The following is a 56,437-nucleotide window of genomic DNA, read 5'->3' on the forward strand; positions in this document are numbered from 1 at the left end:
AATTTTCACGCCATGGAACACCTCGAGGCGTTCTCGAAGTCCGCGCAGAATCGAGATCGCATCCTCGGCACTGGGCTCGTCGACGAGAACGGTCTGGAATCGACGCTCCAGTGCCGCATCGGATTCGATGTGCTTGCGATACTCGTCGAGAGTGGTGGCACCGATCATGTGCAGTTCGCCGCGTGCGAGCATCGGTTTGAGCATGTTGCCGGCATCGAGAGACCCCTCGCCGCCGACCGAGCCCGCTCCGACCACGGTATGCAACTCGTCGACGAACAACAGGATGCGCCCCTCGGCAGCCTTCACCTCGGACAGCACGGCCTGCAGTCGCTCCTCGAACTCGCCGCGGTACTTCGCACCGGCCACCAGAGAACCCATGTCGAGCGAGAAGATCGTCTTGTCGCGTAGGCCCTCGGGCACGTCGCCGCGGACGATCCGCTGGGCGAGACCCTCGACAATCGCAGTCTTACCTACACCGGGGTCGCCGATCAGCACCGGGTTGTTCTTCGTTTTCCGGCTCAAGATCTGAGTTACCCTGCGTATCTCGGCATCCCGGCCGATGACCGGATCGAGTTTGCCTGCCCGTCCCTCGGAGACGAGGTCGCGCCCGTACTTCTCCAATGCCTCGTACGCCCCCTCCGGGGTTGCCGACGTGACACGCTGATTGCCGCGCACCTTCGTCAGCGCTGTGAGGAAGGCGTCCCGTGTGACCCCGTGACTGGCGAGGACCCGCCCGGCCGCGCTGGCCGATCCTTCCTCGGAGAGGGCCATCACAAGATGCTCCACCGACACGTAGGAATCCTTGAGTCTCTTCGCCTCCCGCTCTGCGGCATCGAGCAGCTTGGCCAGACGCTGGGTGATCATCACCTGACCGGGGGTCGCGCCGGGGCCGCTGACCTTCGGCCTACGCGACAGTTCACGATCCAGATCGGATCGAAGTGCTTCGACATTCGCGCCGGCCTGTTCGAGCAGTCGGGGCACCAACCCATCCTGCTGATCGACCAATGCGAGCAGCAGGTGCTCTCCGTCGACTTCGGTGTGGCCCATTCTGGTCGCAACATTCTGGGCTTCCTGCAAGGCTTCTCGTGACTTTTCGGTCAAGCTGCCGGTGTCCATGAGGATGTCCTCCTTCTGCGGGCCGCTGTTTCGAGTCTTTCGATTCGATCCAGCAGATCGAGCACGAGCCCGATTGCCGAGTAGTTGAGACCCAGACCCGTCCGCAGTCGTTGGATGCGTGCGGCGTGGGTCACTTCGGATGGGTCGAACGACATCTCTCCGCCGGCGTAGCGGTGGGCGTCGAGCAGTCCGAGAGTCACGAGTTTTCGTGCCAGATCCGGGTGCAGGCCAGTACGTTCGGCGAAGGCGTCCGGCGACAATCCGGTACGGCGAACCAATACGTACTGAGTGATCGGCGTTGAGGTGCTCATGTCTCTTTCCTCGGATTGAAGTTCGATTCGGCGCCCAACTGCTCGAACAGTTCGCGTTCACGTGCTGTCGGTTTCGACGGAACCATCACCTTGATTTCGGCGTAGAGGTTGCCGTTGGCACCGCGCGGATTCGGCATTCCCTCTCCGCGCAGGCGCAGCTTCCTACCAGTCGAAGAGCCAGGCACCACTTTGACTTTCGCCTCTCCGCCCGGTGTGGGAACGACGACTGTCGACCCGAGAACCGCCTCCCATGGCGATACGGGCAGATCGACGTAGATGTCCCGACCCTGCACGCGGAACCGTGAATGCGGTTTGATCCGCACCACGAGGTACAGATCCCCAGGCGGCGCGTCACCGTTGCCTCGGCCTCCTTGCCCGGCCAACCGGATTCGCTGGCCGTCCAGGACGCCGGCTGGAATGTCGACGTCATACTGCCGTCCGTCCAGTCTGAGAGTGCGTTTTCCGCCCTGATAGGCCTCTTCCAGAGCCAGTTCCAGTTCGGCCTCCTGATCGGCGCCGGGAATCGGTCCGAACCCACCGCCTCCGCCGAACATCTGCCCGAAGAGGTCTTCGAAGTCGACGGCACCCTCACCACCGACACCGTGGCCGAAGTGCACCCGTCTCCCGCCACCGCCGTACCCGGCGGCGTTTGCCCGCACCCGTTCGTCGTAATCCTCGGGTACATGCCGGAAGTCGTCACCGAATCGGTCATAGCGTTTCCGGGTGTCCGGGTCGGACAACACCTGATAGGCCTCGTTGACCTCCTTGAACCTGTCCTCCGCAGTGGGATCCTTGTTCACATCGGGGTGGTACTTGCGGGCCAGCTTGCGGTACGCCTGCTGAATTTCGTCGGTGCCGGCGCCCTTCGGTACGCCGAGTACTTCGTAGTAGTCACGGGCCATCGGTGCTCACCCCTCTGGGCGGCTGACGACCACCGCGGCGGGCCGCAACTGTCGCCCGTCCTCTCCATAACCCGGGCGCAAGACCTCGACCACGGTCCCGGACGGAAGGTCGGGTCGGGTTACCACACTGACCACCTCGTGGAGTTCCGGGGAGAACGGCACACCGGCCTCGTCGTGGCGCTCGAAGCCGAGTCGTGAGAGCACCTGTACCGCCTGGTCCCGGATCGCCTTCACACCTTCGACGACGGCCTGCGGATCGCTGCCTGCGTGTGCAAGCGCAAGCTCCAAGTTGTCCAGTATCGGCAGCCACGCCGCCGAAACCTTCGCTACTTCCGCGGCGCGTTCACGGTCCAGATCTTTGGCGTATCGCTTGCGCAGGTTGTCCAGATCTGCGACGGCCCTGCGCCAACGGTCCTCGAGTTGAGACAGCTCGTCTGCCGTCTCGGCGCGATCGGACTCGGTCTTGCTTTGATCCGTGTCGGCGCTGTTGGTAGTCGGCTCAGTCGTCGAATGATCTGCAGACATTTCCATCGTGCGCCTCAGCTTCGATCGAATTCGGCGTCGATCACGTCGCCGTCATCCGACGACGCAGCATCAGCGCCGCCTGCTTGCCCGTCGTCCGACTGGTCCGGCACAAGTCCGTAGAGCAGCTGTTGCAGCTCCGAGGTGAGTGGCTGAACCTCCGCGGGTGAAGCGCCGTCCTGCACGGCCTTTCGGGCGTCGGCAACCAGCATCTCGGCCCGCGCCTTCTCATGCGGCGGGGCACTGTCACCGAGTTCGGCGAGTCGCCGCTCCACTTGATACGCAACCGAATCGAGCCCGTTGCGCGCGTCGACCGCCTTGCGTAGCGCCTCGTCCTCACCCCGGTTCCGTTCGGCCTCCGCCAACATGCGCTCGACCTCACCCTGATCCAGGTTGCCCTGTTCACTGATCGTGATGCTCTGTTCCTTGCCGGTATCCTTGTCGCGAGCGGTGACGTTCAGGATGCCGTTGGCGTCGATGTCGAAAATGACTTCCACCTGGGCCTCGCCACGTGGCGCGGGGCGGATGTCTTCCAGCCGGAACCGGCCCAGCACCCGGTTGTCGGCCGCACGTTCGCGTTCGCCCTGCAACACCACGACGTCCACGGCGGACTGATTGTCTTCCGCCGTGGAGAACACTTCGCTGCGCCGTGCCGGGATCGTCGTGTTCCGCTCGATGATCTTCGTCATCACCCCGCCCTGCGTCTCGACGCCGAGGGACAGTGGGGTGACATCGAGTAACAACACATCGGAAACCTCGCCTTTGAGCACGCCTGCCTGGACTGCGGCTCCGAGGGCAACGACCTCGTCCGGGTTGACGCCCATGTGGGGGTCCTTGCCGCCGGTCAGCCGGCGAACCAGCGCCTGTACAGCCGGGATACGTGTCGAACCGCCGACCAGTATCACTTCGTCGATGTCGTTGGCGGCGACCTTGGCGTCACTCATGGCCTGCTTCACCGGGCCGAGGCACCGTTCCACCAGATCGGCAGTCAAATCATCGAACTTCGATCGCATGATCGTAGTGGTGAGATGTTTGGGACCATTCGCGTCAGCGGTAACGAAAGGCAGGTTTACCTGGGCCTGGGTCACCGAGGACAGCTCAACCTTTGCCTTCTCCGCGGCTTCGAACAGTCGTTGCAACGCCTGCGCATCCTTACGCAGATCGATGTTCTCCGCGCGCTGGAATTCGTCGGCGAGGTAGTCCACCACGCGTCGATCGAAGTCGTCGCCGCCCAAGTGGGAGTCGCCGGCCGTGGAACGAACCTCGACTACCCCCTCTCCGACGTCCAGCAGGCTCACATCGAAGGTTCCGCCGCCGAGGTCGAAGACCAGTACGGTTTCGTGGGTCTGTTTGTCCATGCCGTACGCGAGTGCCGCAGCGGTCGGTTCGTTGATAATCCGCAAAACCTCGAGGCCTGCGATACGGCCCGCGTCCTTGGTGGCGTTTCGTTGCGCGTCGTTGAAGTAGGCAGGAACAGTGATGACCGCTTCCTTCACCTTCTCACCGAGGAACTTGCTCGCGTCGTCGACGAGCTTGCGCAGCACGAGAGCGCTGATCTCCTCTGGTGCGTATTTCTTGCCGCGCACGTCGAAGCGGGCCTCACCGTTGTCACCCGCTACGACGTCGAAGCTGACCGCTTTGGCTTCCTCGGAGATCTCGTCGTAGTGACGTCCGATGAAGCGTTTCGCCGAGTAGATCGTGCCCTTCGGATTCAAGATCGCCTGCCGTCGGGCAAGCTGGCCCACCAGACGCTCACCGTTCTCGGTGAACGCCACCACCGAAGGCGTCGTCCGTGCTCCCTCCACATTGGAGATGACCACCGGCTCGCCGCCTTGCCAGCTTGCGATGACCGAGTTGGTTGTGCCCAAGTCGATGCCTACAGCAGTTGTCATGACTCAATTCCTTTCGATCGGCCCGGCCGTTGAGCAAGTGCGATTCCGCCCGCAACTTCGCTCGATGTCGGCAAGGACTTCGTAGTTCCCTGGTTTTGGCGAGTGGATTGGGTGAAGTCACGGAGACCGAGCAGGGCGCCGATAACGGCGCCCGACACCAATCCGTGGATGGCGGGCGTGAGGCTCGAGAGCGGCCGAGGGTAAGGGTTTCCGCCACTGTGCTTTGACATCACGCCCCTCAGCGTTGATGTTGTGGGGTTCGCCGGGCCTGTGTGTACTGACAGGGCCCGACCGCCGGTCAACCGGTTGAGCTCACGAACCACCCAGCCATGATGAGTCTTTTCGTCCACCTAAAGGGCGTCAACAACATTCGCCTGATGGGCGGGGCGCAACGGGGCAGTGGCGACCACACCTGCCCTTGATCGAAGATGCCCGCCGGAACCCGATCGAAGCGGCCATCGCATGAAACTCCGAGTATCGGCTTCGACACGAAAACTCGAGTGTCGGCCGCTACTGCGGTACGTCCACACTACCGCGGCGCATGCAAAAGGAGAACTCCCTTTGCGAAAGATCGTCACAGTCAGTGAACAGCAGCTCCGTTGAACCCGGACGAGATTCATTGTAGTTCTATCGAATCGCCTTGTGACAGAAAGGTAATGAGCCACTACTGGCCGGTTCCAATTGGTTGCGAGTAGGTGGCGAACACCCGCGTGCTGCACGGTTCAACGTCCCGTTCTGTGGCTGGTCAACAGACCGCTCAGGCGGGAGCTATTGCAATTCAACATGTTTCGGCCACCGTCACTACGGGACTTACGTGGTTCTCGTCTATTCCTGTGCTACATCCTTTGGCAGGATTTCGATCGAGGGGTCGGTTTGCTCTCGCCCCCGTGGTGGCGCAGGTGTGCCAGGTCTGGCCGTGGTTGTGTTCGTCTCGGCTCGGAGCCGCCTCAGGGATGCAGTACGACTTTGGTCCAACCGTCGTCGTGAGCGTCGAAATGCTGGTAGCCGGATTCGGTTTCGCCGAGCGGGCTTGGCCGGCGTCAATTCACCTGACGCGCGGATGAAACAGAGCTCACAGCGCCGCCACGGCCGCCTCGGCGACGGTCTTGTCCTGCTCCCCGGTGCCGCCGCTGACGCCGACAGCGCCCACGACCTGGCCGTTGTGCCGCAGAGGCACACCGCCTGTGAAGATCATGATGTGTCCGCCGTTGGAGGCGTGTATCCCGTAGAACTGCTCGCCCGGGCCCGCGTTGGCCGCGAGGTCCTCGGTCGAGACGTCTAATGCCCGCGCGGTGAACGCCTTGTTGATCGAGATGTCGATGCTGGCGATCCAGGCACCGTCCATTCGCACGTGAGCCACGAGGTTGCCGCCGGCATCGACCACCGCAATGTTCGACGGCGACTCGATCTCGGTGGCTTTGGCCTGTCCTGCGGCGATGACCCGCTGCGCATCGTCGAGGGACACCGAGGTCTGGTTCACGGTCATGACGCACCTGCCCCGAACTTCGCGAACTGCTCGACGATGGCCTGACGGAACGCAGGAAGGTCGTCGGGCGAGCGGCTCGAGATCAGGTTCCCGTCGATCGCGACCTGTTCGTCTACGACTTCTACTCCTCCGGCCCCGTCGGCAGTCGATCTCGCTATCTGCTTTCCCTGCAGTGGCATTGGCATCGTTGTGCTCCTCTCGGTTCTGGCCGTGTCAGGGATGCAGGACGACCTTGGTCCAGCCGTCGTCGCGAGCGTCGAAGTGCTGGTAGCCGGATTCGGCTTCGGCGAGCGGGAGTTCGTGGGAGATGATCCAGGAGGGCTTTGCCCGGTCTTGGTGGATGAGGTCGCGCAGTTGCCGGTTGTAGTGTTTGACGTTCGCTTGTCCGGTGCCGATCTTCTGGCCCTTGAACCAGAATTTGCCCATGTCGAAGGCGATCTTGCCGTTGCGCTCGAGTTCGTCGGGGCCGTTCTGGTCCTGGGGAAGGAAGATGCCGACCACCCCGATGTGGCCGGTGAAGCGCACCGAATCCACGAGCCGGTTCATCGTCATGGCGGCGTCCTCGTGGCCTTGCGGGTCGTGTGCCTGATAGCCGACGCACTCGCACCCCTTGTCTGCGCCTTTCCCGTTGGTTTGCTCGAGGACCTGCTCGACGGGGTCGCCCTTCGAGTCGTCGATGGGGACGACGCCGATCTCTTCGGCCAGGCGTAGCCGGTCGGGGTGGCGGTCGACGATCATCACCTTGCTCGCTCCCTGGATCATCGCCGAATACGCGGCCATCAAACCGACTGGGCCAGCGCCGTAGACCACCATCGAATCGCCGGGTTGCATGTCGGCCAGGCGGGTGCAATGCCATCCGGTGGGAAAGATGTCCGACAGCATCACGTAGTCGGTTTCCTTGTCCTGGGCATCCTCGGGCAGTCGCAGACAGTTGAAGTCGCCGAACGGCACTCGCAGATATTCCGCCTGTCCGCCCCAGAACGGGCCCATCCCCGCGAAACCGAATGCAGCGCCGGCCATCTTCGGATCGGGGTGCACCGTCAGGCAGAATGCGGTCAACCCTTCCTCACAGTTTCGGCAGAAGCCGCAGCCGATGTTGAACGGCAAGCACACTCGATCCCCTGGCGATACTTTGACCACTGCATTGCCGACTTCGGCGACGATGCCCAAGTTTTCGTGACCGAGGACCATTCCGGGCTCCAGATCGGTGCGGCCTTCGTACATGTGTAGATCCGACCCGCAGATGTTGGTGCTCGTGATCTTCACCAGCACATCTGTCGGATTCTCGATCCGCGCATCGGGCACGTCCTTGACGTGGACCTCTCGAGGCCCGTCGTATACAAGCGCTTTCATCGCGGCACTCCCTTGTCTTGTAGCTGCGGCTTTCCGGTTTATCTCGTCGGCCGCAGGCGTCCACGCGTGAGCGACCGACCGAATGAATCGTGCTGTTCGGGGAAGGTCCACGGCGCGCAGAAGTGAAGACCGCACCAAAATGTCGGCGCACCAACATTTTTCCTGCCATCGACGCAACTGCGGCTGCATCCAGGCATCGCATTCCCTTACCATGGAGTCTCCTCCTTCGGCTCCACGATCGCTAGGGGGTTGGGATCGGTTTCCTCGAACGGTGGGTTTGGGTACCTTCCATTAACCGATGGATGGTGTGATGCTTGACAGTGTTCACCACCTCGAAGAGGAGATCCGATATGGCCACCAAGGCGCTGCTGGTCCGACTTGAAGCGAAGCCCGGCAAGGAAGAAGCGGTCGAGGAATTCCTCCGATCGGCACTGCCGCTCGTCGAGCAGGAGCCCGGCACGAAACCCTGGTTCGCGGTGCGGTTCGGGCCCTCGTCGTTCGGCATCATCGACGCATTCCCGGACCAAGCTGCCCGCGAGACACATCTCAATGGTCCGGTCGGCAAGGCCCTCGGCGAACGCGCCGACGAACTCTTCGCTGCGCCGCCCGAAATCAGCTACCTCGACGTTCTCGCTGAAAAAGTCTGAACAACCGACTGGAAAATGTCTTGTCGATGCCGGTCACATTCGGTTGTGAATACAGTTGTGCCACAGCCATACCCGAATCACGGTAGCTTTGCCGGCGTGCGCGGCTGTGGCGTACTGTCCGTCGCTCGCTTCCACCCAGGTATCGGTAGATCACGAGCAGGGACTCAGTCGAGCCAACTCGCTACCCGTGTAGGAAGAGCATTTCAAACTCGTTTCATTGCAAAGTGTCTCGAGTTTGAGGTGACCTTCCTGGAGTGAAGTAGGACTCCTTGTTCTTGGAGGAGGGCTTAGTGGAGCACCACGGATCATCGAGCAAGGACGATTGGTGCTAGTCCTGTTGGAAAAGATGGTCATAGACGATGGCAAAGGTGAGGTCGGATGGATTCACCATCACCGTGCGCCGGTCACCGACCTGGGGTGGCACGTTACCTTTGGGCGCCTCGCAGTCAGCGTCGAACGTGTCCAAACCCGGGCCGCTGATACGGACGGTCAGTTCGGCGGTGTCTTGGCCCTCGTTGAGGTCCCGGATGCGGTTGACGGCGAAAATTTCTGCAGTCGCTGCGATACCGACGGTCCGGAATCGCTTTCCTCCCAGCGCCATCCATAGGTACTGACTGCAAGCCCGATTCCGATCGGGAAGGTGAAGACTCCCCACTACACGGCCGGTCGATCGAGTACGTCAACATCCCGGCGGCGAACCGATGAGTTCGACCTGCCGCGGTTTGTCCGTGTTCTTGTTGGACAAACCGACACCCTAAGTGAGGGGGTGGTTTTCGGGTGGCTGTTTCAGGATTGAAAAGCGGTGATGCCGCGTCCCCGTGTGGTTGGCGTCGGAGCGGTGTGAGCCCGGATTGCCGTGGACTGAATATTGTTGCAGTCGTTAGCTGTTCGCCGTTTGATGCGATCTCGTTGTGTGCGGTTTTGTTGGTTGCCGACCATATCATGTTGCCGTTGTTGCAAAGCGCCAGTAGGTGTTTGTTGGCATCAACGATGGCTGATGTTGGAAACGACATGGACGATCTCCGCTGGCAAAGTATGTAAGGGGTGGTTGGTGCCCCTTGGAGCGCTCGGAATGCTCGTGGGAAGTCGCGGCCACACCTGTTGCCACAGAACCATGGCGATAGGTCACCTGTCGGGTCGGTGCCTGGTGCTGGAAAGGTTCGAACCTAGTCAACAGTTTCCGTCGGCAGTCACTCCCGGTCCTCGACACACTGGTGAATCCTGACACCCCGTGCCTCGTTCGTAGCTCCGTTGCTAACGGTTTCATCCCGTCGAGTCCAGGGAGAGGGGCAGTGTTGACCGACTGCTGGTGGATTGTTCTCAGCTGTCGAAAAGGCCATCTTTGCCCGGAATTTCAGCGCCAACTGTCGCGTAGTTTTTCGAAAGTCGCAGGTTGATCTGACAAATAGATCGGAATCTACAGCCGCCATCGCCTGAAGGTTGGACAAGAATCGGTCATGGTGGGATTCGGGGCGAGCACCAGCGATTATGTCGATGTTGGGCGGCTGCCGAGCGGTTACGGTGTTTGTCGAATCAGTCTCGGAGCCCGACGAACATCCGGCCACGACAAGTGCGACCGTAGCGAGAATCGCAACAGAAAGGATGGGTACGCGGCGACTGTCACGCTGGACTCCGTTTCCTCGGTTTCGCGAAACTTACCAGGACAACCGGCTCTCGGAATTCACTCTGAGCCACGAGATGCCTGTTTTCGATACCTTCCGCCAGAGAGTGAGCCCGGGAACGCGCGTTGGTGAGCAGCGCACTGCGGGGCGGCAAACTGAAGGGGCGGCAGCACCAGCTCACCCGAGAAGACATAGATCCCTTGCGATTTTAGAGACCGGCCAGCCATGAACCGAAGTTTCATCAGGTCGATCATCACGAGTAACACTCAGTGCCAGCATCTTTCGAACGCACCCAGCTCGACGATTCCGGTGTCACTGCAAAGCCGAGAGAACCGTGTCGACCCGCCCACGGAGTGGGCCGTCAAGCTCGACAACTACCAGGGAGTCACACACCTGCATCGGATCGGCGTACACCAAATCCAGCAACGCGTCGTTCACCGCGCGCTGCAGCTCCGGCATCCCCACCGCAGGCAACTTCTGCACTGTTTCGACGGTAATCGGCACCACAACCAGCACGTCGAGAGTACGTAGCGCGGACCTCACAATCGCCGCCTCGACTTCTGCCTCCGGATCGACACCACACGCCGACAAGTACGCCAGGAAGTCGAGCGGCGTGCGATCGAATACAACACCAGAAGAAGGTGTAGCCAGCAATCGCAGTGAACGACGAAGCTGCGCACGGTAGTCATCAGCCGAGGGTGGAAACTCGAACTCGCGCCCCTCCTCTTCGAGCACGAAATACGGTTCATCGACCCGAATGTGTCCCGCGAGGCGGCCACACAACTCGTCGACCAGCGTGCTCTTGCCGGTCCCGTGCGGGCCGGATACTCCAATACGCATTAGTGGGGCCCTCTCGAAGAAAGTTACGGAACTACCCGTCAGTTGAGCACCCGTCGACCGCCGGCTCGATACCGACCCCTGGATGCCCCGACCCGCCACCAATTCTCGTTGCACCTGGAGCGTCGACAGTCATAAGTGGGGCCGCCGAGGTTGCGCACGATACCCGACAGTTCACCACGTGCGGGAAGATCAGTGGCGCTCGTAGATGGCGAACCCGGCGTCGTGATCGCCCCGTTCGGGCGTGCATTTGCTCTGATGGACATCTCATTCGACCGCGACGGGCAGACCCTTGGCGTCGGTCCCGGCGCCGTAGTGCCCGTACAGATGGACGCCGCGTTACTCGCGGCGTTGAACGCGCGCGCAGAACAAGAACGTCTCCCGGTCCGAAGCGATCCGAGAAGCAGTGCGTGCCTGGACCCAGGCCGCTTGTAAGCACATAAGTCCACACTCAAACACGGAATCAGCGGAGACGCCGGCATCTACGCTGCAGAGCACCACGTCTATGTCGCCGACCTGGACCACGACAATCCTGCCCGCCAGTTCCGGCTGGGCGTCGACCCGAACGAGCGTCTCTTAGAGCTGGTTGTGCTGCGCTACGACAGCGGAAACGAGCTACTCATACACGCCATGAAGGCCCGATCTCAAGACGTTGATCTCCTGTAATCGACCTCGTTCGCCGCGCGCGATGCAGGGAAAGTCGATCTGCTCGCCGGTACGGCGAGGGGCACCGCCCCCGTCGCTCGGTGATTGCGGCCTGCATCGATCAGCTCTGTCACTCCTCGAATCGACGCAGAATTTCCCCGAAGTGAGCCATGTCGGATTCATGTGCCGCCGTCACCAACTTCGTCACGAAATCACATCCTTCGATATGGATTCCATCGTCAGCAAAATCGGGCTCACCTGCTATCGAAACCGTATGGAAGAACTCCTCAGTCGTTCGCAGGTTTGGTGTGGTGCTGGGTTCGGACAAGCCACGCGGCCAGTCGCGGCCTGAGATACTCGGTCTCTTCCTCGACATCCACCATGAGCTGTCCGAGTATCGCTGCCGAGTACAGTGTCAGGATTCCTCCGGGCACACGCGTCGCGATATCGGATTTGCCGAATGCGAAAAGCATGGTCTGCTCGACTTCTTCTTCGGTTATCTTGATAAACGAAACAACCTTTGGGTAGAGATCCTTGGACAGCTCTGATATTCGCTCGAAATCAATACCATGTGGAGATATCCGTTCGATCTCCAGAGATAACAGATACGAGACGTACACTCCCACGGTGTTCTCCCGGGGGCTGCGCTCGACGAGGTTGTCCATCTCGTCGAGTATGTTCTTGTACTCCGGCCGAACATTTCGGTCGTGGGTTTCGTGGAGCAGTCGCTTCGTCAAATCCCAAGCGTCTTCGTACACGCCGTCCCCTGACAGACCAATTTCCCCGACACGCGCGTAACCCATGGTCATTGTCCCTTCGGCTTGAGGAATCTGAATATTATCCGGGCGACGCGCTGTCCGACGTCTACCGCGAAGATCGTGGCCGGGATCAGCGGAGCCAAACCGGGACTTGACGGCGGAATGGGCTGAATTGCAGTGAAGGGTCCAGGTGCAGTGCCCATCGTCGTTTGTGTCTGGGACGGATTGACATATCCGGGCATCGATTGCTCGATGCGGTCGCCGAAGTTTCTGAAGGCGGTGCCACCTCTGGCAAGTGCCTCTGTCGGGGCGCCTTGCTGCTCGTACGGTGCGAACTGCGTCTTCGGATCGATGACCTCGGCGATGCCGTGAGCTTGCGAGGTAGGCACTCCTTGCGATCTCTCCGCAGCCTGCGCGACTTGCGTGTCGATCCGAGTGGCGCCGGCAGCAGCACGGGACGTGGCGCCGACTTCACCGGCCACACCAGTGACCACACCGAGAGCTGCATCTAATTGGAGCTGCCGCATCCAGTACCGGGGCCCATTCTGTTCCAGGGCCTCAATTCGTAAGAGCGATCTTCCTGCATCGGTCAGAGCACCGGAGGGATCACGGTTGTAACTGACCATCCCCTGACCGACGGACATCCCGAGACCGAGAAGATCCGAACCGGCCTCGGCCAGTCCGCTAATCCCGTTGCCACCAGTCGCGTTTTGACTGAAACGGAGTAAGGATCCGAGATCGGAACCCATCTCGCTCAGCCAATCTCTGGTCGCGCGTTCTTCATCGGTCTGACGTTGCAACTCCTCGCGGTCGTTTACGGCCTGCACGGCCGCAGCTGCGGATTCGCGGTTGGCGTCCTCCTGCGCGGCCGCCATCGTGTCGCGGGCCTCGCCGGTGGGCACGATAGTGACCTCCAACTCGGCATCACCCGAATCGACAGGGTTGGTGTAGCTGGCGGTGGTGCCGTCACCCTGATCGACTGTCACTTCGGAGCCAGGTTTCATCGTGTCCTGGTTTGGTACGTACGCCGTATAGCCAGGATCCGGCGTGCCCACCACCGCGACGCCGTCCGGCTGCCCCGAGATCGCTTCCTGCCCGTTCGGCAGCGGGGTCGCCGTCAACGGCCGCCCGGTGGCGATGTTTTCTCCGCCGTAGGGGCCGTCCGCGAGGACCGGGTAGATCACGCCCGGGGTGGGGACCACGATTTGGTAGAGCTTGCCGTCACGGATCTCGTAGTAGGTGGGAACCGGATCGCCGTTGACGTCGTACGCCCACGCAGCGGCAACGGTGCCCTGCAAGTCTCCGTTCGCGTCGTAGACACCGACGGACCCGTCGTCGTTGATGCTCATGTGTCCGCCGGGTGGTACGTCGACCACCATTTGAGCTTCATGCGAGGAGGTTTCGTCGTGAATGAGGAAGATGGTGCGTTGTCCGCCACCTGGGTCGGGGATGACCACGACGTCCTGACCGCCGACGAAATACGGCATGAACGGTTTCGCGACCGTACCGACTACCTGGGAGAGAACCGACTCCCACGGGCGTGCGCTCACACGCGCACTGAACGGTCCCGGCCGCCCCCTCACTCCCATACCCGCAGCGGTGAACGCCGCGGCGCCGACCAACACGAGTTCGAGGTAGCGGTCGCGTCCGTCGTCTTCGTCGAGCACGGAGGGCGTCACAGACTGGGTCGATTCCTGCTGTCCGGGAGCAGTATTCGGCGTCAAGGCAGGAACGGGTCCGGGACCACGATCAGTGGTCGATGCCGGTGCGGTCGATCCAGCGGGTTGCGGCGTGGTCGGTGCAGGTTCGCTGGTGGTCGTCGGAACCGGGACTCCTGCAGGGTTCTCGATACCTGGTGGTGTCGGCGTATTCGGCTGTCCAGGCAGCGCGGCGCTGGGGACGGGGACGATGGGGGTTCCGTTGTAGGTGGGGAAGTTCGTCGGAGCGTTGGCTCCGACGTTGGGGCCGCCGCCCGGTGCTTGCGCACCGGGAAGTCCGACCGTTGTTGTCGGGGCGGCCGTCGGGGTCGTGGTGGGAGCGGTCAAGCACGGGTTGATGTACTCCGGCGGGATGGGTGCACCAGGTGGCAGCGACGCAATGAGATTCAGGTAGATCTGATGATCACGTGCCCGCACCGCTGCGCAGTCTTCTGCCGGTCCTGCGGAGGAGGTCGGGGCGAAGATCAGCAGCGCCAGCAGTGCGATCACCATTGCCGCGAGCACCACCACGGTGGAGATCACCGTGGTCGGTGAGGTGCGGTCGAACCGGCGCGCAGCCTTCACCGGCGATCACCCGTGTTCGACTTCTTCCGGAATTCGGCGATGAGTGTGTCTGCGCCCCAACAGAACACCCGTCCTGCGATCGACATCCACAGAAAGAATGCCAGATACACCAGAATCGTCCCGTAATCGGTGGCCCATCCTCCGAGGCGTCCGATCACCGCAAACGCCGAGATCAACAACGCGAGCCCGAATACGGTCGCGATCACAGCTTTCGACATCTGACTCAGTTCACTGTCGCGATCCCATCCCTGATCACCTGCACCGACTGCATCGCGGGGTAGGTCGGAATACGCCGATGCCGGAGCTGCAATGGTTCCTGGCGGCACGTACGGCAACGCACGCTCAGCTGTGACGTCGCGGCGGGTGGGTGAAGTCATCGGGGCGTTCGGTGAGGTGGTCATCGGAGGTGAATGCCTTTCCCCGCCAACTAAAAACGCGGGACTTGAGATACCCGACACCGACCAAAAGAACGGGCGGTCACCGGGAGGAGATGCAGCAGTGGACAGGAAGAGGGTGCGCTCTACCAGGGGCAGTTGACGTACGAGGTAGCTCCGGCGAGCCACCCTCCTGCCGGCGGGAGATAGAACTGGTACGAGGCGCACCCGTTCGGATACTGGGCAGCAATTGCCGTCCGGCGCGCCAGGACATCAGCCGACACGTCGATCACGGTCTCCCACCCGGGAACGGGGATCATGACGTTCGCGTTCGAGAGTGCCGTCACGATTCCACTGTCGCGGGCCGCGACGGTCAAGGCGTGGCCCAGGGGAACCTGCACCACCGGTGCACCGTACTGCGCCGGAACCGGCCCCTCGAACATCACGGGAGCAGCCATTGCGGCTGGGGCGGTAGCGAGCAGAATCCCGCCGACAGCGAGTGATGCAGCCGCGGTCGTGGCTGCGATTTTCTTCGTGCGAGTCAAAGACATGATGCTCCTTTGATGGATGGAAAAGTGGAAAGTGTTGGGTAACAGCGCCAACGGCGGACCAGCACGGCAACCGAGATAGGCGATTGCGGGCGCGGAATGCCGTTGACGACAGTCCCTGCGTCAGAGCCAGGTGGGATCGGAGTACACGAACACACTGTTATCGGCCGTCGCCGTCGACACCGCGAACTGCGCGTACGAACGGATCGTGACCGGACCCATGCACGCATCGACCTTGACGTGCACGTTCTCCGCCGTGATCGAGGCTTTCGCGGCTTCGAGGTCCTTCTTGCCGAGCGGGATCGTGGTGATCGTGCCGGGGGCGATGGTGGTCTGGATGCTCGGGTTCACCGAGGCGTTCACGCCGATGTTCGCCGACGGAACCCCCGAAATGCTGACCCCGACGGACGGGCCGAGGGAAAAACCAAGTCCCACGCCGAGGCCGGAGGACACATCGATTCGGCAACCGATCTGCAACCCCTGCTCGACATAGCCCGTCTTCACCGCAGAATTGCCGGCTCCAGAGATGGTGCCGGTGACCTTCGCCGACACGAACCCCTCGCGAGTGAACGCTGTTGTCGCCAGGTTCGGGACCGGGTTCGCCGAAAGTTTGGTAGCCGCCAGATCCAACGTCCAACCGTCGTCGGTGACCGTGCTAGCAAACTTGTCCGGCAGCGCCGTCGGGGTCGCCGACGCACTGCCGGCGAACGCGAGAGAGCCAGCCATCAAAACTGACGACACTGCAGCACCCACACTCGCCGCCTTCCCGATGCGCCGCTTTCCTGACAACATGCGGGTCTCGGGGGTGCTGGTGGCCATGGTCGGTCTCCCGGGGGATGAGTAGATAATTCAGCAACCTGAGCGATTGCCAAAACTTAACTGTTACGTCTGACCGGGACGCTACAACACCGTCCCTGTGTCCGACTAGCCTCCAATGCCCGAATCCATCCGCCGAAAGTCGTACTCGAAGTTACGGAAACATTTCCCGAACACTCGGACCAGGCGGTTTGTTCACGCGAAGGGTGTGACGAGCCTCATGATCACGAAATGGTGACCGCTGTTCAGGCTCAGTGATTGTTCGGCAACCCGGCCCTGGAAGACTGGTGACGCTCGATGCGAGGCTTATCTCGTCGGGTGGAGCGGCGTGGTCCGACTGCTGCTTCGGCAAATCGGCTGTAGCCCGGTGAGTCCGCGGGAACCTTCCGGCGTTGATCGGAGATACGTAGTCTCGCAGCGAGTTTCAGCAACAGTTCCAGCGAGGTCGCCGGTCCAGGGGATGGTGAAGAAGTGGCCGGGAGAGACGCCGAAGTAGTCGGCGGGCGCACCCACGACCTCATCGGACGGGCTCGTACGAACGCCGTTGCGCAACTGCGAGATACGGTGTCGAGACTCGGCAGCCACGCGCCCAGAAGATCCTGGCCGGCCACCACACACTGACTTCCTTCCGTCTGCTCCCGTCGTCGAGGTCAGGTTGCCGGCGAGGCAGGCAGATCCTGGGCAGGCGACGCACGAAGGGCGGCGACGCTCGCACAAGGGATGCTCGTGGTAGTCAACGAGCAGGGGTGAGTAGCAGTGTCATGGTGCGGAATTGTTGTTCGGCACTGGCTGCGAGAAATGCACACCGATCCGCGCTCATGCCCGAATCCGCAGCGTGCGTGTCTTTGTCGGCTGGGACGGCGCAGTCGAGGGAGATGAACCGGTCGACGCTGCGGTTGAATATCTCGATCGGTGAGGAACTCTGACCTGTCCACGCCCGCGCCAGACGAGACACCGACGATTCGTCGATACTTCGCACCAACGCGGACTTGCGACTCAGGGAGTCCGCGCACAACGATGCCTGGAAACGGCACGAGAATTCGACTTCGGTACCGAAGTCGGCGCACCCGGATGCGCACCGCTCACCCGCGCCGGCACTCAGGCTGTCGACGGAGCCGGCTCCTGGCGAGCAACCCGCTGACATGATCGCCGCGACAGCGAGAACGCCGATCGCACATCGGCGAACAACGGTGATACCGACACGGTGATGCACGGTTTCCTGCATACCGGGTTCAGCTGTTCTCTACCAGGCGCTTTCGGCGTTGAAGATGTTCCCCTGATTGATTGCGGGGTCGACGAGATACAACCCGACACGACCGCCGGGGTGTGAGGCCGCCTCGTCGACGAACTGATCGCCGGTGACCGGGGTCCATGCTCCGGTGTACCAGACGGAGTCGTGCGGCAACCCGACAGTCCAGGCGTCGCCGAATGCGGCGTTGATCAGATTGCCCGCGTTGATCTGGCTCGCGACGACCGTCTCGTGGTGATCGAGAATGACTCCGACGTAGCCGTTTCCCGATACCGGAGTCGCCGCCGAGGCAGAGCCTGCGCCGGCAATCGCCACAGCTCCAGCAGCCGCTGGGATGGCCAGAGCGGCAACGATCTTGAGTGCACGTGTCATCGAAAGGGCCTTTCTTCGTTCGGATCTAGTCAGGGGTCGAATCCGGGGTCTCGAAACCAAAATAGGTGGAGGGGCCCGTGCCTCCAGTGAACGCCATATGGCAAATAATCGGCAACCCTAAGGGCGCACTTGGGAGTCAGATCACATCGGTGGGATTGTTTCGCCGCGGTCGTGGTGCCGGTTTCGGTCGACCAGGTGTAGGACGTTGAGTCCGTGTGGGCGTCTTCCGGTGGTTTTCGGAGATGCATAGTGCGGCAGCCAGATTCGACAACAGTTCCAGTGAGGTCGCCGGGAGTCCGTTCGCGGCCCGGAGCAACTGTCTCAGTTCCTGGTCGGCGAGATGATCGACTATCTCCGCGTCCTCGTCGTGAACGCGCGCGCGATCGCCGGACCAGGGGATGGTGAAGAAATAGCCGAGAGGGACATCGAAGTAGTCGGCCAACGCCGACACCACCTCATCCGATGGGTTCGACCGAGCGCCGTGTCGAAGCTGGGAGAGATACGCTGTCGAGATTCGGCAGCCGCGTGCGAGAAGGCCTTGAGCCACAGCGACGTTCGTCAGGCGCCGATCGGAGCCGGAGAAGAGCTCGTTCAAGCGGAGTTGAAAGACGTTCTCGTCCGTCACACGGCCTACCATCGCGCCGCCACCTCAATTCTCTCGTTCCTATCCTGTGCTTGCCGAAGCGGTGCAGGCTTAGCAGATGAGCCAGTGGCCACTGGTCGAGGTCAACGACACGACCTTGCCGATCGAGGTCTCCGGAGCGTCATCCAGATGTCCGCGTACGGTCGCTGTGGCTGCAGATCCTTGGAGGGTGAGATACTCGACTGCATCGAGCGTGATTGCCGGCAGCACCTTTCCAGTGGTCGTGGTTGATACCTGCTTCTCGGCGCAGACGGTGGCAGCAACACCCTCGGACGAACCGGTACGGAGGGCATCGAGGTGAGATCGGATCACCGTGGTGATCTGCTCGGAGTCGGTGGGCATCTTCGACGACTGCCTGCCCTCGGTAGTGGGATCTGCTGAACCGATCGTGCATCCCGAGAGCAGCAGTGCTGCAAGGGCTCCGCCGAGGAGGATCGATTCCACCGATCGCCGGCGGTAGTGGTTTATGGGTGGATTCACCGAAACTCCTTTATTCGTGAACATGTTGCGCCCGGAAAGTCATCCAGCCGGCGGCCAGAAGACAAACGCGGCGGACAGCAGAGCAAGGGTGAGGACCGCGGTGGCATTGGCGGCGCGAACAAAGACGTACTGCTCCGCATCCTCGGTGCCGAGACACAGCGGGGTCAGCTGCAAGGCCAGCGACAACATCCCGGTACCGAGCGCGCCGAGGGCGAACAATTGTCGAGAATCCATCAGCGGTATCCAATCCCGTTGCAGTCCAAAGGAACAACGAGCCGGTCACATGCGCGAACGTAGACTCGGCGAGAGTTCTCCGCACCAGCGGCCGAACTCCTGAACCGAGGATGCAGTCGAGAAGCTGCAGGGGGAGATTTCAGCATCTGGTGAGGACTCCCCGGCAAAATGCGACACAAAACGTCGCTACTTCAGGTGGTTGGGCCGAATCGCAATCCGCGGAGCAGTCGGTGGTAGGAGAAGCGGTCGTCCCAAATGCGAAGCAGGCCGTTTGCGAATGTGTAGTGGCCGTCTACGTCGAGGTGCATGGCAAACCATCCGATGCGGATGATCTCTCGTCGCCGGGAGGACACGGTGTTGTGGTCGGTGGTCATCGTGAGCACTTCCACGACCTCGTACCTGGTGATCAGGCGAGAGACGATCGTGAGCGCCAGTTCGACGCGTTTGCTTCCACGCACGCTGGGCAGGCCGGTATTGCGCCATTCGATGTCGGGATCGACGAGTGCGCGCACGGCATCGGCGTCCATTTCTTCCAGTGCGATCAGCAGGTCCACCACCCGCGATGTCAGTTGATCGTCGTTCAACAGGTACTCCGGTTGTCGGGAATTGTGTTTTCTCATCGGTGGATTCATGTGGTGACCGTCAGGCAGGGACTGTTGCTCCGCGAAACGCACAGGAGCATCTTGCCGGCGGCGCGCTCGGCTGGGCTCAACGAATTGTCACGATGATCGACGTCGCCGTCGCTGACGTGGACCATGCAGGTGCCGCAGAAGCCCTGACGACATGAATAGGGGGCTTTCGGGTTCACACGCAGCACCGCGTCCAGTGCGGTCTGGTCGGCGGCGACATCGATGACCTGACCGGTGCGAGCCAGTTGGATGCGGAAGGGTCGTCCATCGACGACCGGTGCGGCGGAGAAGCGTTCGGCGTGCACTTCCACACCGGGCTCGTTGCGCACACTAGCTGTGATCAGGTCCAGCATCGGGACCGGACCGCAACAGTAGATCGCGTCGCCGCTGCGGACATTCGGCGGGAGAAGATCATTCGCTGCGGGTAGGCCGTATTCGTCGTCGGTGCGGATGGTGACCCGATCACCAAACGGCGACAATTCCTCGAGGAACGGTAGTGTGCGGCGCTCGCGACCGACGTACATCAGCGACCAATCCAGGCCCATGCGCTCCGCCTCGCGGACCATCGGCAGTATCGGTGTGATGCCGATGCCACCCGCCACGAAGTGAACGCGCTTCGCGCGCTCGATTCGCCCGGGTTCGACGAACCCGAATGCGTTGCGTGGACCGCGAACGCCGACGACGGTACCGACTGGCAACTCGTCGTGGACCTCGTTCGATCCGCCGCCACCATCAGGAATCCGGCGTACCGCGATCCGGTAGCAGCGTCGATCGGCGGGATCGCCGCACAGCGAGTACTGACGTACCCGTCCCGAGGGCAGGTACAGGTCGAGGTGTGCCCCGGGATACCACCGTTCGAGGTCGCTGCCGTCAGGTGCTCGCAGTTCGAGACTGACCACGTCGTTGTCGGTGGCCACCGTCGTGCGCTCCGACACCGTGAGCGTTGTCTTGTACTCGTCGATCCGGTTTTCCGGTGGCTCGTCGCGATGAATCAAGACCGCCAACTTGACCTGCGTGGAGACCAGGACATCCAGAATGCGCAGAATCGAGTCGCGGCGCTTGCCGCGACGTAGGTCGACCGGGATCTCGCGGGGGGCCGGCCACCGCTGTGTGAGCTCGGGCGCGTTGGGTGTCATGTGTTGACCCGCTTGGCCGCTGGCGATTGTGCGACGTAGGCGAGGGCCTGGGCGGTGGACCCCACACTGTCGGGGTGAAATCCCGGCACGAACGTCGACACACCGCTCCAGAACCATTTCGATACACCAGGCACCAGTCCGCGGCGTCCGGCGCGGACGAATTCCAGTAGCAATCGTGGATAACCGATGTTCGGCGTGTTGGGGTCGTTGCGACTCAGATACATCGCAGCACGGAGCAACCACCCCAAAAAGATTGGCCACGTGATGATCATGGAGATACAGCGGCGAAAGTAGCCGACTCCGAAGTACGTGGCGACCTCGTGTGCCACGGCACGATGCTCGACCTCTTCGGCCCCATGCCACCGATAGAGGTCAAGCATCTGCGGATCCGCGCCGAATTTCTCCAAGTCCGCGTTCAACGCCCAGTCGCCCACGAACGCGAACATATGCTCCGAAGACGCGCAAATCCCGAGACGCTCGATCAGACGCTGCCGGATGGCCCGCGGATCGGAGTCGTCACCGACGCCCAAAGTGCTACGGAAGAAATACTGCATCTGGCGGTTGAACGGGGCCGGGTCGATCCCGTGCCGTGTGAACACCTGATTCATGACCTCGTCATGCGCCTCTGCGTGCAGCAGTTCTTGACCCATGAAACCGAGCATGTCCTCGCGAAGCTTCTCGTCGTGCACGTCCGGGAGGGCCTGCTCGAAGGCCTGGATCATCATCCGTTCGCCCTCCGGGATGACGAGGTTCATCGAGCTGAGGAGGTATGAGGCGATCGGCTCGTTCGGCAACCACACCAAAGGCGCTTTCTCCCAGTCGAAATCGACTCGCCGCGGACGGATCGCTACCCGGCCGGGCGGTGCGATCGGACTCTGTGTCAGTCCACTCGTAATTCGCATGACCACTCCTCGTTCATAAGTACGCAACAGTACTTATGAATGAGCATGGCGATCTACCCTTGGCTTGTCAACACCGGACTACGAAGGGTTGGACGAGAGATCCAGTACCCGTTCAAGGAAGGACATGATCGGCGCATGAAGATTCATGTACGAATTCGACCCGTCAACCACCTGGCGGTAGAACAACTCGTTGCAACCGCCGATCGCCGCGAGAAACACTTCACGCTCCGGGGCTTCTGAAGACTTGGACGAGTAGCCGACGAGCAATGCATCGGCGAGCAGTTCCACGTACTCGTTGCGCTTCGCCACCCCGGCCGGGCCGGCCACAGGTAGGTCCACCACCCAGGCTCGCACGAACTCCGGTTCGGACGAACACGTCTCGAGATACTTCTCGATGACAGCCGAAAGCTGTTCGCGTAGAGATAAATTGGCGGTCGAGCTTTGTGTCGAGGTGATGTTGGCGACGATCACCTCGATGCCGGCGTCGATCGCCGCGATCAAGCACGCTTCTTTGCTCTCGAACTGCTTGTAGAAAGCTTGGCGAGACACCCTGGCACGCCCGACGACATCGGCGATCGTGGTCGAGGCGATCCCCTTCTCCGCCGTCGACGAGATCACCGCACGCAGAATGCGATCGCGTTGCGCGTCTTGGACCTCGTCCACAGCCAGTCGGCCGCGGCCACGCGGCAACCCGGGGAGGTCACGATCGAACGATCCAGCCAGCCTGCGCATACCGAAATCGTAGCCCGCCTGGCGCCATCGGTTCTCTCGCTCACCACGTCTGTGGACCAACAGCCATGCGAGTGGACCGATGTCGAGTGGAATTGCCCCCGTGGTGCTCTGAGGCAATCTCCCATCGCGACACGGTTGCGTCCAGTTCGTCGTTTCTCCGTGGTGGGGCTGCTCCCTGTGACGAGTCCAGCCGTGGTGCGGCGGAGGGCATCGAAAAGCCTCCTGCATCGACGAAGGCCGTCCGCTGTATTGCATGGTCGTGGAGTGTTGCCTCGTGGAGTGTGAGCACGGGTGTGACACAAGCGTTCAGGCCGTCGAAGACCTCGACCCAGGCGTCGCGATCGTGTGTGGCGAAGGTTCTGCCGAAGCGTTCGGACAAGTCGTCCCAGTTCGATTGGTCCCAGCGATTCGGCAACGAGGCGGGATCCAATCCGAGTCCGAACACGAAGCGGTCGTAGTACACGTCTTCGAGGGCCCCTACCGCCATGTACCTGTGGTCTGCGCACTCGTACGCGCGGTAGAACGGGGCAGATCCGTCGAGGAGGTTGGTTCCACGACGGGCTGACCAGCGGCCGGCATGCTGCCACGATCGGACGAGCGCAGTCAACGAACTGGCGCCGTCGACCATCGCTGTATCCACCACCTGGCCTCGGCCAGTGCGTTCTCTTTCGTGCAGCGCGGCAAGTACTCCTACGAGCAGGAACATCGATCCGCCGCCGAAGTTCCCGACGTAGTTCAGCGGCGGTGACGGCGGCCCGGAAGCCGGTCCGAGCTGTTCGAGCGCGCCCGAAAGCGCAAGGTAGTTCAGGTCGTGCCCGGCTTCTCGGGCCATCGGTCCCTTCTGGCCCCAGCCACTCATTCGGCCGTAGATCAGCCTCGGATTGTCCTGCAGGCAGATCTCGGAGCCCAGGCCGAGCTTCTCCATCGTGCCGGGCCGAGAGCCCTCCATCAGGACGTCCGCTCGGCCGATCAGCCTGCGCACCTTGGCGAGATCTTCGGTCTTGGTCAGATCTGCAGTGAGTTCGGTCCGCCCTCGGAGCATCCCCGCATTCGCATCGTCGATTCCGTCATCTGCTCCCATCGAGATGGGGCGCACGATGCGCACGACATCGGCGCCAAGATCTGCCAACATCAGACCGGCGTGCAGTAGCGGCCCTATGGCCTCCATTTCAATGACCCGGATACCCGACAGCGGCCCGCCGTGCACTCCGCCGGTGGCTTCGTCCTGCATGATCACCCTCGCGCGGTCGGAGTCGGGACCGACTCGGAGCGTGCCGGCTCGGTACGAAAATCTGCCGGGTCGACTCGGTAGGTCATGGCCCAGTAGTCGTTGATCCGCCATGGAAGGACCGACACGACGCGACCGTCCGGGTTTCGGTACCAGTTCTCCATTGCCGGATGGGTCCAGACCATCTGTGCGTGCTGTCGGTCGACGGCCTCGTTGTATCGATCGTTGACCTCGGCCCGGCACTCCATCGCGCCGAGGTTTTCCGATTGCATCAACTTCAAGGCATCCATGATGTAGCGGACCTGACATTCCAGGATCGTGATGAAGCTCCCCCCATGTCCCAGGCCGGTGTTCGGTCCGGTCATGACGAAGAAATTGGGGAAGTCAGGAACTGTGATTCCCAGGTAGGCGCGCGCGTCGTGCTCGCCCCAGATTTCTCCGGTGGACCGGCCGGATCGACCGACGATGTCCATCGGGTAAAGAACGCGCACACTGTGGAAACCCGTCGCCATGACAATGACGTCCAGCTGGTGCTCGACGCCGTTCGTGTCGACGAGTCCAGAAGGTGTCAGGGCGTCGACTCCGTGGGGCACCAGTGTGACGTCGGGCTTACGAAGCATCGTGAACCAGCCATTGTCCAGCAGCATTCGCTTACCAAAGGGCGGATAGTCCGGAAGAGATGCCTCGATCAGATCTGTTCGATCACCCAGCTGATCGCGGAGATAGCGTTCGTAGAACTTGCGATGACCATGGTTGGTTGCATTGATCGAGGCGCTCGGCTCTGGCCAGTTGGGGTCGACCTGGAGGGACGAGTACACCTTGTCGTTGAAGATCCACGACAGACGCGCCCGGTACCACTCGCGATAGCCGGGGATGTTGTCCATCAGCCAATGGACGCCGTCGTCGATGGTCGTGAAGTAGTCGTCGTTCGGTGCGATCCACTGTGGTGAGCGCTGGAAGATCGTCAGCGACCCGACACGATCCGCGATGGCCGGACCGATCTGCATAGCACTGGCTCCGGTACCGACGATGCCCACTCGCTTTCCGCGGAGCGACTCGGGATCGTCGAGCTCGTTCGGCCACTCGGCGGAGTGGAAGAGGCGACCACGGAAGGTCTCGATTCCCGGTAGATGCGGGATCTTCGGACGATTGAGCAGACCGACCGCGCTGATCAGGATGGGAGCCTCGAGGGTCTCCGGCGACTCGCCCGGTCGCTGGACGGACACACGCCAACTCTGTTTCGACTCCTCGAACTCGGCGCGCGTCACCTCATGACGGAAGCGGACATTGCGCCGGATGTCGTTGGCCTCCGCAAAGTCCTCGAGATATCCCTGAACCTCGTCGCGCTTGCCGAAGTGGGTCGACCAGTTACGAGGGAACGACGAGATCGAGTAAAGGTGGCTCGGTGTATCAACTCCTGCGCCCGGATAGCGGTTCTCCCACCATGATCCGCCGACGTCGTCGTTCTTCTCCAGGATCACGTGAGGGATCCCAGCGCGGCTGAGCTCGACGGAGGCCAGCATCCCCGCGATGCCGGCGCCGATCACGATGGCGTGGAGTCGCTCGTCGCACTCGGCGGTGGCAGGCTTGATCTGCGGACCATTGACTATCTCCGCCATCATCGGCGCGAAGTCCGGCGGTACGGTCTCGCTGCAGGTGAAGTTGAGGATTCGCTCTACTTCCGAGCTGTCCAGCGTCCGCCGGGACGGCTCGTCCAGCGTCCACCAGCGTTCCACTGCGTCGATCAACGCGCTCCGGATTTCGGACTGAACCTCCTCCGGAAGTCCTCCCGTGGAATTGTCATCCATGCCCCGACTGCGCGTGGGTTGATAGCGGGGTGCCACCCACCGCTCATCGGCGGTCAGCTCCAGCAACACGGCGAGCATGGTCGGAACATTGCCCCGTAACACCGCCGAACGCAGGTGGTCACGGTCCAGGTCAGTGACGATAGTCATGTCATGCAGGCTAACAGCCGTTAGCGACACAACCAAGTGTGATTTCGATATCCCCATTGTTGCTTGGAAACTCTGCTTGACCCGCGTGGATGCCGATGACAGTATGAGCCACATCATACTAACCGCGGTAAGCATTCAGGAAGTTGAGGAACCATGGATCTGTCGACAAGTGTCGAATCGGATGCCACTGATGTGCGACGGAGTTCAGGTCCGCTTGTCCGATCCCTCACAGCGACCCAGTCGTCACCGATAGGGCGAGCGACGTTGGGCGACCAGCTACGCCGCCACTCGCAGAGTCGATACTCGAAGCCGGCGATCGTGTCGTATGCCCCAGGTGGTCGACGCACCGTGACCACCTACGGTGCGCTCAATCAGGATGCCAACCGGGCATCCCACATGTTCCTCGGACTCGGTGTTTCCCGCGGTGACCGGGTCGCCGTGATGGCCCGCAATCGCGTGGAGTCGATAGTCGCCTACTACGGTGCTCTCAAAATAGGGGCGGTGTACTCCGGCATCAATGTCCTTTTCGGGCCGAACGAAGTGGCTCAACAGATCGGGCACCTCGAGCCCGCGGTTGTGGTCGTGGCCGCGGAATTCCTGCCGGTACTGGAAGTAGCGCTGGCGGGACTCGGTACCCGCCCCGAAATCGTTGTTCTCGACAGCACGGACGAGTTCGGCGGCCACTGCTTCGATCAACTCCTCGAGTCCTCGTCGCCGACAGAGCCGGATTGCGATGTCGACGAGCACGATCTCGCAATGATCGTGTACACCAGTGGAACCGAGGCGGCTCCGAAGGGCGTCATGCTGCCGCATCGCAACTACCTGGTCTCCACTGCACCTGCGTACACATGGGGACTGCGATGCCTGGACGATGACGTCTGGCTCTACGTCATGCCATTCCACACTATTGCCGGAATCGGCTCCCTGACCTCGCTCCTGCTATTGGGAGCGACGCTCGTGCTCCCGGCCAGCCTCGCGCCTGCCGACGCTTTGCACATGATCAAAGCGGAGCAGATCACCGTCCTGGCTCAAACCCCGACGTTCTTCATCTCGCTCGCAGATCATCCTGACTTCGGTCCTGAGACTGTCGGGACCATCCAGCGCTGCCTGACCTATGGAGGTCAGGTCTCGCCGCGAACGGTGGACGCATGGCACCACGCGGCGCCCGCATCGGTGTGGGGCACCTACTGGGGTCAGTCCGAGTTGACGCAGTTGGGCTCCGTCGGCTGGTTCAAGCGACTCGAGGACATTCCCGATCAGGATCCGACCTGGATCGGCAAGCCTGTAGGCCATCTCGAGGTCAAGGTGGTCGATGCCGACGGAAATGAAGCAGAGCGAGGTGAACTCCTCTGTCGCACGCCGTCGGTGATGCTGGGTTACTACAAGGATCCCGAGAAGACCGCCGCTGTCCTCGACGGTGGTTGGGTCCACACCGGCGACATCGTACGTCGCGATTCGGAGGGCAACATGTTCTTCCTCGATCGCAGCAAGGACATGATCAAGACGGGCGGCTACAACGTGTCCTCGCAGGAGGTCGAGCGCGTACTACAAGCCCACCCCGAGGTGTCGCGCGCCGCCGTCGTGGGACTTCCGGACGAATACTGGTCCGAGGCGGTCACAGGCTTCGTCATCGTCATAGACGGCAGCGACCTCACCGGCCAGGAGTTGCGAGACCACTGCAAGACCGTGCTCGCAGGCTATAAGGTTCCAAAGGCGATCAAGATTGTGGATGAGCTGCCCACGGACCCTCAGGGGAAGCTGCTCAAGAGAGAACTACGCCGCCTGTATGCAAAGGACTGAAACGCTGAACATCGATCCTGCCAGCAGCGCGACACCCGGATCCGGTCGACCACGGCTTGAAGGGCTTCCAAGCAGACGTGACGACATACTGGCCGCGGCGGCCGAATACTTCGCTGATCAGGGCTACCACTCGGCAGGCATGCGTGGCATCGCAGATTCGGTGGGAATCAAGGGCGCGAGCCTCTACAACCACTTCACCTCGAAAGAGGAGATCCTCTACGCGATCGCGCTCAAGATGACCCGGGACCCGGTCGAGGAGCATCTACTTGTCCTCGACGAGACTGGAACTCCGGTCGAGCGACTCACCTCGCTGATCGATGTTCATCTGCGGTATTTGGCGATGAACAGGGTCGAGCATCTGGTAAGCCTACGAGAGATCTCGGCGCTTACCGACGAACACCGTATGAGGGTGCTCGAGTACCGCAAGTACTACCAGAGGCGTGTGCGCGATGTGATTGCTGCCGGGGTCCGCGCCGGAGAGTTCGAGATCGCCGACCCACAGCGTGCGGCTGTTGCGGTGCTCGACCTCATGAATGGCGTGAGCTGGTGGCTTCGAGACGACCACGATATCGAGGCGCTGGTGGCAACCTACGTGGATTACATCGTCGTCGGAATTCTCCGTCACCGTCCCGGAACGCAGAGTGGTAACGGCGGTACGCCCAGCTGACGGTTACGCCCGTTCAGCCCGAAAACAAGTGATCCCCCTCCACCCGACGTGGAGGGGGATCACTTGTTTTCGAGCTCGATCAGAGTGCCCGCCGCAACAAAGGAACCAAAGCATCCGGATTCGCGATGGGGTTCGGGTTGGTCCCGCACCAGATGTCCTTGAACGTGTACGTAGCCAGACTGGGGAGGTCGTTTTCGGTCAGCCCGACTTCTCCCAGCGATCTCGGCATGCCGAGCCGCCGAATGAGCGAGTCCGCCAACTCGTGTGCGGGCGTTTGCGGCGCACCCAAGGACGCACTGATCAGCGCCTGGCGATGCTCGTTGACTTCGCGGTTGTACTCGAGCGCGAAGGGCGCCATGACGCAGGAGGTGTACCCGTGTGGGACGTTGAACGAGCCGCCGAGTGCATGCCCGACGGCATGGCTGACGCCCATGTCGAGGCCTGCGACGATCGCGACCATTGACGACCACGCACCAACCTGACACATCAGCCGCGCATCCACGTCGTCGGTGTTCTCCTTCACTCGGACGAGTCCTTCGGAGAGCAGTCGTATGGCGTTCATCGCCATCCCGTCGTAGTACCCGTTCGATTCGAGCGAGCCCAGGGTCTCGAAGGCGTGGTCCAGTGCGCGAACCCCGGTCGACAGCCACAGCCACTCCGGAGTGTGCAGCGTGAGTGCAGGATCGAGGATGACAGCCTTCGGGGTCATCGCCGGGTGCAAGTAACCCTCTTTGACGTTGCTCGTCTCATCCGTCGACCCGGCCAACGCGTTGAACTCACCTCCCGCCAGGGTCGTGGGCGCCACCACTACCGGGATCTTCGGGGCGGAGAAGGTGGGGGCGGTCACCGATGTGTCGGGATTGACCTGCAGGTGGTAGGCGTCCATTTGTGATGCTTCGCGAACTCCGTGCTCCAGAGTGATTGCAAGGATCTTCGCCAGGTCCGTCGCCGATCCGCCGCCCACGCACAACAGCATGTCCGGATCGGCGTCGGCAGCAACTCGGGTGGCAGCAATGACGTCTTCGCGCGGTACATGAGGTCGAACCGCATCGAACAGTCCCACGAATCGATCACCCAATGCCTCGATCACCCGAGCGATCTCGTCGGTCTGCGAGTTGAGCGTCCCGCTACATACGACGAAGACTCGGTTCGCCCCGAGCAACTCTGCTTCCTGGGCCGCGGCCTCCGCGACCGGAGCGCCAATGCGGACTCTCTCCATGGACGGCAGAGAGACAAGTGATGACTGCACGGCAATACCATCTTTCTTTCTTGATCCTCAATCCACCACGACGTCGTCAAGAGCGCTCAGCTCTCGCTCGGTCTGTTCAGGAGTGGGATAGAGCGTGGATCCGGCGCTGGGAAATGTCTCGCACCCCGTCGCAGGCTAACGACGGTTACCCTATAGGAAATTTGTGGCGCACGCCACAATCGATTGTGTGCTTGGCTGGCGAAACCACGGGGCGAGGTGAGTTCATGGACGACATTGCAGGCTTGATCTGCATCTATCTATAAATCACCGCGGCTTAGATGAAGAGCGCCGTTGCATCTCCAGCGCCAGACAAGGGTCGGTTACGGTGGATTCGATCCGCAAATTATCGAACTACCTAACCGTTGGTTGTCTGTTTCTGGAACCAATTGCGTGATGGCGCGAGGGTTGAGTACTGGGATGATGTAGCCATCACTGACACTCTGGTGACGGACGCCGAATCCAGTGCGGCACCCTTCCCGACACTCAGGTGCATGGTGTCGACGGCGCGGCATGCATCGACTTCGCCGTGGAGAAACGCCTCGAACTCGCCTTGGTCGGAACAGCGGCACTGAGGTGAACAATTATCGCGAGGCGTGCCGCGGGCCGATCCCGCTGCAAAGAGACTTTGCATATCGGGGACGAAGGTTCTTCTTCCGAGATTCACTCCGCCGAAGCTGACCATTGCAGTCGGTCCGGCAAAGTTAGTCGAGACCCTCTGCTTCTGCTGGGGCTTCGAGACTGGGCATACCCACGGTAAATCCGCTGCTGTCGTACGACGCGAACTGTTTTTTCGACTGGATGGACCGTCAGCTCGAGGACATGATTTCGGGGTTCGATTACCTGCGTATCGAAAGGAGGTGCTGCGTTATCTGCGTGAGCAAGGGGCCCCGAAGAGCAGATCACGATGATGTTGCGTCACTTCGGTTCTAAGAGCGCGGTGTCACATCGGCAACCGCCTTTTCTGCTTGCCGTGCCACCCTCGCCGGAGGCCCTGGTCGTGTCACTCGCCCTCGATCAATGGATCTTCCAGTTCGAGAAGCGCGACCTCGTCCGGATGCAAGTTTTCGTTCGGATCCACGGATCGGGTCAACCGATCGTTCGGACCCAATTCGTCTGGCGCCTGGATGATTTGAAGACCTCGTGCCAAGATCTCGACTCGTCCACGGTTCTCGTTGCTCGTGAGATCTGCTGCGAAAGCAGCAGCTACGGCGTCGCGTGCCAGAGCCTCCGCCAGGTCCCAATCATGGATGTAATCCTCGACCGAAAGGTTCGCTTCTCGCCGGCTCAGCGCGGCCGAAGTGCATCCTTGAAAGTAGAGAGCGACCAACTCCTGAGCACCGTCCCATTCCGCCTCCAGGCCGAGGGCTACCGTGTTCTCCCGCAACGCGGATCGAAGGTCGAGCGCGTCAGCTGCTCTCATCGGGGGTGACGCGCGCACCTTGCTCACGTACTCCTCGAACCCGATCGCGGCGACAGTCCCGACGACATCGATTACTGCGGGCCAATTCGGCCCCAGATGGCTGCCGAGGTCGACGTCCGTGATGGTTGTCGACTCGATGTGTCGGACAAGCGAATCGAGCGAACGATCTGCGTCGTCGTAGAGTCCATCTCGTTGCGCCTGACGAAGCCACTCCGCTTCTGCGACTATCGCATCTCCGGGAATCGAACCGGCGTTCTCGAAAGCTTCATCAATGGATAGCTCAGTACCGACAGCGACTTGGGGCCCCCAAGCCGCTCCGTTGACTCGCAAGAGCTGCGCAGCAGTCTGTACCACGTTCGTCAAACGAACCGACGCGTCAGAAGAGCGACGCAACGTAGCTGCATCGGGCCTCGACGGGATGGGTTCACACGCTGGATTGTGCCGTCCACGTTCCGCTTTCGTGATGGTCTCTTCGATATTCGCAGAGGATGGGCGTGCAGCGAAGACCTTCGATACACCGATAGCACCAGCAGTAGCCACAGCGATGATCAATCCCGCTGCAACGAATTTCGCCCTCCGGGTCGGTACCGCATGCATGCTCTTGATTCCCCTTCGGTGTGCCCCGGACGATGCGAGCGAAATATCGGATTCTATCGCGAACGCTATCGGGCTCGTGGGACTTCAGTATTCGGTCAAGCGCAAGATTGTTGCGGGGATCGTAGCGCCATAGGGACTAGGTGCCTTGAAAGGGTTGTGAGACGACTTCGACGATCGCACAGTCGGGACGGGCGCGCCGGGCTCTCGTCCTTGCTGTATGCAGTCGAAGCCAAGAAATGTCGGGGGACGTAATGGGGGGAGCTGCTGTGGGCCGACGGTGATGTTTTGGTAGCCCCATGGCCACAACGTCGAGTAGATCGTGTTCGGTGCCGATCGAAACCTTGCGGTTGTTACTCTGATGACCGCAAGCAATTCGGAGTACACCTCCTTTCCTCGTCCTGACGTCAATGATCGTCCGGATGCACCCGAAACGATCGAACGGCGATGACAAGCCGCGAGGCGATCGCGAAGAGCTCACCGTCACCGCACGACGCATCGAGGACGAGGTATCGGCGGCATGCGGGTCGACGAGCGCAACGGCAGGGGTCATGCGCGAAGGACTGGCCGACTGTAGCGCTCAGCGGGTTCGGACGTAGTCAGGCGCTGACCGGGTCCAGGAGGCCGGTAAGCCGTCCGGCAATCAGTGCTTCGGCCTCTGTGACAATTCGTTCCACCAATTCACCCACTGTGGGGATGTCGTGAATCAATCCTTGCACAGTCCCAGCCGTCCAGATGCCAGCCTCCTGGTCGCCGCTGTCGAACACCGCTCTGCCCCGCGCACCGGCCACAAGATGTCGAACGTCTTCGAATTTGCCACCACTGGAGAGGATTTCGACAACTTCTTGGCTGATGCTGTTGCGTGCTACCCGTGCGGTATTGCGTAGTGACCTGAAAATCAGTTCCGTGTCGACCTCCGAGGCAGCGACTATCGCCTGCTTGATGTTGTGGTGAATCGGGGACTCCTCGGTACACATGAACCGAGTGCCCATGTTGATGCCGTCGGCGCCAAGCGCCAGGGCGGCCACCAATCCTCGCGCGTCGGCAAATCCACCGGACGCGATCATGGGAATGCTGATCCGCTCTGCTGCTGCAGCGATGAGGACGAGACCCGGTACGTCGTCTTCCCCTGGATGCCCGGCACATTCGAACCCGTCGATGCTGATGCCGTCGACACCGAGGGCCTGGGCTTTGACCGCGTGGCGGACGCTGGTGCACTTGTGGAGAACCTTGATGCCTGCGCCGTGAAAGTGCGGCAGATGGGGCGCGGGAGACGATCCAGCTGTCTCGACGACTTTCACTCCGCAGTCGATGATCACGTTGCGATACTCATCGTAGGGCGGAGGTGTGATCGTCGGGAGGATTGTGAGGTTGACCCCGAAAGATTGATCGGTGAGCTCGCGCGTTCGGGATATTTCTCGGGCAAGATCGTCAGGTGTCGGCTGTGTCAGGGCAGTGAGCATGCCGAGCGCGCCGGCGTTTGCAACTGCCGCTACGAGTTCTGCTCTCCCCACCCATTGCATGCCGCCCTGCACGATTGGGTGACGAACTCCGAACGTCTCGGTAAATGCGGTGGTCAGCACTGGACATCTCCTCGATGGTGCATGGCTATCTGTTTGTCAGTTACGTTGGTGCAAAGTCAATTTCGACCCGAACGGCGCATTCAGCGCGTCGATGTTGTCCACTCGTTCAAGGCCGGAACCTGTGAAAGTTCAGTTCGTGCCATCGGAGGTTCGGCGCGATAGGGCATGGCAGGCGTCAAATACTGTTCGCCATGTTCGTTGGTGCCGGGGATGAAGGTACGGTTCGCAATCACATCGTCGGCGCAAATTACCTGGTCGTAGTCACGCACAACTGCGGCAACCACTCCGGCCGCAGTGAGATGCTCTACCGCTTCCGCGGCGCTACGGTGGCACAGCTGCTTCTCGATCGTGGCGACGAGGTCAACACGGTTTTCCACGCGCAGCGCGTTGGTGGTGAACCGCGGGTCGTCGGCCAACTCGGGTAGGTCGATTGCCTTGCACAGTTCGATCCAGGCTTGCGGTTGGTATCCGCTGATCACCAGCTCGCCGTCGGCGGCGCGAAAGACGTCTGCTGCCGGTGCGACGCTTGGTTGTCCGTTCCCTTTGCGACTCATGGGCTTTCCGGATACCTGCCACTCGATCCAGTTGGCGGTTTGCAAGTGGATTGCGACGTCCAGCAGGGAAACTCGGACGGAGGAGCCCCTGCCGGTGCGTTCGCGCCGCAGTAGCGCTGCCAGTACCGCTTGAGCGACAACGTAGCTCGTTGCATGATCTATGACCGGTGCGCCCACACGTTGTGGTGGGCTATCCGCCTCACCCGTCACCGACATCAGTCCGCTCTCTGCTTGCGCAGCGATGTCGAGCCCCGCGCGGGTGGCGGACGGGCCTTCCGCCCCGTACCCGCTCACCGAGACGGCGATGATTTCCGGTCGCAGGCGTTGGAGTTCGGTAGAGGAGAATCCCAATCGATCGAGGGTTCCCGGGCGAAGATTGTGCAGCAAGATGTCGCTCGATGCGATCAGATCCCGAGCTCGCTGCAGATCGGCGGAGTCTTTGAGGTCGAGGCAGATTGAACGTTTTCCACGGTTGTACCCGTAGAAGATGCCGCGCGCGTAGTCGGCGTCGATTTGTCGGGCCGGTTCACCGCCGGGGGGCTCGAGCTTGATGACCTCGGCACCGAGGTCGGACAACTGCTGCCCGGCGCTGGGTATTGCGATCAGTTGACCGATCTCCACTACTCGGACACCTGCCAACGGCAGGTCTATTTCGTCGGTCATCGAATGATCTCCACATGAGGCGAAGTGACATCCTCAGCGGGCTCCAGGCAGCGCGCCAACAGAATTCCTTCGGTGTGGTTGCAGGGGTTCAGTCGGTTTCTGTCACCTTCTGCTCCCCCGATTCGGATTGTCACGGTTCCATCGTCATTGCGTTCGAAGTGTGCGTCGTTGAGGTTGACGGTGTGGTCGCGGTACTCGAAGGACTCGAACCAGTGGTTGTACAGCATCACTCCGAAGTAGGTGCAGTCCGGGAGAGTGAATGTAATATCCACGGCAGTAGCGTCTTTCAGTGACCACCAGCCGGCAACGTATTGGTTGGAGCTGGTGCCGTAGAAGTCTCCCCATCCTCGCTGCTCCGAGGTCACGCGAATCTCGTTGGGAGACTGACTGAGTGTTTCGATGAGCTGAAGACTGCGTCGAAGGCTCACGTCCATGCCACGAGCAAGTTTCGTGAGGCGCTGGGTCAGCCACGCCGTGTCGAGATCGGGGCGTGCACCAGGCGGCGGACCGAGGCGCTCGATGTGGAGAACAGGATCGATCTCCGTGTTACGCGTCTTGTGATACACACGCACTACTACGTCGAAGCAGCGCTCATCCAGCCGAATGCCGCTGCGCCCCTCAAGTTCTTGTGCGACGAAGATCTCGAAGTTGCCGTCCGCGTCACACACCTTGTCGTCGATGACGATGTTGTCGGCGACCCGGTCGGTCCCAGACGCGCCGACGCGATTGGCGAGGACGGCGACGTACGGCACCGTGCCACGGTTACCGTGAATACGGTATGTCTCGTTGGGGTCGATCATCGCAGTCCAGTAGTCGACGTCGATGCCGTCTCCCCAGAACTTTCGCATCGGTGACATCAGGGTGAAGAGTTCAGGCCGGAGTACGTCTTGGCGCTCGATGTTCATCTCGGCGAGGTATCCGAACAGACGAAGTGCGTGCCGTACACCTTCGGCGCTGTCCAGCGGCGATCCGGTAGCGGCAGCGGTCGAACCGAATGTCGCAAGGCTGTCGGTGACTGCAGACCAAGCCTCGGTGAGCTGCCGGCGATCGTGCTGGGACTCGGATTGTGTTGACTGGTCAGCGAGTTGTGTCATCTTTTCTTCTCTCTCGTGGTAGACGAACTGGATTGTGTATGGGAGGCGTTGGTCAGCAGAGGGGGTCGAAGGGGACATCTGCGTCGGACTTGCCCGAGGTCTGGTTGTTCACCCATGCGACGTTCTGGGTCCATCGGTCGGCTGAAATCTCGACCGGCCAGAGGGTCTTCTGCGAAGCCCACACCTGGTTGGCTTTGTCAGCAGGAACATTCATTCGCTCGGTGAGAAGTTGAGCTCCTGCTTGCTCGTTCGCGGGATCGGCTATCCACCCTGCTGCGGCCTCGAGCGCAGCACACACGGGGGCAGCAGCATCGGATTCAGCGAATGTGGCTGTCGTGACGAGCACCGTGCCCAGGCCGTATGAACTCACGCCGTCAGAGCCCACCGGGTCTACTTCTGTAATCGCCGTCATCGGAATTCCTTGAGCATCGAATACGGCCTGGCTGGCAGCGGTGAGAACGGCGGCATCTATGTCGCCCTTTCGTGCGAGTGGTATCTGACTCGCGGTAGGTGCCGCTGCGATGAATTGCACCGTGGAGGCGTCGATGTTTCTCTCTGCGAGAAGCTGATTGACGAATTGCTCGGCCGCGCCGCCACGTGACGGTATGGCGATCCGCTTGCCGGGCAAATCCTCGATGGTGGTGATGCCGCTGTCTTTCGTCACGGCGATCGCAAGATCGATCGACCCGTAGGGGGACAGTGGCCGCAGACTCTGCCCTTGCTCTATGGCCGGCACGACGGTTCCGGGTGCACCGACCGCGAGATCGGTTGTGCCGCCGATGAGACCGCTGATGAGTTCGGGCCCGTTCTTTCCGTCGATGAGCTCGACGTGGAGGCCTTCCTTGTCGAACATTCCTTGTTGGACAGCGACGTAGACAGGCAGGGACAAAGCACTCGCAGGGTAGACCCCGATGGCGACGCTACCGTCGTTCGGACGCCCTCCCCCTCCACACGCGGAAAGCAGTAGGGCCGCTGCAATGACTGTGCCGACAAAAGGTCGAAGTTTCATGGGATTCCTGTTCCTTGATGGCTGGGCGCATCAGAAATCAAGCTGAGTTGGCTGGGCACATCAGTAATCAAGCTGAGTTGGCTGGGCACATCAGTGGTCGAGCTGACCACGCAGCCGGTTGAAGATTTCGATGTATCGAGGTTCGGCGGTGAGGGTTTCGAGTTCGCGGGGGCGTTCGATGTCAATGCTGACGTCGTCGATCACCCGGCCGGCCCCGAGCAGCAGAACGCGGTCGGAGAGACAGATGGCTTCGCCGAGGTCGTGGGTTACGAAGATGACCGTCCGGCCTACCTGGGATTGCCAAAGCTCGAGGAATTCTCGCTGTACTTCGACTCGGGTTTGCGCATCGAGGGCGGCAAAGGGTTCGTCCATCAACAAGATGTCCGGATCCAGTGCCCACGTTCGGGCCAACGCGACACGCTGGCGCATCCCTTGGGAGAGTTGCCAAGTCCACAGCCGTGACGCCTCGGACATTTGAACGGCCGCAAGCCAGCGCTCTGATTGAGTTCGTCTCTCCGCCTTGGGTACTCCCCTCAATTCGAGACCGTACTCCACGTTCTTCTGCGCTGTTCGCCACGGGAACAGCGCATCTCGGGCCATCATGAAGCCCATCCGAGAACGAGCGTCGAATGGTGTTGTGCCGAGGACCTCAGTCTTCCCTTCTGTTGCGTCCACCAATCCAGCGAGCGCGTTGAGCAGAGTGGTCTTTCCGCAACCGCTCCTGCCGACCAAGCTCACGAACTGTCCGCGAGGGATGGTGAGGTCGAGATTGTCGACCACAGTTTTCGTCGACCCGTCGGGTGAGGGGAAGGATATCGTCAGTCCGTCGAGTTGTACGGCGGGTGTAATCACGTTGGTATCCATGATGATTCCTGTCATCGTCGAGCCGGCGGCTGCCACCGAAGGAGGTAGCGCTCGGCGAAGTTCATGACCTGGTTGAGGACGACTGCGACGATTGCGAGAAGTATGAGGATCGCGTAGACCGCTTCCATCCGGAACTGGGCCGAGTAGATCGACACAAGCTGGCCCAGCCCGTCCCGTGACGAGATCAGTTCCGAACCGACAACGCCAAGTAGCGAATAGATCAGCCCCAACCGAAGACCGGCAAAAATGCCAGGTGTTGCGACGGGGAGGAGGATGTGCCAGAACACCTGTGTCTTACTGGCATTCAGGACAGTGGATAGTCGGAGCCATTCGTCGTCCACCGACTTCACACCGGCTCGTGCACTCGAGCAGACGATGAAGAAGACGAGTGTGAACGCGAGAGCGACCTTCGCCGTCATCGTGATCCCGAAGATGACGATAAGCAGAGGCGCCAGCGCAAGACGTGGCATGGCATTCGCCGCATCCAGGAACGGACTCATGATGCGTTCGAGGGTCGGAAGCAGTCCGAGAGAGAGTCCGACCGCCACCCCGACTGCGCTGGCGAGGATCCACGCGATCACGACGGCAGTCATCGTGGCACGCAAGTTCGACGAAATCTCGCCCGACTGCACCGCTGCGGTGAAGTAGGCCCAGGCCTCGCCTGGCGTTTTGGCCAGAACTGGCTCGATCCAACCTTGCGATGCGACGAGCTGCCACGCTCCGAGTAGGACCAGAAGCAGCGCGACCTGGGCCAGTCGTACCCCGATGGTGAGTCGCGTACCGGATCGACGCTGTCGAGCGGGCTTCGGCTCAGAGCGTGCCCGCCTCGCAGAACGGGGTGACGTAGCACCGGATGGCGAACTTGCGGTGATGGTTTCGGTCATTTCGGCGCCTCCTCCGTGGTGCTCGCAGGCGGCGATAGGTGCTCGACAAAAGCAGACGGGTGCCTCTGGTCGAAGCTCCCCGGGTTGTTGCTCACTGCGTTCATATGTGAAGCAGATCACGGGATTCTTCTTCCCGTCTACGCCACATTCGAGAGGTATGCCATAGGGTTTCCCTATGCCTGACGGGCGCAAAATCGGGCGCGCGCGAGGACTGCCACGAGAAGGGAACCCCGAATGGACCGGCGTCATCTGGAATACTTTCTCGCCCTTGCTGATCGGGGCAGCATTTCCGCTGCGGCTCGCGGACTGGGGGTCAGCCAGCCGACAATCTCGGAGGCTCTCGCCAGAATGGAGAAAGAGTGCGGCCTGACGCTCGTCCGCCGTGGCTCGCGGGGAGTCACCCTGACCGACGCTGGACGCGATCTCACAGGTCCGGCGGCCCAAGTACTTCGGGCATACCGGGATTTGGATCACGCTTTGCATCCATTGAACGTCGTGCAGCGGGGTCGGCTGACGGTCGTGTGTCCGCGAACACTGGCGCGTGATCCAGCGGCCACGGCCCTGGGTGCGTTCAAAAGCAAATTTCCGAACGTTGCGGTGACGATGCTCAGCAATGACACCGACGGAATCGGAACGGTGGTCGCCTCGGGTCAGGCTGATATCGGCCTCGGGGTGGACGAGGTGTTCGACGAGGGCGTTGAACGTATCCTTCTCGGCCGGCAACAAATCGTTGCGCTGGTGCCGGCCGCACGAAGTGAAGGCGAGGGGGCAGCGGCGTTGACGGATCTGTTGCGAATCGGATTGATCACCAGCCCGCGTGACGATGTCACTCGGCGACTGTTGGCGGAACGCCTGGGCGAAGGCACTGTGGACGAGGCGGTGGTTGCGGAGACTATCTCTGTGGCTTCGATGATCCCACTTGTACGCGCGGGAGTCGGCGTCGCTTTCCTTCCCGAATCTGTCGCCGATACAGTCGGAGAAGGTGTGGTGCTGTGTCGTACTCGGCCCCCTCTCACTCGTGATATCTGGATGTTCCACGGTTCGACGCCATCGCCTGCGGCACAAGCGTTTATCGAGACGACCAGCCGATTACGTGACGAAGGTGGAATGGGGAACGCCGGATGAGCAAGTTCGGAGAGTCCGCCACCCCGCGAATCGATCCGCGGCAGCTACAAGACTTCCTTGCCGTCGTCGAACACGGCAGTATCACGGCGGCAGCGGCAAATCAGTTCACGGGAACATCGAGCGTCTCTCAATCAATTGCGCGGCTCGAAAGACGCGTCGGAGGACGGCTTTTCAATCGAAGCCGGACCGGCGCGACGCTGACTGCGCGCGGACGGAATCTCATCGATCCAGCACGCGAAGCGCTGGCCGCGCTCGACCGATTAGTGGTCGAGCGCGAGTTCTTACTGTCAACAGTCCCCCACCTCAGTGTTGCCACGACAGCGAGCCTTGCGGACGATCCCGCAGCGGTACTGCTCGGAGCGCTGCGCACGGAGGTGCCGAACCTGAGGATCACCATCTCGGATCCGCCTGGGTCGTCCGTGGCCGATGCGATTCATCCGGTCATGGCAGGCACCGCTGACGTGGCAATAATGGAGTCGCCGCCCACCGGTGTTCCCGGGACGCGCACGGTGCGCCTTCCGGACCACAAGTTGCGGCTCGTCTGCCCGCCCGGTACCTCGCCACCGGTGGACGGGGTATTCATCGGCGAAGACCTCATGCGCATCGGCTTGGTTGTCGCACCGCGGTTCGAAACTTCCGATGTATATCGCCATCTGCGGTCGATCGAACCGCGAATCGACCACGCATTCGTGATGAGGTCACAGCACCGCGATGCCTTCGCGGATTTCGCGTACGAAGGGATCGGTGCTGTCATCCTCGAACTCTCCAGTGCCGAGCGAGCATCCGAACGCGGGTGCACTGTGGGCGAGATATTCGAACTGCCCCCACGGAAGATCGCAGCCGTGGCAAGGGACGGCCAGAACACGCAGATCGTCGAACATTTCCTACGGCTGTGTGCCGAGCAATCCGCGCGGAAGCCGTAGGCCGAGGCGATCTCGACCTTGTGCTCTGGGTATTAGCGTCGCCCGGGCATCCATCGAGAACGATGATTTTGTCCACAGACACAACACTTCTGGGATAGTCCGTTTCCTGAAACAAAGCCGACGGGTTGCCTTCCCGTGAATATGTAATACACGTCACTCCGGATCAACTTCGAAAGGTTGACTTTCATGCGAAAGTCTCTGAAACATTTCGTGAATGCTGCAGCGGCGGTTGCGTTGTGCGCGACGCTAGGACTCACGGGCGCAAGCGGAACAGCGGCTGCCGATGCGCCCGGCATCCCGAGCGTCGGGCACGATTGGGCGAGTGCAGGGCCGTACACGCCGAACGTCTCGATCGGGCTGGTGCACACTCTGTACTACCCGCGCCAGCTCGGCGCGCGCGGCGAGAAGCACCCTGTTGTGATCTGGGGGAACGGGACCGGTGTGCTCCCCGGTGCGTACACCTCTTTGCTGCGCCACTACGCCAGCCACGGATTCATCGTGGTCGCCGCCAATACCCCGGCAAGCAACTTCGCCATCACCATGCGGTCGGGAATCGACCTCATCGCGGACAAGGCGGCCAGCCCGTCGAGCGTCTTCTTCGGCAAAGTCGACCTGGAACACATTGGTGCGGTGGGGCACTCGCAGGGCGGGTCTGCGGCGATCAACGCGGCGATCGACGACCGCGTCGACACCGCCGTCGCGATCCAACCAGGCCCGCTCAATGATGTCGATCTCATCGACGAGCCCGTTCTCTATCTGGCCGGCCAGGCCGACGCAATCGTTTGGCCGGCGATCGTGCGGGCGATGTACGAGGACGCCGACCACGTGCCTGCCGAGTATCTGGAACTGCGCGGCGCCACGCACTTCGGTACGGCGATCAACGGCGGCGATATGCGCGGGCCGAGCACGGCGTGGCTGCGGTACTGGCTACTCGACGATCCGAACGCCCGCACCGAGTTCTTCGGAGCGAGCTGTGGATACTGCACTGACACCCAGCAGTTCTCCGACTTCGACCGCAATGATCTGGCCCGGCAGATCCCGGGCTGACGGTAAGTCGGGAGTCGAAGACGAACGACCTGTCTGTTCAGATCGGCGGAGTTGCGAAGCTCAAATGACGACGTAGCCGTACATTCGTTCGCCCTGAGCCACAGCTCTGGTCGCTAGTTCGACGAAGGCGGTCAGGAACGGCACTGTGTCCTCCGACGGTTCACTGGTCTCGTCGATCGCCCAGGCGGCCGCAGCGGCCGCGACGCCTTCTGCGTTCAATTCCGCTAGTGCATCACGCAATTCGTCGGTAACCGTGAGCACGAGGGTGTCGCCGTCGTCGCTCATTGCGACGAGTTTCCCGCAGCGTGGACCTTTTGCAACTTCGTCGTAGGGGCGAGCGGTGAGGGCTGCTTCCAGTCGGCCGAGCGCGACAACTGGATCGACGCCTTTCGCCTGCAGAACTGGAGTCCCACTCGCAGCCAACTGGACCCGCGGACGAGAAGCTGCGTTCGCCTCCATCACCTCTGGTTCCAAGTCGACGAGTCCCGCGAGGGCAGAGGTGGCATGCTCATCCGTGCGCGCGGTGAAGTAGTCGGTGATCGCAGACATGGCGCGATCATCTCACACACGATGCATCTCAATGCCCCGGACTCCTTCCGCGACTTACTGATCGACGTCAGGAGGGGCATGTGTGTGCTTCCTCGATCGCTTTCGCGAAAGCGCGAAGTCGTGGGCTTTCGAGATCGGTACGCCACACGAGACCCAAAGCAGATTCGGGTAATCCGTTGATCGATACGAATGTGATGTCCGAGCGCTGGCTGTATGCAGCGGTTGCAGCGCAGAGGATGAGGCCGACCTGACTGAATGCGACCTGCGACAGGCCTTCCTGAACGGTGCTCGCCCCACCCTGCGTGGGAATCGTGGCTCCGCCCGGCGTCGTGCTCGGGGAATTCACACGCTGCCAATAGTCGGGGGCGGGGCCGGTGATGGGTACGAGACAGATCTGCGCCAACTGCTCGGCGTCGATCACGCCCAGTTCGCTGAACGGGTGATGGACTGAGACAGCCAGGGTCTGGGGCTGTCGAGAAAAGACGAGCCCGGTTGTCAGCTCGGGCTCATCTACGGGGAGAAGTGCCACTGCCGCATCGATTCGCCCGGCGAGTACATCACTGAACGGATCACCCAGGGGTAATTCTTTGATGGTCACGCATGTTTGCGGATGTTGTATCTCGAAACGAGAGACAGCAGCCGCGATCGAATCGTAAATTGCTCCTTGGAAACCCACCCGAAACGGCGTCGGCGTGTTGCGTGCTCTCGATTGAGCGTCCTCGATTACTCCGACGAGCGCCCGATGGGCGGGAGCCAACGACGCAAGAAATTCGGCGCCGAATTCAGTCAGGTGAACGCGGCGACTGGTCCGCGCTACCAGGCGTGTGCCGATACGACGCTCCAATGCGCTGATCAGCTGACTCACTCGGCTCTGGGAGATGAACAGCCGCTCGCCGGTGCGACCGAAGTGCAGTTCTTCAGCGAGAACGAGGAAGCACTCGATCTCACGCATCGGAGGCTCCGACATTTTCACTCCGACCTTCGACTCATTCGACCACTCCATCATGGCTCATCGATGAATTGAGCTAATGGTTGGATGAGCGATTCGCCGTTGATCCATCGGCGTGCAGGAGCTTCTCTGGTTACATGCCCCACTCCGCATCTGCACAGAACAGCCCTGCGTCCACGTCCTCAACCCACGCACACACCATTGAGAACCACTGGGCTGCGGTCGCGCTGATCGCAGCGTCCACCTTCGTCGTTGTCGCGGCAGAGATGATGCCGGTCGGGCTACTCACCCCGATCGGTGCTGCTCTGGTGGAAAGTGAAGGGACCATCGGGCTCTCACTGGCCATTACCGGATTGGTGGCAGCGGCCACTGCCCCGTTTGTGCCCATCGTGACCCGGCGCTTCGATCGTCGGTCGACGCTTATCGTTCTGATGCTTGTAGTCGCCGCGGCGAACGCCCTCACGGCCCTTGCTCCGAGCTTCGTTTTCCTCGCTGTGGCTCGCGTCCTTCTAGGCGTGAGCATGGGTGGAGTCTGGGCACTCGCAGCTAGTCTGGCACCCAAATTGGTGGGTTCCAGATCCGTCGGGTTGGCGACCACGATCATCTTCAGCGGAATCGCTGTTGCCTCAGTTCTTGGTGTCCCTGCTGGGACGTATATCGGGGCAGTCGCCGGATGGAGCGTGGCGTTCTGGACTCTCAGCTGCGCGGCGACGCTGATCGCGATCGCCATGATCGCTGTCCTACCCACGATGCCAGCTGATCGGGCCTTGTCGCTCGGGAGTCTCGTGGCGGCCTTTCGGAACCCAGGAGTCCGGGTCGGATTTGCGATTACCGCGCTCATCGTCACCGCTCATTTCGCGGCGTACACCTATGTGCGTCCGGGGCTGGAGTTCTTCGCGGGGTTGAACGCTTCGCAGGTCGGCACAATGCTCCTGATCTACGGTGCATTCGGTGTCGTCGGCAACTTCATCGCCGGGCCGTCCGCTGCAAAGTCCCCGAAGGCGGTGGTCGTCAGCCTCAGCGTGGGAATAGCGGTCACACTCGCCCTGTTTCCGATCTCGGCTACCACCTTGATCGCAGCTGCTCTGCTCATGGCGGCTTGGGGCCTCTTCTACGGTGGTGCATCGGTGAGTACTCAAACATGGATTGCACAAGCAGCTCCCGTTCACCGCGAGGCCGCTTCTGCTCTGTGGGTTGCAGTCTTCAATGCAAGCATCGCGCTCGGTGCGTTCGCGGGCGGACGCATTCACGACCACTCTGGTTCCGAAACGGTCTTCTGGACAGCCGCGGGAATCGCAACTCTGGCAATGCTGCTCGCGACATTCCGCAGTCCCGTCGTGGCAAAGCGCGAACTGACAAACTAGTCGCCCACACAAACCTTTATAGAGGCAGGACAACAGATATGCACCAGACACCCGTTTCGGCATTCATGGATGTGGCCGAGATGCTCGAACGCTACCGGGACAAATCGCTTTCTCCGGTGGACGTGCTCGAGTCCACCATCGAACGTATCGAGGCGCTCAACCCGACCTTGAACGCATTGGGACACACTTTCTTCGATACTGCACGAGCACAAGCGAAGTCAGCGGAACGCCACTACGCCCGCGGCTCGGATGTCAGCCTTCCGCTCGCCGGTGTTCCCGTTGTGGTGAAAGAGGATGAACCGGTGCAAGGACAACCTTGGACTCAAGGGTCCAAGGTCTATGAGGATGTGATCGCCACTCACACTTCCACTTTCGTGCAGCGAATCATCGACGCCGGTGCGATCGTCCACGCGCGATCGACGGCGCCCGAATTCTCCTCGGCCGCGTTCACACAGTCCGAGTTGTGGGGCGTCACTCGCAATCCGTGGAACACGAAATACTCCTCCGGCGGGTCTTCCGGTGGATCGGCAGTCGCACTTGCCACGGGGATGACGCACTTGGCTACCGGTTCCGATGTTGCAGGATCGATCCGAACTCCGTCGTCGTTCAACGGAATTGTCGGGTTCAAGCCACCACACGGCCGTGTCCCGGTCGATCCTCCCTTCAATCTCGATCGCTACTGCCACTGCGGTCCGATGGCGCGCACCGTAAGTGATTGCCTCACACTGCAGTCGGTCATCGCGGGACCGACCTCCGCTGACATTGCCTCGCATGTACCGGCATCGCAGTTACCTACCTTCGCAACGCGTTCGTGCGCGGGAATGCGTATCGCCGTGATCCCCGCATTGGGTGACTGGCCGGTTGATCCGGACGTCGCCGAGAACACGGCGAAGTTGGTGGATACCCTCACCGCTCTGGGCGCACGCGCGGAGATCATCGAAGTCGACCTGTCCCGCACTGCCGTCATGCGCGCGGCCGCCATTCACTACGACCACGTGTTCGGTGCTTCGATCTCTGCCGAAGCGTCCGCGCACCCCGACAAGGTCACGGAGTACGCGAAGGAATTCGCGCGATGGGCACGTCGCACTCGTGGTGATGCGACTTTCCTCGACGGGCTCGCGATCGAAGTCGAACTGTATTCGTCGATCGGATCCCTGTTCGATACCTATGACGCGTTGATCACTCCGGCAGTGGCGACGGAGGGCTTTCTTGCCGGCGACGACTACGTGGGGCACGGAATCAATGTGGCTGGAACAGAATTGGAGTTCTACCTCGAGGCTGTACCGGCCATCACCTTCAACATCCTGAGTAGCTGCCCGGTGCTGACAATCCCCACGGGTTTCGCTCGGAACGGAATCCCCACGGGCACACAGATAGTTACGCGACCGTACGACGACCAGACGGCCTTCGCGATTGGGCTCGCCCTCGAGAAGGTCCTGCCGTATCCCGGCAATCACCCGGACTGTCATGCGGCCCCGCAGGTATTGTTCGGCGTTTGAAGCTAGCTCTGGTGGAGGGTTGACCAGAATGTAGTTAGGTGCCATATTAGTTGCATGGCAGTGGACGGAACCGATCACGACTCACCCACGTTGGATCAGGCGCGGCGGCAGTTGGAGCACTACGGCCTCGGGTCCGATCCGCAGGCTGTGCTGGTTGCGGTGCGGCTGATCTCGGCGGGCGCGCGGCTCGGTCGAGCAACCGAGGTTCACTTCGCGAGGTATGGGCTGTCGACCGGCCGTTACCGACTGCTTGCGGATCTGGAAGACCACGACGGGGAGAAATCTCCCTCACGTCTGGCGGCTGATCTCGGCGTCTCGCGGGCCACAGTCACCGGCCTGGTCGACGGGCTCGAGCAGGAGGGTTTGGTCGCTCGACGTCCGTCCGCGGAGGACGGGCGTGGTGCGGTGGTCGTCCTGACTGCTCGTGGCGCTCAGCGTTTACGTGACATGGCGCCCGAACACTTTGCTCGTCTCGAGGAAATGGTCGACGAGCTCACCGTCGACGAGCGTGCGGTTTTTCTGGATCTGCTCTCGCGGGTCGTTCGCGGTATCGGTGCGCTCACTGCGGAGTAGTCGGCTGGGATTCCAAGCCGTCGCGTAGCGATTCGAATCGTCGTCAATTCTCGACAGAGGCTTCTCCTTCCATGCCCAAATAGTTAGCCACCTAATTATAATCGGAAAGTTGGTCTCCTTCATGTCCGGACTCACCCCACCGATCCGTCGCGAAAACAAAAGGGAGATAACCGATTCCAATCGACTCGACCCGGTTGCCGATTGTCGCGCCGCACGACCTTTCACCCTGTGGAGAGAGGTGCTGGTCGCCTACCTTGCCCCTGCGCTGATGGCGGGTGCGGGCGGAGTCGCATCCGGCCAATCGGGCCTCACGATGGCGGCATTTACGTCCATCGCGGGCACGTCGGCAGTGGTGGCGTTGCTGATCGGCTCCTGGCTGCAGCGTCGCGGGAGGTCACGGCCGTGGACCACGGCCCTGCCTCGCATCATGGTGGCGGCAATTCTTGCCGTCGGAGCCGCTGTGATTGCTGGTCTCGTCGGGTGGTTCGCCTCCCGTTGGCTACCAGCTCACACGAGCGTGGTCGACACTGCTTGGCTTGCTCGCCTGCAACTCGATCTACCGATATCTGCCGCGGTCGCTGCCGTCATCGTCAGCTGGCGATGGCGCCGTCAGAATCCCTGACCGACAACACATGTCAACGATCCCCGGCTTCCCGGGGAAGACCGAAAGGAACACGATGATCGTCATCATGGGAGCGTCCGGAACCACAGGCGGCGCGTTGCTACGCAGTCTCGCATCCTCGGGTGTGCCGAGCCGAGCGCTGTCCCGCGACCCGGACAGGCTGCGCGCCCACCTCGGCGATTTGGCCGACGATTTGGTCGAAGTAGTGCCGGCCGATGCCGTAGACCCAACTTCGCTACGCACGGCTTTCAAAGGGGCCGAACAACTTTTCCTTGCCATGGCCAACGGCCTCGAACAGGTCGAGCTCGAGACGCGTGTGATCGACATAGCCGCCGAGAGCGGCGTCGAACACATCGTCAAGATCTCCGACCCCGCCGCCGCGGCCGACTCCCCCATCGCTCTCTCCCGCGGCCACCATGCCGTCGGCGAACACCTGCGTGCATCCGGGATCCGCCACACTCTGCTCCGCCCCTATGCGTTCATGCAGAATCTGTTGCTCCTGGCTCCGGCGGTGGCTGCGCAAGGGGTGATTCTGGGCGCGATGCGGGACGCGCCGTGCAACTGGATCGACTGCCGAGACATCGGTGACGTCGCCGCGGCCGTGCTCACACGCGCCGACCTCGCCGGCGGTACCTACGTCCTGACGGGCAGCGAGGCAGTCGGCTACGGCGGCATCGCCGATTCTCTGACCCGCATGCTCGATCGCCCCGTTCAATATATCGACCTGCCACCGCACGAACTGCGGCAAAACCTCGTCGATCATGCCCACATGCCTCCGTGGCTGGCCGAGCACATCCTGGAGATCCAGCAACTTGCCGTCTCGCGCCCGGAGTCACCCACCGACACGGTGGCACGTGTCCTGGGGCGTGAGCCACGAAGCCTGGATGCGTTCCTGTGTGAGCATCTGGACCGTTTCCGCTGATTCACGCTGCGAGAGCAGTGCCGCCAGAAGTCACGCGGTTGATCAACGAGCCCACCGAATCCTGATCGGACCTCGTACGGATTCCGGGTCGACGACTTCGCCGCCTTGGGTGATCTGTACTTCGCCCTCGGCCACCATGTGGCGGGCAGCCTCTCGGACAGGTTCCATCAGCGGCCGCCAATTGTCGGGTGCCGCTGCGCGGGCCACGTCGGAGGGGCAGATGCTCGACTCGGCCGATCGGGCACTGAGTAGTTCGCGGATCTTCGCCGCCAGTTCTTTCTCTTCCACCATATGACCTCAGTTTCCGGACGTGACCGTAGGCCTTCAACAGAGTATGAACCTTCGGTTCGGCGAGTTGTGGCGAAGGAATGGTGCACATCGATAATTATTGACGGCGTGGAGAATTCGAGTGCAACGCGCCGCGACGTAGTCCGAGAGTCGTATTCGGCCAGATCCCAGGAGTACACGGACCTCTTCGGCTCGATGGATTCGACGCATGCATCTGATCGGGCCCTGGTGACCAGCTGGGCTGTCACTTTGACCGGCCCCGTGCTCGACGCCGGGTGCGGGCCGGGGCAGTGGACAGACTTCCTGGCCCAGAGCGGGCTGGCTGTGAGCGGGATCGATCTCGTGCCCGAGTTCGTCGAACGAGCACGCAACCAATACCCGGATCTTTCCTTCGAGGTCGGGGGCTTCGAGGCGTTGGACGCGAAAACGAATTCACTGGGCGGCGTGCTGTCCTGGTACTCGCTCATTCACCATCACCCGCAAGATATCGAGGCACCGCTCGCTGAATTCGCGCGCGTGATCCGCCCAGGTGGTGGGTTGCTGGTGGGCTTCTTCGAAGGCACAACGGTAGAGCCTTTTGATCATGCCGCGACGACTGGTTATCGATGGCCGGTGATCGAACTTGCCGAGGTGCTGGTCACAGCGGGTTTCGACGTGATCGAGACCCATACCCGGACGGGGAGCGGCTACAGGCCGCACGGCGCAATCACTGCCAGCCGGCGCGGCGTCGAATAGCGGATCGAGACAGCGGATCGAGACAGGGCGAGCAATTCTCTTTCATTCATTTCGTGTGAGTGGTGTGCTGGATGAGTCACTCCCCGGCTTTTTCAGCACCGGATCATCCACAGTTGAAAGAAGGCGCCATGACCACGATCCATCTTCACAAGACGACCACTGCGACGCCCGAACAGGTCCTTGCCGGCCTGACCGACTTCGGCCCGGGCCGTGAGGAAATCTTCGGCCGCAGTGCGGACAGCTACCTGAAAGTGCACCAACAAGGACCCCACGATGCTGATGTCACCGAGGGCTCCAGTGGTATCTGGGAGCGTCTGCACTACGACTGGACCGACCCGCACCGCGTCGTGATGACAACCACCGACTCCAACCTGTGGGGCGGGGCGTCGAGCCATACCTACACGCTGACCCGGCAGCCGACGGGCCTGACCGATGTCGACGCCGTCGTGGTCCGGGACGGCAAGAACCTCAAGGGAAAGCTCCTGGCGTCGGTACTCGGACTCGTCGGCACCCAAGTGCTGGGAAAGTCGTTCACGAAGTCCATCGATGCCATCGAAGCTCGCAACGGTGGCGCGAGCGGCGGCAACACACAGTGACAAGAACCTGACGGACTTGTCAGAGCGCTTCGAGGGCCTCCGTCATCTTCTTCACCGTCTCCGGTGCCACTTTGGCTTCGAATCCCGCCTTCAGGAGAGGCGACGCAATCTTGGCGGCACCGTTGAACTCGACGTTCGCGTGATATTCGATCTCGGTCGAGTTCGGACCCACCGAAGTCAAGGTGATGTCGTCGGTACTGGTGGCAGTCTTGTTCTTTCCTTCGAGAACAACGTGATTCAGCTCGTCGGTCACCAGCGTGTACGTCAGTTCCGTGGTGACGCCGAACAGCTTCGACACGTTGTGCCATTGGGTTCCGACGCCGACAGGACCGTCGGAGATCTGCGTGCAACTCTCGGTGCCCGGATCCCACGTCGGCGCATTGGCGAAGTCGCGGAGAAACGCCGCAGCCTTCTCGATCGGTACCTCGGCGGTGAATTTGCGGGTGACGTCAACCATGCGGTGGGCCTTTCGGTTCATTTTTCGGCGGTAGTGCCGCGGCGAGACTTCGTTCCGACGCCCGGGCTACCCAAACTCGACGAACGGTAACCGCCTTCAGAAGACTGCGCGGTCCAGTGGACGTGGAAGCGGATCGAGGGCGCCGGTCTCGCGCAGGCGCTCGTAGGCCAAAACGACCCCCTCGACGGCCCCGATCTGTAGCAACACGCCGCCGGGTAACGCGGTAACGTCTACGGCCAGGTCATCCGGGATCGCGTCAGCGCGAGCGGACGAGAGGTAGCCGACGCGGCCGATCACGGGATCTCCGACGCGATAGTCGGACTCGTCTTCGAGAGCGTCGAGGATGTTGTCGTCGGTGACATCTCCGAAGTCCGGTTCCCACACCGCGGCGAGCATCCGAAGTAGTTCTGTCTCAGGAACTTCGGCGGCGTCTGGCGCGCTGACAGCGAGAATCATCGAACGTAGGACGATTTCCGGTTCGCCGCCCGCCAAGCCGGAGACTTCGAGGTCCCATTCGGGCCCTCCACTGGATGCGAGCCTCAATCCGATTCCCAGACGATCCGACCAGTCTTCGGCGGCCTGCGCGTTCTCGAGGACCTGTGCCAACTGGTCGACGGTTACGGAAGTGGCAGGTCCGGAGGAATGGACCTGTTGCCACGATCCGTCGACCGACTCGGGCAACAGGAACTCGACTTGTTCCAACGTCCGGCGCCACCGGGAGGCCACGGCCTGCACCGATTCCGGCCGTCGTCCCCAGAAAACTCGAATAGCGCGTCGTGTCATCGAGTCCTCCGGTAAGGATCGTCCATGGGTAGCCATATCCCGTCTTCGTGGATTCCGAGATCAGTCACGCCGCGGGTGAGAGCGTCGACGGCCGCGAGAACGGCAGGACGCGTTTCGTTCTCGCGACACAGGAGTGACCACGTCCAGATTGCCGCCGGGTCGATCATCGGGCGTGCCGTGAGATCGCTCGGCAGCGTGATGGTCTGCCCTTTGGGCGAGTTGACGAAAGGACGGCCGATGGCACGCACGTGATCGAAGAATGCCGGGCCGGTGATACCACCGTCGTTGATGCGCAGAATCTGTGCGCCGGTGTCGCGAGCGAATTCTTCGGCGTAGACGTTCCACGAATACCAGGAGGTGGTGTCTTCGTCGACGAGTACGACGACGTCGCGTGCCCGCACCGGTGTGGTGTCCTCTCCGGTGGAGACCGCGTACAGCCGATCCGCACCGAGCAGTTTTGCGCTCAGAGCATGTTGGGCGACATCGGTTTTCCGCACCCAGGCGATCGCCAGGTCGAGGCTGCCGTCCGCTACCCGCGCGGCCTGCGCGTGCGAAGGCACCACCCAGGCGTCGACGTGCAGTTGCGCGACCCCTGAAGTGCGCGCGATCAGATCCGTGGGGAGCCAATTGACGTAGCCGATCCGGACGGGCTCCGCTCCGGACAGACGCTCCGCGCGGCGCCGCAGGTTCTCGGCACTCTCGAGTAGCGCACGGACATCGGGGAGCAGCGCCGCGCCGGCTGGCGTCAGAGCGACGGAACGGCGGTCGCGGACGAACAGCTTGACGCCGAGGTCGCGTTCGAGTGCCATGATCTGCTGCGACAATGACGGCCCGGCTATCAGTAGTCGTGCCGCGGCTCGGCCGAAGTGCAGTTCCTCGGCGACGACCTCGAAGTATCTCAGCTGACGCAGCTCCACGATCCTTCATGCTACGTGCGGTGGGAGGTTGCGCCTATCAGTCGGGAGCAAAGCGGTCGTGGCGGTCCGGCGCGGCCGGGGCACACGATAAGACCATGACCACAATCCGCAACGGCGTCTCCTCGCGAGCGCACGCTGTCCAAGCTGCCGCTGCGCTGGCGGCGAGCATGGGAATCGGTCGATTCGTCTACACACCGATTCTGCCGTTGATGCACACGCAGGCCGGTCTGTCCGCCTCGCTCGGCGCCACCCTGGCGACGGCCAACTACGTCGGGTACCTGATCGGCGCGCTCGCGGGAATCCTCATTCCCGGCGTGGTGCGCTCGGCAGCGGTGATGCGTACGTCGTTGGTGGTCCTCATTGCGACTTTGGCACTCATGCCCACTACCCACGACGGATCCATCTGGTTCGCCCTGCGGCTCATCGCAGGCATTGCCAGTGCCCTCGTCTTCATGATCGCCGTCAGCGCTTTGCACGCGCACCTTCGGGGGCAGTCCCAATTCCTGGCCGGATGGGGATTCGGCGGAGTTGGGCTGGGTATCGTCCTGTCCGGGGTCCTCGTGTTCGTCGTCCGCTTCATCGGTTCCTGGGGTACTGCCTGGCTGGCATCTGCGGGCCTTGCAGTGGTGTGTGCGGTCGCCGCCTGGGGATTGACGCCGGAACCGCGTCCGATCATCACGCCGGACGCGCCGGGAACTCCCAGTTCCCATCGCTGGTTCACCGCCCTGGTCATCAGTTATTTCCTGGAAGGCATCGGCTACATCATCGCGGGCACGTTCCTTGTTGCCGCAATCGATCTCGCCGCTCCAGAATGGGTCGGCAGCGGCGCTTGGATAGTGGTCGGTCTGGCCGCATTTCCCTCGTGCGCCCTGTGGGCTTGGCTCAGCCTGCGTTGGTCGAGGCCGACTCTGCTTCTCGTTGCCCTGTTGATTCAGGCGGTGGGCATAGCGCTTCCTGCTGTGATCGGAGGCGTCGGCCCCGCACTGATTTCAGCTTTCCTGTTCGGTGTCACCTTCCTTGGTATCGGGTCAATTGTGTTGGCAATCGGCGCGCACCTGCAGTTCCCACGCGCCGTGGCGTTGCTGACCGCTGGATACAGCGTCGGTCAGATTCTCGGCCCACTCGTTGTCACTCCGTTGCTGCGAGACGGGTATCGCGACGCTCTGCTGTTGGGTGCGGCCGTCGTCCTGGGCGCGGCAGTGGCCGCCGCGGTTTTGCGGTTCCGATTCCCTTCCGATCTCGATGCGGACCCTCGGTCGGCCACCTCGACTGAGGAGGTAGTTTTTGATGTCAGATGACGAAACCGCCGGAGCACTACCCGACGTAGGACTGGAGATGTTCGAATGAGCGCACTCACAACCGATCTCGACCTGAAGGTCCCTGTCATCGCAGCGCCCATGGCCGGCGGCGCTTCCACACCGGCACTTGTTGCTGCTGCCTCTCGCGCAGGCGGTCTCGGCTTCCTCGCCGCCGGGTACAAGACGCCTCAGGCTCTGTCCGACCAGATCGACGCCGTGCGCGCCGAGGGAGTGTCCTTCGGTGTCAACGTCTTTGCGCCCAACCCGGTGCCTGTCGATGTCGATGCCTACCGTGCCTATGCCAGGGCGATCCAGGTCGAGGCGGATCGCTACGGCATCACACTGGCTGACGGTGAGCCGGTCGAAGACGACGACTATTTCGAGGACAAGATCGATCTGCTCCTGGCCAGCCCGGTTCCGGTGGTCAGCTTCACCTTCGGCTTTCCCGCACCGGGCGTCATCAAGGCGCTGCGCGCTGCCGGTTCACTTGTCGTCCTCACAGTGACTTCGGAGGCAGAGGCGCTCCTTGCCGTCGACGCCGGTGCCGATCTGCTTGTCGTGCAATCGTCGGCTGCCGGCGGCCACTCCGGAACGCTCACTCCCCTGCAGGTTCCGGCAGAAACACCGATCACCGAACTGATCGCACAAATCCGTCATCGCACCTCTGTTCCGCTATTGGCGGCCGGTGGACTGGCGACCTCCGCCGACGTCGCTGCAGCCTTACGTGCCGGAGCGGACGCGGCAGTGGTCGGTACCGTACTGCTGCGCACCGAGGAGAGTGGTGCCTCGGCTCCGCACAAGGCAGCTCTGGCCGACACGTCACGCGGGAACACGTTCGTCACAAGAGCTTTCACGGGACGTCCTGCACGAGCACTTCGGAACGAGTTCATCGATCGCTACGACGCACGGGCGCCCATCGGGTATCCGGCCATCCATCACCTGACCAACCCGATGCGCAAAGCCGCTGTTGCGCAGGCAGATCCCGAGCGCATGCACCTATGGGCCGGCACCGGCTATCGCCACGCGACGGAGGAACCAGCCGGGGTAGTGCTTTCGCGATTGGCTAACCTGTGACGGCGCGGACACCGGAAGCCGCATTGCCCGAGGTAGTGACATACGACGGGTTGCCCGGGTCCGCCGGTGGTGCACACTCGCTTCGAGTCAAGCGTCCCGATGTTGCATTTCAGCGGCTGCAGACATTCCTGGAATCCTGCACCGAACCAGTGTCGTTGCCGTCGTGGACGTTCGAGATCTACCAGAGGGGGCCATCCGAGCCGACCGCGCAGTTGTCATCGTTCGCTACCGAGCTCTTCGGTGGGCCCCGCTACAAAGCGCAAACCCATACCGAATGGAACGTCCCACCTGGTTCTGTCAACGAAGCGCTCGATGCCCTCGTTGGTTGCGATGCGGTCACAACCCACGGACGTTCTGTGGCGGCGCTGACCTGCAGCGCGCCCGTACGCCTGATCGACCCCAACACCCGCGCGCCGTACCCCGACATCACCCCCGACGCGTTCGGCCGTTTTGCCGTGGATGGATACGGCCGGATTCTCGGCGAGTCAGGCATACGCGCAACCCTCGGCAACGCGACATCCTCACTGTCCCTGTGGCTCAACCTGCCTGCAGACGAACGGTTGTCGTCCGGTGCTCGTCACCTACAAGACCATCTCCCGTTCCGGTTGTCCGCGAAACACTGGCGTCTCTGGCGGCCGAACCGGAGCGGAGACTCGTATCGTTCCAACAAGATTCCGTCGCCGGTTCACGACCGCGTTTGAATCACGCAGCAAGCATTCCGAGTTGCGCACTACCCATACCGCGCATGGCACGTTGTCAGAATGCGTCTTCCTCGAGTTCCATGATCTCGTTGTCGAGGGAACCCAGGATTTCTTTGGTCGACGCCAGGACGGGCAGGATGTTCTTGGCGAAGTACGACGCGATCACCACCTTGCCCCGATAGAACGACCGGTCCTTTGCCGACGCGTCACGGTCCAAGGCTGCCAACGCGACTTCCGCTTGCACCAACAGGCGCCATCCGATGAGCAGGTCGCCTACCGCGTACAGAAAGCGCACCGAGCCGAGGCCTATCTTGTACAACTCGGAGGGTTGGTCCTGGGAAGCCATCAGATACCCGGTGAGCGTCCCGGCCATCTCCTGCACGTCGGTCAAGGCGGTCTCGAGTAGGACTCGCTCGGCCTTGAGTCGACCGTTCCCGGCCTCACTGTCGATGAACTCTCGTATGCGACCGGCTACGTGAGCGAGCGCAACGCCGCGGTCGCGTGCGATCTTTCGAAAGAAGAAGTCCTGCGCCTGGATTGCCGTGGTGCCCTCGTACAGGGTGTCGATCTTGGCATCGCGGATGTACTGCTCTATGGGGTAGTCCTGAAGATAACCGGAGCCGCCCAGGGTCTGCAGGCTCTCGGTGAGCAGTTCGTAGGCCTTCTCGGAGCCGACGCCCTTGACGATCGGCAGCAGCAGATCGTTGACCCGCGCCGCCAATTCGGCATCCGCACCCGAAACCAACTCGGCGACATCGGCATTCTGGTGTGCAGCGGTGTAGAGGTAGACCGCTCGGAGGCCTTCGGCGTAGGCCTTCTGCATCGCCAGGCTGCGTCGGACGTCAGGGTGATGCGTAATGGCCACACGGGGTGCGGTCTTGTTTGTCAGCTCGGTAAGGTCTGCACCTTGAATTCGTTCTTTCGCATACTCGAGGGCGTTGAGATAGCCGGTGGACAGTGTTCCGGTAGCCTTGGTGCCCACCATCATTCGAGCGTTCTCGATGACCTGGAACATCTGGGCGATACCGTTGTGGACATCACCCACGAGCCAGCCGACGGCAGGAACGTCCGTCGCTCCGAAGGTGAGCTCGCAAGTCGGGGAAGACTTGAGACCCATCTTGTGCTCGACGCCGGTGACGTACACACCGTTGCGCTCTCCCAGTTCAAGTGTGTCCGAGTTGAAATGGGACTTCGGAACGTAGAACAGGCTCAAACCTTTGGTTCCTGGACCGGCTCCCTCGGGCCGGGCAAGCACCAAGTGGAAGAGGTTCTCGGCCGTGTCTCCGACGTCACCGCCGGAGATGAATCGCTTGACGCCCTCGATGTGCCACGTGCCGTCGTCCTGCGCGATTGCCTTTGTTCGGCCTGCGCCTACATCGGATCCGGCGTCTGGTTCGGTGAGCACCATCGTTCCGGCCCATCCGCGCTCGAATCCTTCTTTGGCCCAGTGTTTTTGCTGTTCGTTTCCGATGGTGTAGAGCACGCTCGCCATCAGTGGACCCATGTTGAAAAAGCTTGCGGATCCGTTTGCCGCGACCAACATTTCGCCGATCGCCCAGACCAACGGTGCAGGAGCAGGAACACCACCCATGCCTTCTGGTAGGCCGAGTCGCGACCAACCGGCCTCGTTCACCGCCTCGACCGTCTTGCGCAGAGGTTCCGGGACCACAACTGCGTGATTGGGTGCGTCGAATTCGACAGGGTTCCGATCCGCGTCGGCGAAGGACGCGGCGACCGGGCCTTCTGCCAGTCTCGCTACTTCCGCAAGAATGTTGCGCACAGTGTCGGTGTCGAGGTCCCCGTAAGCGCCGGCATCCAACAGTTCGCCGGTCCCGAGCACCTCGAACAGATTGAACTCGATATCACGCACGTTGCTTTTGTAGTGACCCATTGTTCTCCGACCTTGGTTCGTCAGCAATACGGTTCGTCAGCAGATACGGCTCGTCAGCAGTACACAAGAAAG

The 56,437-nt window shown here is 61.7% G+C and carries 58 protein-coding genes and 2 pseudogenes (1 of these 60 only partly in view); 19 read left to right on the plus strand and 41 right to left on the minus strand.

The window, feature by feature from the left end; all coding sequences use genetic code 11:
• From clpB to G4D79_RS06220, 8 genes and pseudogenes are all read right to left on the minus strand, one after another.
• Positions 1-1,116, minus strand: partial view of an ATP-dependent chaperone ClpB gene (gene clpB / locus G4D79_RS06185; RefSeq protein ID WP_054188357.1) — the 5' end (the start) only. Its footprint begins 1,518 nt before the window's first position; 1,116 of the gene's 2,634 nt are visible here — the first part of the coding sequence; the start codon lies at positions 1,114-1,116; its stop codon lies beyond the left edge, outside the window.
• Entirely contained in the window at positions 1,098-1,427 is a 330-nt protein-coding gene (locus G4D79_RS06190) for a chaperone modulator CbpM (protein ID WP_054781457.1), read from the minus strand. Before G4D79_RS06190 ends, clpB begins: the two co-directional genes overlap by 19 nt.
• Complete coding sequence (locus G4D79_RS06195) at positions 1,424-2,329, minus strand: DnaJ C-terminal domain-containing protein (protein ID WP_007735552.1); 906 nt, start codon at positions 2,327-2,329, stop codon at positions 1,424-1,426. Before G4D79_RS06195 ends, G4D79_RS06190 begins: the two co-directional genes overlap by 4 nt.
• A gap of 6 nt (positions 2,330-2,335) precedes the next feature.
• Positions 2,336-2,860, minus strand: a complete 525-nt coding sequence (locus G4D79_RS06200; RefSeq protein WP_007735553.1) for a nucleotide exchange factor GrpE — start codon at positions 2,858-2,860, stop codon at positions 2,336-2,338.
• A gap of 8 nt (positions 2,861-2,868) precedes the next feature.
• Entirely contained in the window at positions 2,869-4,743 is a 1,875-nt protein-coding gene (gene dnaK, locus G4D79_RS06205; RefSeq protein WP_007735554.1) for a molecular chaperone DnaK, read from the minus strand.
• Between the two features lie 1,072 nt (positions 4,744-5,815).
• On the minus strand, positions 5,816-6,229 hold the full coding sequence (locus G4D79_RS06210) for a heme-binding protein (protein ID WP_007735555.1): 414 nt from the start codon (positions 6,227-6,229) through the stop codon (positions 5,816-5,818).
• Positions 6,226-6,357 (minus strand): annotated as a pseudogene (locus G4D79_RS06215) (DJ-1/PfpI family protein); the annotation flags it as partial. The gene G4D79_RS06210 and the pseudogene G4D79_RS06215, both read right to left, overlap by 4 nt.
• A gap of 85 nt (positions 6,358-6,442) precedes the next feature.
• On the minus strand, positions 6,443-7,582 hold the full coding sequence (locus G4D79_RS06220) for a glutathione-independent formaldehyde dehydrogenase (protein WP_063315413.1): 1,140 nt from the start codon (positions 7,580-7,582) through the stop codon (positions 6,443-6,445).
• 350 nt (positions 7,583-7,932) lie between these two features.
• On the opposite strand from G4D79_RS06220, the gene G4D79_RS06225 reads away from it, so the two are divergent.
• Positions 7,933-8,229, plus strand: a complete 297-nt coding sequence (locus tag G4D79_RS06225) for a putative quinol monooxygenase (RefSeq protein ID WP_020971354.1) — start codon at positions 7,933-7,935, stop codon at positions 8,227-8,229.
• Between the two features lie 328 nt (positions 8,230-8,557).
• On the opposite strand, the gene G4D79_RS06230 is transcribed toward G4D79_RS06225, so the two are convergent.
• The gene (locus G4D79_RS06230; protein WP_020971353.1) at positions 8,558-8,830 is read right to left on the minus strand and encodes a hypothetical protein; all 273 of its coding nucleotides are present in this window, start codon (positions 8,828-8,830) and stop codon (positions 8,558-8,560) included.
• A gap of 1,333 nt (positions 8,831-10,163) precedes the next feature.
• Positions 10,164-10,691: an AAA family ATPase gene (locus G4D79_RS06235; protein WP_099698642.1), complete on the minus strand. Its 528-nt coding sequence runs from the start codon at positions 10,689-10,691 to the stop codon at positions 10,164-10,166.
• A gap of 285 nt (positions 10,692-10,976) precedes the next feature.
• Between G4D79_RS06235 and G4D79_RS06240 the strand changes: the two are divergent.
• Positions 10,977-11,118, plus strand: a pseudogene (locus G4D79_RS06240) (ribbon-helix-helix protein, CopG family); the annotation flags it as partial.
• 50 nt (positions 11,119-11,168) lie between these two features.
• Positions 11,169-11,354, plus strand: a complete 186-nt coding sequence (locus G4D79_RS34455; RefSeq protein WP_374223441.1) for a toxin — start codon at positions 11,169-11,171, stop codon at positions 11,352-11,354.
• A gap of 266 nt (positions 11,355-11,620) precedes the next feature.
• On the opposite strand, the gene G4D79_RS06245 is transcribed toward G4D79_RS34455, so the two are convergent.
• From G4D79_RS06245 to G4D79_RS06320, 16 genes are all read right to left on the minus strand, one after another.
• The gene (locus tag G4D79_RS06245; protein ID WP_139799841.1) at positions 11,621-12,142 is read right to left on the minus strand and encodes a hypothetical protein; all 522 of its coding nucleotides are present in this window, start codon (positions 12,140-12,142) and stop codon (positions 11,621-11,623) included.
• Entirely contained in the window at positions 12,139-14,373 is a 2,235-nt protein-coding gene (locus G4D79_RS06250; protein ID WP_180279677.1) for a hypothetical protein, read from the minus strand. Before G4D79_RS06250 ends, G4D79_RS06245 begins: the two co-directional genes overlap by 4 nt.
• Entirely contained in the window at positions 14,370-14,774 is a 405-nt protein-coding gene (locus G4D79_RS34460) for a hypothetical protein (RefSeq protein ID WP_235867984.1), read from the minus strand. Before G4D79_RS34460 ends, G4D79_RS06250 begins: the two co-directional genes overlap by 4 nt.
• 119 nt (positions 14,775-14,893) lie before the next feature.
• Positions 14,894-15,298: a hypothetical protein gene (locus G4D79_RS06260; RefSeq protein WP_063315417.1), complete on the minus strand. Its 405-nt coding sequence runs from the start codon at positions 15,296-15,298 to the stop codon at positions 14,894-14,896.
• Between the two features lie 120 nt (positions 15,299-15,418).
• Positions 15,419-16,114, minus strand: a complete 696-nt coding sequence (locus G4D79_RS06265) for an MspA family porin (protein ID WP_099698643.1) — start codon at positions 16,112-16,114, stop codon at positions 15,419-15,421.
• 730 nt (positions 16,115-16,844) lie between these two features.
• On the minus strand, positions 16,845-17,336 hold the full coding sequence (locus tag G4D79_RS06270; protein ID WP_063315418.1) for a hypothetical protein: 492 nt from the start codon (positions 17,334-17,336) through the stop codon (positions 16,845-16,847).
• 18 nt (positions 17,337-17,354) lie between these two features.
• Entirely contained in the window at positions 17,355-17,732 is a 378-nt protein-coding gene (locus G4D79_RS06275) for a hypothetical protein (protein WP_063315419.1), read from the minus strand.
• Between the two features lie 136 nt (positions 17,733-17,868).
• Positions 17,869-18,369, minus strand: a complete 501-nt coding sequence (locus G4D79_RS06280; RefSeq protein WP_083058559.1) for a helix-turn-helix domain-containing protein — start codon at positions 18,367-18,369, stop codon at positions 17,869-17,871.
• Between the two features lie 57 nt (positions 18,370-18,426).
• Positions 18,427-18,855: a hypothetical protein gene (locus G4D79_RS06285; protein WP_139799842.1), complete on the minus strand. Its 429-nt coding sequence runs from the start codon at positions 18,853-18,855 to the stop codon at positions 18,427-18,429.
• 39 nt (positions 18,856-18,894) lie between these two features.
• The gene (locus G4D79_RS06290; RefSeq protein ID WP_007735564.1) at positions 18,895-19,089 is read right to left on the minus strand and encodes a hypothetical protein; all 195 of its coding nucleotides are present in this window, start codon (positions 19,087-19,089) and stop codon (positions 18,895-18,897) included.
• 191 nt (positions 19,090-19,280) lie between these two features.
• On the minus strand, positions 19,281-19,709 hold the full coding sequence (locus G4D79_RS06295; protein WP_230359279.1) for a limonene-1,2-epoxide hydrolase family protein: 429 nt from the start codon (positions 19,707-19,709) through the stop codon (positions 19,281-19,283).
• Between the two features lie 8 nt (positions 19,710-19,717).
• A complete protein-coding gene (locus G4D79_RS06300; RefSeq protein ID WP_064445145.1) occupies positions 19,718-20,854 on the minus strand; it encodes a PDR/VanB family oxidoreductase in 1,137 nt (378 codons plus the stop codon).
• A complete protein-coding gene (locus G4D79_RS06305) occupies positions 20,851-21,756 on the minus strand; it encodes a metal-dependent hydrolase (RefSeq protein WP_099698646.1) in 906 nt (301 codons plus the stop codon). The genes G4D79_RS06300 and G4D79_RS06305 overlap by 4 nt, the downstream gene beginning before the upstream one ends.
• Positions 21,757-21,834: 78 nt before the next feature.
• On the minus strand, positions 21,835-22,488 hold the full coding sequence (locus G4D79_RS06310; RefSeq protein ID WP_099698645.1) for a TetR/AcrR family transcriptional regulator: 654 nt from the start codon (positions 22,486-22,488) through the stop codon (positions 21,835-21,837).
• A 40-nt stretch (positions 22,489-22,528) separates the two neighbouring features.
• Positions 22,529-23,719, minus strand: a complete 1,191-nt coding sequence (locus G4D79_RS06315) for a CaiB/BaiF CoA-transferase family protein (protein WP_099698647.1) — start codon at positions 23,717-23,719, stop codon at positions 22,529-22,531.
• Positions 23,720-23,721: 2 nt separating this feature from the next.
• Positions 23,722-25,671, minus strand: coding sequence for an NAD(P)/FAD-dependent oxidoreductase (locus tag G4D79_RS06320; protein WP_180279678.1), 1,950 nt, complete (start codon positions 25,669-25,671; stop codon positions 23,722-23,724).
• Between the two features lie 153 nt (positions 25,672-25,824).
• Here G4D79_RS06320 and G4D79_RS06325 point away from each other — a divergent pair, with 153 nt between their 5' ends.
• Complete coding sequence (locus G4D79_RS06325; RefSeq protein WP_235867985.1) at positions 25,825-27,471, plus strand: class I adenylate-forming enzyme family protein; 1,647 nt, start codon at positions 25,825-25,827, stop codon at positions 27,469-27,471.
• Positions 27,458-28,138: a TetR/AcrR family transcriptional regulator gene (locus tag G4D79_RS06330; RefSeq protein ID WP_007735574.1), complete on the plus strand. Its 681-nt coding sequence runs from the start codon at positions 27,458-27,460 to the stop codon at positions 28,136-28,138. Before G4D79_RS06325 ends, G4D79_RS06330 begins: the two co-directional genes overlap by 14 nt.
• Positions 28,139-28,217: 79 nt before the next feature.
• Here G4D79_RS06330 and G4D79_RS06335 read toward each other — a convergent pair whose 3' ends face one another.
• Both G4D79_RS06335 and G4D79_RS06340 read right to left on the minus strand, forming a co-directional pair.
• Positions 28,218-29,387 (minus strand): iron-containing alcohol dehydrogenase, encoded by a 1,170-nt coding sequence (locus G4D79_RS06335; protein WP_024487884.1) that lies wholly within the window; start codon positions 29,385-29,387, stop codon positions 28,218-28,220.
• Positions 29,388-30,387: 1,000 nt separating this feature from the next.
• A complete protein-coding gene (locus G4D79_RS06340; protein WP_099697252.1) occupies positions 30,388-31,404 on the minus strand; it encodes a hypothetical protein in 1,017 nt (338 codons plus the stop codon).
• 419 nt (positions 31,405-31,823) lie between these two features.
• On the opposite strand from G4D79_RS06340, the gene G4D79_RS06345 reads away from it, so the two are divergent.
• The gene (locus tag G4D79_RS06345; protein WP_156511704.1) at positions 31,824-32,000 is read left to right on the plus strand and encodes a hypothetical protein; all 177 of its coding nucleotides are present in this window, start codon (positions 31,824-31,826) and stop codon (positions 31,998-32,000) included.
• Here G4D79_RS06345 and G4D79_RS06350 read toward each other — a convergent pair whose 3' ends face one another.
• The 6 genes from G4D79_RS06350 to G4D79_RS06375 form a co-directional block, all read right to left on the minus strand.
• Positions 32,001-32,984, minus strand: coding sequence for a nitronate monooxygenase family protein (locus G4D79_RS06350; RefSeq protein ID WP_099697251.1), 984 nt, complete (start codon positions 32,982-32,984; stop codon positions 32,001-32,003). It abuts the gene before it with no gap.
• A gap of 80 nt (positions 32,985-33,064) precedes the next feature.
• Positions 33,065-34,201: a CaiB/BaiF CoA-transferase family protein gene (locus G4D79_RS06355; RefSeq protein WP_099697250.1), complete on the minus strand. Its 1,137-nt coding sequence runs from the start codon at positions 34,199-34,201 to the stop codon at positions 33,065-33,067.
• Positions 34,198-35,295, minus strand: a complete 1,098-nt coding sequence (locus G4D79_RS06360; protein ID WP_030537153.1) for a hypothetical protein — start codon at positions 35,293-35,295, stop codon at positions 34,198-34,200. Before G4D79_RS06360 ends, G4D79_RS06355 begins: the two co-directional genes overlap by 4 nt.
• 52 nt (positions 35,296-35,347) lie before the next feature.
• Positions 35,348-36,304: an ABC transporter substrate-binding protein gene (locus tag G4D79_RS06365; RefSeq protein ID WP_030537154.1), complete on the minus strand. Its 957-nt coding sequence runs from the start codon at positions 36,302-36,304 to the stop codon at positions 35,348-35,350.
• A gap of 90 nt (positions 36,305-36,394) precedes the next feature.
• Positions 36,395-37,168, minus strand: a complete 774-nt coding sequence (locus G4D79_RS06370; protein WP_042448237.1) for an ABC transporter ATP-binding protein — start codon at positions 37,166-37,168, stop codon at positions 36,395-36,397.
• Between the two features lie 11 nt (positions 37,169-37,179).
• The gene (locus G4D79_RS06375) at positions 37,180-38,052 is read right to left on the minus strand and encodes an ABC transporter permease (RefSeq protein WP_029256682.1); all 873 of its coding nucleotides are present in this window, start codon (positions 38,050-38,052) and stop codon (positions 37,180-37,182) included.
• Positions 38,053-38,286: 234 nt separating this feature from the next.
• On the opposite strand from G4D79_RS06375, the gene G4D79_RS06380 reads away from it, so the two are divergent.
• The 3 genes from G4D79_RS06380 (at position 38,287) to G4D79_RS06390 (ending at position 41,147) form a co-directional block, all read left to right on the plus strand.
• A complete protein-coding gene (locus G4D79_RS06380) occupies positions 38,287-39,177 on the plus strand; it encodes a LysR family transcriptional regulator (RefSeq protein ID WP_019746013.1) in 891 nt (296 codons plus the stop codon).
• Positions 39,174-40,100 (plus strand): LysR family transcriptional regulator, encoded by a 927-nt coding sequence (locus tag G4D79_RS06385; RefSeq protein ID WP_099697249.1) that lies wholly within the window; start codon positions 39,174-39,176, stop codon positions 40,098-40,100. Before G4D79_RS06380 ends, G4D79_RS06385 begins: the two co-directional genes overlap by 4 nt.
• Before the next feature lie 186 nt (positions 40,101-40,286).
• The gene (locus G4D79_RS06390) at positions 40,287-41,147 is read left to right on the plus strand and encodes an acetylxylan esterase (protein ID WP_099697248.1); all 861 of its coding nucleotides are present in this window, start codon (positions 40,287-40,289) and stop codon (positions 41,145-41,147) included.
• 60 nt (positions 41,148-41,207) lie between these two features.
• Here the strand turns inward: G4D79_RS06390 and G4D79_RS06395 are convergent, their stop codons facing one another.
• Positions 41,208-41,696 (minus strand): hypothetical protein, encoded by a 489-nt coding sequence (locus tag G4D79_RS06395; RefSeq protein ID WP_099697247.1) that lies wholly within the window; start codon positions 41,694-41,696, stop codon positions 41,208-41,210.
• A 67-nt stretch (positions 41,697-41,763) separates the two neighbouring features.
• Positions 41,764-42,663 (minus strand): LysR family transcriptional regulator, encoded by a 900-nt coding sequence (locus G4D79_RS06400; protein ID WP_099697274.1) that lies wholly within the window; start codon positions 42,661-42,663, stop codon positions 41,764-41,766.
• 119 nt (positions 42,664-42,782) lie between these two features.
• On the opposite strand from G4D79_RS06400, the gene G4D79_RS06405 reads away from it, so the two are divergent.
• The 5 genes from G4D79_RS06405 (at position 42,783) to G4D79_RS06425 (ending at position 47,625) form a co-directional block, all read left to right on the plus strand.
• Complete coding sequence (locus G4D79_RS06405) at positions 42,783-44,009, plus strand: MFS transporter (RefSeq protein WP_058039365.1); 1,227 nt, start codon at positions 42,783-42,785, stop codon at positions 44,007-44,009.
• Between the two features lie 38 nt (positions 44,010-44,047).
• A complete protein-coding gene (locus tag G4D79_RS06410) occupies positions 44,048-45,508 on the plus strand; it encodes an amidase (RefSeq protein ID WP_099697246.1) in 1,461 nt (486 codons plus the stop codon).
• A gap of 54 nt (positions 45,509-45,562) precedes the next feature.
• Positions 45,563-46,081: a MarR family winged helix-turn-helix transcriptional regulator gene (locus G4D79_RS06415; protein ID WP_003943230.1), complete on the plus strand. Its 519-nt coding sequence runs from the start codon at positions 45,563-45,565 to the stop codon at positions 46,079-46,081.
• Between the two features lie 238 nt (positions 46,082-46,319).
• Positions 46,320-46,703, plus strand: a complete 384-nt coding sequence (locus tag G4D79_RS06420; protein WP_225320195.1) for a hypothetical protein — start codon at positions 46,320-46,322, stop codon at positions 46,701-46,703.
• A 55-nt stretch (positions 46,704-46,758) separates the two neighbouring features.
• Positions 46,759-47,625, plus strand: coding sequence for an NmrA family NAD(P)-binding protein (locus G4D79_RS06425; protein ID WP_099697273.1), 867 nt, complete (start codon positions 46,759-46,761; stop codon positions 47,623-47,625).
• A gap of 42 nt (positions 47,626-47,667) precedes the next feature.
• Here G4D79_RS06425 and G4D79_RS06430 read toward each other — a convergent pair whose 3' ends face one another.
• On the minus strand, positions 47,668-47,916 hold the full coding sequence (locus tag G4D79_RS06430; RefSeq protein WP_180279563.1) for a DUF3253 domain-containing protein: 249 nt from the start codon (positions 47,914-47,916) through the stop codon (positions 47,668-47,670).
• A gap of 105 nt (positions 47,917-48,021) precedes the next feature.
• On the opposite strand from G4D79_RS06430, the gene G4D79_RS06435 reads away from it, so the two are divergent.
• Both G4D79_RS06435 and G4D79_RS06440 read left to right on the plus strand, forming a co-directional pair.
• Entirely contained in the window at positions 48,022-48,648 is a 627-nt protein-coding gene (locus G4D79_RS06435) for a class I SAM-dependent methyltransferase (RefSeq protein ID WP_180279562.1), read from the plus strand.
• Positions 48,649-48,776: 128 nt separating this feature from the next.
• Positions 48,777-49,244: a hypothetical protein gene (locus G4D79_RS06440; RefSeq protein ID WP_020971317.1), complete on the plus strand. Its 468-nt coding sequence runs from the start codon at positions 48,777-48,779 to the stop codon at positions 49,242-49,244.
• Positions 49,245-49,263: 19 nt separating this feature from the next.
• Here G4D79_RS06440 and G4D79_RS06445 read toward each other — a convergent pair whose 3' ends face one another.
• From G4D79_RS06445 to G4D79_RS06455, 3 genes are all read right to left on the minus strand, one after another.
• On the minus strand, positions 49,264-49,701 hold the full coding sequence (locus tag G4D79_RS06445) for an SRPBCC family protein (RefSeq protein ID WP_007735601.1): 438 nt from the start codon (positions 49,699-49,701) through the stop codon (positions 49,264-49,266).
• 96 nt (positions 49,702-49,797) lie between these two features.
• Complete coding sequence (locus tag G4D79_RS06450; protein ID WP_099697244.1) at positions 49,798-50,484, minus strand: hypothetical protein; 687 nt, start codon at positions 50,482-50,484, stop codon at positions 49,798-49,800.
• Entirely contained in the window at positions 50,481-51,401 is a 921-nt protein-coding gene (locus tag G4D79_RS06455; RefSeq protein ID WP_099697243.1) for a LysR family transcriptional regulator, read from the minus strand. The genes G4D79_RS06450 and G4D79_RS06455 overlap by 4 nt, the downstream gene beginning before the upstream one ends.
• A gap of 95 nt (positions 51,402-51,496) precedes the next feature.
• Between G4D79_RS06455 and G4D79_RS06460 the strand changes: the two genes are divergently transcribed.
• The 3 genes from G4D79_RS06460 to G4D79_RS06470 are packed head-to-tail and all read left to right on the plus strand — an operon-like array spanning position 51,497 to position 54,474.
• Positions 51,497-52,699 carry a YbfB/YjiJ family MFS transporter gene (locus G4D79_RS06460; RefSeq protein WP_099697242.1) on the plus strand — a complete coding sequence of 401 codons (1,203 nt, stop codon included), beginning with the start codon at positions 51,497-51,499 and terminating at the stop codon, positions 52,697-52,699.
• Between the two features lie 45 nt (positions 52,700-52,744).
• The gene (locus G4D79_RS06465) at positions 52,745-53,773 is read left to right on the plus strand and encodes a nitronate monooxygenase family protein (RefSeq protein WP_099697241.1); all 1,029 of its coding nucleotides are present in this window, start codon (positions 52,745-52,747) and stop codon (positions 53,771-53,773) included.
• Complete coding sequence (locus G4D79_RS06470; RefSeq protein WP_099697240.1) at positions 53,770-54,474, plus strand: hypothetical protein; 705 nt, start codon at positions 53,770-53,772, stop codon at positions 54,472-54,474. The genes G4D79_RS06465 and G4D79_RS06470 overlap by 4 nt, the downstream gene beginning before the upstream one ends.
• Before the next feature lie 55 nt (positions 54,475-54,529).
• Here G4D79_RS06470 and G4D79_RS06475 read toward each other — a convergent pair whose 3' ends face one another.
• A complete protein-coding gene (locus tag G4D79_RS06475) occupies positions 54,530-56,365 on the minus strand; it encodes an acyl-CoA dehydrogenase (RefSeq protein ID WP_099697239.1) in 1,836 nt (611 codons plus the stop codon).
• Positions 56,366-56,437: the final 72 nt, after the last annotated feature.

It is taken from the genome of Rhodococcus sp. WY5 (assembly GCF_018588185.1).
GTDB lineage: Bacteria > Actinomycetota > Actinomycetes > Mycobacteriales > Mycobacteriaceae > Rhodococcus_F > Rhodococcus_F qingshengii.

Bases quoted from the DNA above. Each gene is read 5' to 3' on its own strand.
- G4D79_RS06385 (WP_099697249.1), top strand. From the start codon at position 39,174: ATGAGCAAGTTCGGAGAGTCCGCCACCCCGCGAATCGATCCGCGGCAG.
- G4D79_RS06375 (WP_029256682.1), bottom strand. From the start codon at position 38,052: ATGACCGAAACCATCACCGCAAGTTCGCCATCCGGTGCTACGTCACCC.
- G4D79_RS06360 (WP_030537153.1), bottom strand. From the start codon at position 35,295: ATGACACAACTCGCTGACCAGTCAACACAATCCGAGTCCCAGCACGAT.
- dnaK (WP_007735554.1), bottom strand. From the start codon at position 4,743: ATGACAACTGCTGTAGGCATCGACTTGGGCACAACCAACTCGGTCATC.
- G4D79_RS06235 (WP_099698642.1), bottom strand. From the start codon at position 10,691: ATGCGTATTGGAGTATCCGGCCCGCACGGGACCGGCAAGAGCACGCTG.
- G4D79_RS06440 (WP_020971317.1), top strand. From the start codon at position 48,777: ATGACCACGATCCATCTTCACAAGACGACCACTGCGACGCCCGAACAG.
- G4D79_RS06425 (WP_099697273.1), top strand. From the start codon at position 46,759: ATGATCGTCATCATGGGAGCGTCCGGAACCACAGGCGGCGCGTTGCTA.
- G4D79_RS06225 (WP_020971354.1), top strand. From the start codon at position 7,933: ATGGCCACCAAGGCGCTGCTGGTCCGACTTGAAGCGAAGCCCGGCAAG.
- G4D79_RS06430 (WP_180279563.1), bottom strand. From the start codon at position 47,916: ATGGTGGAAGAGAAAGAACTGGCGGCGAAGATCCGCGAACTACTCAGT.
- G4D79_RS06460 (WP_099697242.1), top strand. From the start codon at position 51,497: ATGACCACAATCCGCAACGGCGTCTCCTCGCGAGCGCACGCTGTCCAA.
- G4D79_RS06415 (WP_003943230.1), top strand. From the start codon at position 45,563: ATGGCAGTGGACGGAACCGATCACGACTCACCCACGTTGGATCAGGCG.
- G4D79_RS06220 (WP_063315413.1), bottom strand. From the start codon at position 7,582: ATGAAAGCGCTTGTATACGACGGGCCTCGAGAGGTCCACGTCAAGGAC.
- G4D79_RS06345 (WP_156511704.1), top strand. From the start codon at position 31,824: ATGCACCCGAAACGATCGAACGGCGATGACAAGCCGCGAGGCGATCGC.
- G4D79_RS06300 (WP_064445145.1), bottom strand. From the start codon at position 20,854: ATGACACCCAACGCGCCCGAGCTCACACAGCGGTGGCCGGCCCCCCGC.
- G4D79_RS06320 (WP_180279678.1), bottom strand. From the start codon at position 25,671: ATGACTATCGTCACTGACCTGGACCGTGACCACCTGCGTTCGGCGGTG.
- G4D79_RS06190 (WP_054781457.1), bottom strand. From the start codon at position 1,427: ATGAGCACCTCAACGCCGATCACTCAGTACGTATTGGTTCGCCGTACC.
- G4D79_RS06270 (WP_063315418.1), bottom strand. From the start codon at position 17,336: ATGCAGGAAACCGTGCATCACCGTGTCGGTATCACCGTTGTTCGCCGA.
- G4D79_RS06315 (WP_099698647.1), bottom strand. From the start codon at position 23,719: ATGCAGGACGAAGCCACCGGCGGAGTGCACGGCGGGCCGCTGTCGGGT.
- G4D79_RS06395 (WP_099697247.1), bottom strand. From the start codon at position 41,696: ATGTCTGCGATCACCGACTACTTCACCGCGCGCACGGATGAGCATGCC.
- G4D79_RS06280 (WP_083058559.1), bottom strand. From the start codon at position 18,369: ATGGTAGGCCGTGTGACGGACGAGAACGTCTTTCAACTCCGCTTGAAC.
- G4D79_RS06400 (WP_099697274.1), bottom strand. From the start codon at position 42,663: ATGTCGGAGCCTCCGATGCGTGAGATCGAGTGCTTCCTCGTTCTCGCT.
- G4D79_RS06325 (WP_235867985.1), top strand. From the start codon at position 25,825: ATGGATCTGTCGACAAGTGTCGAATCGGATGCCACTGATGTGCGACGG.
- G4D79_RS06265 (WP_099698643.1), bottom strand. From the start codon at position 16,114: ATGGCCACCAGCACCCCCGAGACCCGCATGTTGTCAGGAAAGCGGCGC.
- G4D79_RS06245 (WP_139799841.1), bottom strand. From the start codon at position 12,142: ATGACCATGGGTTACGCGCGTGTCGGGGAAATTGGTCTGTCAGGGGAC.
- G4D79_RS06370 (WP_042448237.1), bottom strand. From the start codon at position 37,168: ATGGATACCAACGTGATTACACCCGCCGTACAACTCGACGGACTGACG.
- G4D79_RS06330 (WP_007735574.1), top strand. From the start codon at position 27,458: ATGCAAAGGACTGAAACGCTGAACATCGATCCTGCCAGCAGCGCGACA.
- G4D79_RS06380 (WP_019746013.1), top strand. From the start codon at position 38,287: ATGGACCGGCGTCATCTGGAATACTTTCTCGCCCTTGCTGATCGGGGC.
- G4D79_RS06450 (WP_099697244.1), bottom strand. From the start codon at position 50,484: ATGACACGACGCGCTATTCGAGTTTTCTGGGGACGACGGCCGGAATCG.
- G4D79_RS06340 (WP_099697252.1), bottom strand. From the start codon at position 31,404: ATGCATGCGGTACCGACCCGGAGGGCGAAATTCGTTGCAGCGGGATTG.
- G4D79_RS06195 (WP_007735552.1), bottom strand. From the start codon at position 2,329: ATGGCCCGTGACTACTACGAAGTACTCGGCGTACCGAAGGGCGCCGGC.
- G4D79_RS06260 (WP_063315417.1), bottom strand. From the start codon at position 15,298: ATGTCTTTGACTCGCACGAAGAAAATCGCAGCCACGACCGCGGCTGCA.
- G4D79_RS06290 (WP_007735564.1), bottom strand. From the start codon at position 19,089: ATGGATTCTCGACAATTGTTCGCCCTCGGCGCGCTCGGTACCGGGATG.
- G4D79_RS06275 (WP_063315419.1), bottom strand. From the start codon at position 17,732: ATGACACGTGCACTCAAGATCGTTGCCGCTCTGGCCATCCCAGCGGCT.
- G4D79_RS06465 (WP_099697241.1), top strand. From the start codon at position 52,745: ATGAGCGCACTCACAACCGATCTCGACCTGAAGGTCCCTGTCATCGCA.
- G4D79_RS06390 (WP_099697248.1), top strand. From the start codon at position 40,287: ATGCGAAAGTCTCTGAAACATTTCGTGAATGCTGCAGCGGCGGTTGCG.
- G4D79_RS06410 (WP_099697246.1), top strand. From the start codon at position 44,048: ATGCACCAGACACCCGTTTCGGCATTCATGGATGTGGCCGAGATGCTC.
- G4D79_RS34460 (WP_235867984.1), bottom strand. From the start codon at position 14,774: ATGACCACCTCACCGAACGCCCCGATGACTTCACCCACCCGCCGCGAC.
- G4D79_RS06365 (WP_030537154.1), bottom strand. From the start codon at position 36,304: ATGAAACTTCGACCTTTTGTCGGCACAGTCATTGCAGCGGCCCTACTG.
- G4D79_RS06355 (WP_099697250.1), bottom strand. From the start codon at position 34,201: ATGACCGACGAAATAGACCTGCCGTTGGCAGGTGTCCGAGTAGTGGAG.
- G4D79_RS06475 (WP_099697239.1), bottom strand. From the start codon at position 56,365: ATGGGTCACTACAAAAGCAACGTGCGTGATATCGAGTTCAATCTGTTC.
- G4D79_RS06230 (WP_020971353.1), bottom strand. From the start codon at position 8,830: ATGGCGCTGGGAGGAAAGCGATTCCGGACCGTCGGTATCGCAGCGACT.
- G4D79_RS06200 (WP_007735553.1), bottom strand. From the start codon at position 2,860: ATGGAAATGTCTGCAGATCATTCGACGACTGAGCCGACTACCAACAGC.
- G4D79_RS06305 (WP_099698646.1), bottom strand. From the start codon at position 21,756: ATGCGAATTACGAGTGGACTGACACAGAGTCCGATCGCACCGCCCGGC.
- G4D79_RS06405 (WP_058039365.1), top strand. From the start codon at position 42,783: ATGCCCCACTCCGCATCTGCACAGAACAGCCCTGCGTCCACGTCCTCA.
- G4D79_RS06295 (WP_230359279.1), bottom strand. From the start codon at position 19,709: ATGAGAAAACACAATTCCCGACAACCGGAGTACCTGTTGAACGACGAT.
- G4D79_RS06445 (WP_007735601.1), bottom strand. From the start codon at position 49,701: ATGGTTGACGTCACCCGCAAATTCACCGCCGAGGTACCGATCGAGAAG.
- G4D79_RS06210 (WP_007735555.1), bottom strand. From the start codon at position 6,229: ATGACCGTGAACCAGACCTCGGTGTCCCTCGACGATGCGCAGCGGGTC.
- G4D79_RS06310 (WP_099698645.1), bottom strand. From the start codon at position 22,488: ATGCGCAGGCTGGCTGGATCGTTCGATCGTGACCTCCCCGGGTTGCCG.